Annotated in this window: 51 protein-coding genes, 2 tRNA genes and 1 riboswitch (2 of these 54 running past the window's edge); of the genes, 42 read left to right on the forward strand and 11 right to left on the reverse strand. The window is 44.8% G+C overall.

Going from position 1 to position 57,671, the window contains the following annotated elements; translation table 11 throughout:
• From gltB to K7399_RS02630, 8 genes are all read left to right on the forward strand, one after another.
• Nucleotides 1–1,055: the final stretch of a glutamate synthase large subunit gene (gene gltB, locus K7399_RS02595; protein WP_128166476.1), read on the forward strand. It extends 3,496 nt beyond the left edge of the window; only the last 1,055 of its 4,551 coding nucleotides appear in the window; its start codon lies beyond the left edge, outside the window; the stop codon is at nt 1,053–1,055.
• Nucleotides 1,056–1,109: 54 nt separating this feature from the next.
• The gene (locus tag K7399_RS02600) at nt 1,110–2,570 is read left to right on the forward strand and encodes a glutamate synthase subunit beta (protein WP_128166478.1); all 1,461 of its coding nucleotides are present in this window, start codon (nt 1,110–1,112) and stop codon (nt 2,568–2,570) included.
• A gap of 622 nt (nt 2,571–3,192) precedes the next feature.
• The gene (locus K7399_RS02605) at nt 3,193–4,710 is read left to right on the forward strand and encodes a Ppx/GppA phosphatase family protein (protein WP_128166480.1); all 1,518 of its coding nucleotides are present in this window, start codon (nt 3,193–3,195) and stop codon (nt 4,708–4,710) included.
• Nucleotides 4,711–4,719: 9 nt separating this feature from the next.
• Complete coding sequence (locus K7399_RS02610; protein ID WP_128166482.1) at nt 4,720–6,861, forward strand: RNA degradosome polyphosphate kinase; 2,142 nt, start codon at nt 4,720–4,722, stop codon at nt 6,859–6,861.
• 316 nt (nt 6,862–7,177) lie between these two features.
• Nucleotides 7,178–7,561, forward strand: coding sequence for a class Ib ribonucleoside-diphosphate reductase assembly flavoprotein NrdI (gene nrdI, locus K7399_RS02615; protein WP_028976015.1), 384 nt, complete (start codon nt 7,178–7,180; stop codon nt 7,559–7,561).
• On the forward strand, nt 7,524–9,629 hold the full coding sequence (gene nrdE, locus K7399_RS02620) for a class 1b ribonucleoside-diphosphate reductase subunit alpha (protein WP_128166484.1): 2,106 nt from the start codon (nt 7,524–7,526) through the stop codon (nt 9,627–9,629). Before nrdI ends, nrdE begins: the two co-directional genes overlap by 38 nt.
• Nucleotides 9,630–9,692: 63 nt before the next feature.
• Nucleotides 9,693–10,673 (forward strand): class 1b ribonucleoside-diphosphate reductase subunit beta, encoded by a 981-nt coding sequence (gene nrdF / locus K7399_RS02625; protein ID WP_028976017.1) that lies wholly within the window; start codon nt 9,693–9,695, stop codon nt 10,671–10,673.
• Nucleotides 10,674–10,869: 196 nt separating this feature from the next.
• Nucleotides 10,870–11,511, forward strand: coding sequence for a YpjP family protein (locus K7399_RS02630; protein WP_128166486.1), 642 nt, complete (start codon nt 10,870–10,872; stop codon nt 11,509–11,511).
• Between the two features lie 67 nt (nt 11,512–11,578).
• Here the strand turns inward: K7399_RS02630 and K7399_RS02635 are convergent, their stop codons facing one another.
• The 5 genes from K7399_RS02635 to K7399_RS02655 form a co-directional block, all read right to left on the reverse strand.
• Entirely contained in the window at nt 11,579–12,199 is a 621-nt protein-coding gene (locus K7399_RS02635; RefSeq protein WP_037562861.1) for a GDSL-type esterase/lipase family protein, read from the reverse strand.
• A 237-nt stretch (nt 12,200–12,436) separates the two neighbouring features.
• Entirely contained in the window at nt 12,437–13,240 is an 804-nt protein-coding gene (locus K7399_RS02640; protein WP_028976020.1) for a CAP domain-containing protein, read from the reverse strand.
• Between the two features lie 623 nt (nt 13,241–13,863).
• Nucleotides 13,864–15,987 carry a S9 family peptidase gene (locus K7399_RS02645; RefSeq protein ID WP_128166488.1) on the reverse strand — a complete coding sequence of 708 codons (2,124 nt, stop codon included), beginning with the start codon at nt 15,985–15,987 and terminating at the stop codon, nt 13,864–13,866.
• Nucleotides 15,988–16,129: 142 nt separating this feature from the next.
• Entirely contained in the window at nt 16,130–16,465 is a 336-nt protein-coding gene (locus tag K7399_RS02650) for a spore coat protein (protein ID WP_028976022.1), read from the reverse strand.
• Nucleotides 16,465–16,743 carry a hypothetical protein gene (locus K7399_RS02655; protein ID WP_028983964.1) on the reverse strand — a complete coding sequence of 93 codons (279 nt, stop codon included), beginning with the start codon at nt 16,741–16,743 and terminating at the stop codon, nt 16,465–16,467. Before K7399_RS02655 ends, K7399_RS02650 begins: the two co-directional genes overlap by 1 nt.
• A 148-nt stretch (nt 16,744–16,891) precedes the next feature.
• On the opposite strand from K7399_RS02655, the gene K7399_RS02660 reads away from it, so the two are divergent.
• The 15 genes from K7399_RS02660 to yunB all read left to right on the forward strand — a co-directional run bounded on the left by K7399_RS02660 (nt 16,892) and on the right by yunB (nt 31,245).
• Nucleotides 16,892–17,272, forward strand: coding sequence for a Spx/MgsR family RNA polymerase-binding regulatory protein (locus K7399_RS02660; RefSeq protein WP_037582013.1), 381 nt, complete (start codon nt 16,892–16,894; stop codon nt 17,270–17,272).
• A gap of 94 nt (nt 17,273–17,366) precedes the next feature.
• Nucleotides 17,367–17,747 (forward strand): glycine cleavage system protein GcvH, encoded by a 381-nt coding sequence (gene gcvH, locus K7399_RS02665; protein WP_028976025.1) that lies wholly within the window; start codon nt 17,367–17,369, stop codon nt 17,745–17,747.
• 290 nt (nt 17,748–18,037) lie between these two features.
• Nucleotides 18,038–18,796, forward strand: a complete 759-nt coding sequence (gene sigI / locus K7399_RS02670) for an RNA polymerase sigma-I factor (RefSeq protein ID WP_037562863.1) — start codon at nt 18,038–18,040, stop codon at nt 18,794–18,796.
• A gap of 50 nt (nt 18,797–18,846) precedes the next feature.
• Nucleotides 18,847–19,764 (forward strand): anti-sigma factor domain-containing protein, encoded by a 918-nt coding sequence (locus tag K7399_RS02675; RefSeq protein WP_420854103.1) that lies wholly within the window; start codon nt 18,847–18,849, stop codon nt 19,762–19,764.
• A 146-nt stretch (nt 19,765–19,910) separates the two neighbouring features.
• Nucleotides 19,911–20,026: riboswitch (SAM riboswitch) on the forward strand.
• Between the two features lie 163 nt (nt 20,027–20,189).
• Nucleotides 20,190–21,209 carry a methionine ABC transporter ATP-binding protein gene (locus K7399_RS02680; protein ID WP_128166492.1) on the forward strand — a complete coding sequence of 340 codons (1,020 nt, stop codon included), beginning with the start codon at nt 20,190–20,192 and terminating at the stop codon, nt 21,207–21,209.
• On the forward strand, nt 21,202–21,867 hold the full coding sequence (locus K7399_RS02685) for a methionine ABC transporter permease (protein ID WP_128166494.1): 666 nt from the start codon (nt 21,202–21,204) through the stop codon (nt 21,865–21,867). The genes K7399_RS02680 and K7399_RS02685 overlap by 8 nt, the downstream gene beginning before the upstream one ends.
• A gap of 73 nt (nt 21,868–21,940) precedes the next feature.
• Nucleotides 21,941–22,759 carry a MetQ/NlpA family ABC transporter substrate-binding protein gene (locus K7399_RS02690; protein ID WP_128166496.1) on the forward strand — a complete coding sequence of 273 codons (819 nt, stop codon included), beginning with the start codon at nt 21,941–21,943 and terminating at the stop codon, nt 22,757–22,759.
• 294 nt (nt 22,760–23,053) lie between these two features.
• Nucleotides 23,054–23,836, forward strand: a complete 783-nt coding sequence (gene sufC, locus K7399_RS02695) for a Fe-S cluster assembly ATPase SufC (RefSeq protein WP_028976031.1) — start codon at nt 23,054–23,056, stop codon at nt 23,834–23,836.
• Nucleotides 23,837–23,863: 27 nt separating this feature from the next.
• The gene (sufD, locus tag K7399_RS02700) at nt 23,864–25,171 is read left to right on the forward strand and encodes a Fe-S cluster assembly protein SufD (protein WP_028976032.1); all 1,308 of its coding nucleotides are present in this window, start codon (nt 23,864–23,866) and stop codon (nt 25,169–25,171) included.
• On the forward strand, nt 25,171–26,391 hold the full coding sequence (locus tag K7399_RS02705; protein ID WP_028976033.1) for a cysteine desulfurase: 1,221 nt from the start codon (nt 25,171–25,173) through the stop codon (nt 26,389–26,391). The genes sufD and K7399_RS02705 overlap by 1 nt, the downstream gene beginning before the upstream one ends.
• Nucleotides 26,381–26,836 carry a Fe-S cluster assembly sulfur transfer protein SufU gene (gene sufU, locus K7399_RS02710; RefSeq protein WP_028976034.1) on the forward strand — a complete coding sequence of 152 codons (456 nt, stop codon included), beginning with the start codon at nt 26,381–26,383 and terminating at the stop codon, nt 26,834–26,836. Before K7399_RS02705 ends, sufU begins: the two co-directional genes overlap by 11 nt.
• Before the next feature lie 152 nt (nt 26,837–26,988).
• The gene (gene sufB, locus K7399_RS02715) at nt 26,989–28,395 is read left to right on the forward strand and encodes a Fe-S cluster assembly protein SufB (protein WP_028976035.1); all 1,407 of its coding nucleotides are present in this window, start codon (nt 26,989–26,991) and stop codon (nt 28,393–28,395) included.
• A gap of 174 nt (nt 28,396–28,569) precedes the next feature.
• Complete coding sequence (locus K7399_RS02720; RefSeq protein WP_028976036.1) at nt 28,570–29,982, forward strand: bifunctional metallophosphatase/5'-nucleotidase; 1,413 nt, start codon at nt 28,570–28,572, stop codon at nt 29,980–29,982.
• Nucleotides 29,983–30,003: 21 nt separating this feature from the next.
• Nucleotides 30,004–30,306 (forward strand): YunC family protein, encoded by a 303-nt coding sequence (locus K7399_RS02725; RefSeq protein ID WP_028976037.1) that lies wholly within the window; start codon nt 30,004–30,006, stop codon nt 30,304–30,306.
• Between the two features lie 129 nt (nt 30,307–30,435).
• On the forward strand, nt 30,436–31,245 hold the full coding sequence (gene yunB, locus K7399_RS02730) for a sporulation protein YunB (protein ID WP_028976038.1): 810 nt from the start codon (nt 30,436–30,438) through the stop codon (nt 31,243–31,245).
• A gap of 42 nt (nt 31,246–31,287) precedes the next feature.
• Here yunB and K7399_RS02735 read toward each other — a convergent pair whose 3' ends face one another.
• Nucleotides 31,288–32,223, reverse strand: coding sequence for a M23 family metallopeptidase (locus K7399_RS02735; RefSeq protein WP_223362470.1), 936 nt, complete (start codon nt 32,221–32,223; stop codon nt 31,288–31,290).
• Nucleotides 32,224–32,442: 219 nt separating this feature from the next.
• On the opposite strand from K7399_RS02735, the gene K7399_RS02740 reads away from it, so the two are divergent.
• The 3 genes from K7399_RS02740 (at nt 32,443) to K7399_RS02750 (ending at nt 35,016) form a co-directional block, all read left to right on the forward strand.
• On the forward strand, nt 32,443–32,733 hold the full coding sequence (locus tag K7399_RS02740; protein WP_028976040.1) for a YutD family protein: 291 nt from the start codon (nt 32,443–32,445) through the stop codon (nt 32,731–32,733).
• Nucleotides 32,734–32,850: 117 nt separating this feature from the next.
• The gene (locus tag K7399_RS02745) at nt 32,851–33,618 is read left to right on the forward strand and encodes a TIGR01457 family HAD-type hydrolase (RefSeq protein ID WP_206612225.1); all 768 of its coding nucleotides are present in this window, start codon (nt 32,851–32,853) and stop codon (nt 33,616–33,618) included.
• A 411-nt stretch (nt 33,619–34,029) separates the two neighbouring features.
• On the forward strand, nt 34,030–35,016 hold the full coding sequence (locus K7399_RS02750) for a protein kinase family protein (RefSeq protein WP_128166500.1): 987 nt from the start codon (nt 34,030–34,032) through the stop codon (nt 35,014–35,016).
• A gap of 55 nt (nt 35,017–35,071) precedes the next feature.
• Here K7399_RS02750 and K7399_RS02755 read toward each other — a convergent pair whose 3' ends face one another.
• The gene (locus K7399_RS02755) at nt 35,072–35,293 is read right to left on the reverse strand and encodes a NifU family protein (RefSeq protein ID WP_010025357.1); all 222 of its coding nucleotides are present in this window, start codon (nt 35,291–35,293) and stop codon (nt 35,072–35,074) included.
• A gap of 185 nt (nt 35,294–35,478) precedes the next feature.
• Between K7399_RS02755 and K7399_RS02760 the strand changes: the two genes are divergently transcribed.
• The 5 genes from K7399_RS02760 (at nt 35,479) to K7399_RS02780 (ending at nt 39,045) form a co-directional block, all read left to right on the forward strand.
• Nucleotides 35,479–35,808, forward strand: coding sequence for a YuzD family protein (locus tag K7399_RS02760; RefSeq protein WP_037562864.1), 330 nt, complete (start codon nt 35,479–35,481; stop codon nt 35,806–35,808).
• A 51-nt stretch (nt 35,809–35,859) separates the two neighbouring features.
• Nucleotides 35,860–36,090, forward strand: coding sequence for a hypothetical protein (locus K7399_RS02765; protein ID WP_010025360.1), 231 nt, complete (start codon nt 35,860–35,862; stop codon nt 36,088–36,090).
• Between the two features lie 60 nt (nt 36,091–36,150).
• The gene (dapF, locus tag K7399_RS02770) at nt 36,151–36,996 is read left to right on the forward strand and encodes a diaminopimelate epimerase (RefSeq protein WP_037562881.1); all 846 of its coding nucleotides are present in this window, start codon (nt 36,151–36,153) and stop codon (nt 36,994–36,996) included.
• Between the two features lie 110 nt (nt 36,997–37,106).
• Nucleotides 37,107–37,472: a HesB/IscA family protein gene (locus K7399_RS02775; RefSeq protein WP_037562865.1), complete on the forward strand. Its 366-nt coding sequence runs from the start codon at nt 37,107–37,109 to the stop codon at nt 37,470–37,472.
• A gap of 355 nt (nt 37,473–37,827) precedes the next feature.
• Nucleotides 37,828–39,045 carry an NAD(P)/FAD-dependent oxidoreductase gene (locus tag K7399_RS02780; RefSeq protein WP_028976045.1) on the forward strand — a complete coding sequence of 406 codons (1,218 nt, stop codon included), beginning with the start codon at nt 37,828–37,830 and terminating at the stop codon, nt 39,043–39,045.
• A gap of 376 nt (nt 39,046–39,421) precedes the next feature.
• Here the strand turns inward: K7399_RS02780 and K7399_RS02785 are convergent, their stop codons facing one another.
• Nucleotides 39,422–39,784, reverse strand: coding sequence for a helix-turn-helix domain-containing protein (locus K7399_RS02785; RefSeq protein WP_028976046.1), 363 nt, complete (start codon nt 39,782–39,784; stop codon nt 39,422–39,424).
• 183 nt (nt 39,785–39,967) lie between these two features.
• Between K7399_RS02785 and K7399_RS02790 the strand changes: the two genes are divergently transcribed.
• Nucleotides 39,968–40,198, forward strand: a complete 231-nt coding sequence (locus K7399_RS02790) for a helix-turn-helix domain-containing protein (protein WP_028976047.1) — start codon at nt 39,968–39,970, stop codon at nt 40,196–40,198.
• A gap of 162 nt (nt 40,199–40,360) precedes the next feature.
• Nucleotides 40,361–42,244, forward strand: a complete 1,884-nt coding sequence (gene asnB, locus K7399_RS02795; RefSeq protein ID WP_028976048.1) for an asparagine synthase (glutamine-hydrolyzing) — start codon at nt 40,361–40,363, stop codon at nt 42,242–42,244.
• Between the two features lie 64 nt (nt 42,245–42,308).
• On the opposite strand, the gene K7399_RS02800 is transcribed toward asnB, so the two are convergent.
• Nucleotides 42,309–42,539 (reverse strand): DUF378 domain-containing protein, encoded by a 231-nt coding sequence (locus tag K7399_RS02800; RefSeq protein ID WP_028976049.1) that lies wholly within the window; start codon nt 42,537–42,539, stop codon nt 42,309–42,311.
• Nucleotides 42,540–42,753: 214 nt separating this feature from the next.
• On the opposite strand from K7399_RS02800, the gene K7399_RS02805 reads away from it, so the two are divergent.
• The 3 genes from K7399_RS02805 (at nt 42,754) to K7399_RS02815 (ending at nt 46,668) form a co-directional block, all read left to right on the forward strand.
• Nucleotides 42,754–44,109, forward strand: a complete 1,356-nt coding sequence (locus K7399_RS02805) for a glucose-6-phosphate isomerase (protein ID WP_028976050.1) — start codon at nt 42,754–42,756, stop codon at nt 44,107–44,109.
• Between the two features lie 486 nt (nt 44,110–44,595).
• Nucleotides 44,596–44,889: a YggT family protein gene (locus tag K7399_RS02810; protein WP_028976051.1), complete on the forward strand. Its 294-nt coding sequence runs from the start codon at nt 44,596–44,598 to the stop codon at nt 44,887–44,889.
• 315 nt (nt 44,890–45,204) lie between these two features.
• Complete coding sequence (locus K7399_RS02815; protein WP_128166502.1) at nt 45,205–46,668, forward strand: MFS transporter; 1,464 nt, start codon at nt 45,205–45,207, stop codon at nt 46,666–46,668.
• Nucleotides 46,669–46,777: 109 nt separating this feature from the next.
• Here the strand turns inward: K7399_RS02815 and K7399_RS02820 are convergent.
• A tRNA-Ala gene (locus tag K7399_RS02820) sits at nt 46,778–46,868 on the reverse strand.
• Between the two features lie 375 nt (nt 46,869–47,243).
• On the opposite strand from K7399_RS02820, the gene K7399_RS02825 reads away from it, so the two are divergent.
• The gene (locus K7399_RS02825; protein ID WP_128166504.1) at nt 47,244–48,140 is read left to right on the forward strand and encodes a DMT family transporter; all 897 of its coding nucleotides are present in this window, start codon (nt 47,244–47,246) and stop codon (nt 48,138–48,140) included.
• 883 nt (nt 48,141–49,023) lie between these two features.
• Here the strand turns inward: K7399_RS02825 and K7399_RS02830 are convergent.
• Nucleotides 49,024–49,096, reverse strand: a tRNA-Ala gene (locus tag K7399_RS02830).
• A 272-nt stretch (nt 49,097–49,368) separates the two neighbouring features.
• Here K7399_RS02830 and K7399_RS02835 point away from each other — a divergent pair.
• The 5 genes from K7399_RS02835 to K7399_RS02855 form a co-directional block, all read left to right on the forward strand.
• A complete protein-coding gene (locus K7399_RS02835) occupies nt 49,369–50,790 on the forward strand; it encodes an amino acid permease (protein ID WP_028983982.1) in 1,422 nt (473 codons plus the stop codon).
• A gap of 277 nt (nt 50,791–51,067) precedes the next feature.
• A complete protein-coding gene (locus K7399_RS02840) occupies nt 51,068–53,218 on the forward strand; it encodes a transglycosylase domain-containing protein (RefSeq protein WP_128166506.1) in 2,151 nt (716 codons plus the stop codon).
• A gap of 275 nt (nt 53,219–53,493) precedes the next feature.
• The gene (gene hemH, locus K7399_RS02845) at nt 53,494–54,426 is read left to right on the forward strand and encodes a ferrochelatase (RefSeq protein WP_128166508.1); all 933 of its coding nucleotides are present in this window, start codon (nt 53,494–53,496) and stop codon (nt 54,424–54,426) included.
• Between the two features lie 116 nt (nt 54,427–54,542).
• Entirely contained in the window at nt 54,543–55,115 is a 573-nt protein-coding gene (locus K7399_RS02850; protein WP_028983985.1) for a TetR/AcrR family transcriptional regulator, read from the forward strand.
• Between the two features lie 111 nt (nt 55,116–55,226).
• Nucleotides 55,227–57,671 carry the 5' portion of a YhgE/Pip domain-containing protein gene (locus K7399_RS02855; RefSeq protein WP_128166510.1) on the forward strand. It continues 192 nt past the right edge of the window, so 2,445 of the gene's 2,637 nt are visible here — the first part of the coding sequence; its start codon is at nt 55,227–55,229; its stop codon lies beyond the right edge, outside the window.

A 57,671-nucleotide genomic window follows, 5' to 3' on the forward strand; every position in this document is an offset into this window, starting at 1 on the left:
AGGTCATCGGTCAGGCGCATCTTCTAAGGATCAAAAAAGAAGTGCACAATCACTGGAAAGCACGTACTTTGGATCTGTCCGACCTGCTCTATCAAGCGGAAAGCGATGTATCGAAACGATTCTTCGCGCGCGCCCAGGAACATCATGTTGATCGACGCTTCGATGAACGCAATCTGGTCGCAACCTGCTTACCAACGATTGAAAATAAGAAACCGGTCCAATTGGTATATAAGTTGAGAAACTCAGATCGAACCGTTGGCTCAACGCTTGGTTACTTCATCTCGCGCTCTACCAGTGGCAAGGGGCTTCCGGAAGACACGATCACCCTTTCATTTACTGGGAGTGCGGGACAGAGTTTCGCTGCGTTTCTCCCGAAAGGTGTAACCATGATTTTAACCGGTGATGCGAATGATTATGTTGGCAAAGGATTGTCCGGCGGTAAAGTCATCATCAAGTCAGAAGAAATTATTGGTGTCGATACAGACTCCCAAGCAATGATGGGAAATGTGGCGCTTTTTGGAGCAACCAGTGGTGAAGCCTATGTACGCGGTACTGCAGGAGGACGCTTCTGCGTGCGCAACAGTGGGGCAAAGGCTGTTGTTGAAGGTGTCGGTGAAAATGGATGCGAGTATATGACCGGCGGTAAAGTTGTCGTGCTCGGTTCGATTGGGCGTAATTTTGCGGCTGGCATGTCGGGCGGTATTGCTTACATTCTTCCTGATGGTGCACCAGATCAAACCATTCATCGGATTAACAAGGAAATGGTGAATATTGAGCCGCTTACCGACCAAAAGGAACAAACAGAGGTTTATGAATTGATTAAGAACCACCTCGATCACACCGGAAGTCCAAAGGCAGAACAGGCGCTCATAAACTGGAAAATGTCCATTCAAAGGATCATCAAAATAATCCCGCGCGATTATGAAGCGATACTTGAACAAATCGAACGATATGAAGCACAAGGCTTAGATGCTGAACAGGCTAAGGAAGAGGCGTTTTATTTGAAGAAAGAAGGAAAATTAAGCGTCCGTACTTCCACATATCTCACGGTTTAAAGATACGAGCGAATTGATGCTACGGATAAATTTTGAAAGGATGGAGTGGACACCATGGGACAATTAATGGGTTTCATGAATATAGAGAAAAAAAATCAAAGCGAACGCAAAACGGTTGAGCGTGTTCGTGACTGGAAAGAATATAAGATTCCGTTAAGGGAAAAAGAAGTGAAAAAGCAGGCGGCGCGATGTATGGATTGCGGGACTCCGTATTGCCAAATCGGCACGATGATTAATCGAGGAACAACCGGATGCCCAATCCACAACCTGATTCCGGAATGGAATGATCTCGTTTATCATGGCTTGTGGAAGGAAGCTTATGAACGTTTGGCTAAGACAAATAACTTTCCTGAATTTACTTCAAGAGCTTGTCCTGCGCCATGTGAAGGTTCCTGCACTGCAGGTTTTGTCAGCGATTCGGTTTCCATTAAATCAATTGAGCGGGCAATTATTGACCGCGCCTTTGAAGAAGGCTGGATCGTACCCAAGCCGCCGAAACGGCGTACCGGAAAGAAGATCGCTGTGATTGGATCCGGACCGGCCGGTCTCGCTTGCGCCGATCAGCTGAATAAGATTGGTCATGAGGTGACCGTTTTTGAACGTTCTGATCGTCCCGGCGGTTTGTTGATGTATGGCATTCCGAGCATGAAGATTGAGAAGGATGTTGTTGATCGTCGTGTGCAGCTATTGAAAGACGAAGGGATTCATTTTGAAACGAATGCAAATGTTGGAAATACAATCAGTGTGGCTTCGTTAAAAGAAGCGTATAGCGCAGTGATTCTTTGCACGGGCGCCGGCAAGCATCGCGAAGTTTCGCTCGAAGGCAGAGCCTTGAAAGGTATTTCTCCAGCTATGGACTATTTGATAGCGAGCAACCGCAACCAGCTCTATGGGGAACCACTGGCCGATGATTTTGATGCCAAAGGTAAAAATGTGATCGTGATTGGCGGTGGAGATACCGGTGAGGACTGCGTGGCTACCGCGATTCGTCAAGGTTGCAAAAGTGTCGTTCAGTTTGGCAAACACGGTAAACTGCCTGCAAAACGTGCTGAAAACAATCCTTGGCCGGAACACCCGAATGTTTTTTCTGTGGACTATGCATACAAAGAGGCTGAAGAAGTACTCGGCAATGATCCACGTGAATACTATGTGGAGACGAAAAAATTTGTGGGCAACGATAACGGTCATGTGAAAGAGCTACTTACAGGCTCCTTTAAAAAAGATGCAAAGGATACAGATGATCATAAAACATGGGACGCGGATCTTGTGCTCATTGCAATTGGATTCCAAGGCGCGGAGGATCAAGTCTTTGACGCATTTGATGTAAAACGGGATTCATCCGGACGCGTGATTGAGGCAGACACGATTCGTTATCAGACAAGTAAAGACGGTATTTTTGCTGCGGGCGATGCGCGCAGAGGTGCCAGTCTGATCGTCTGGGCAATCGAAGAAGGACGTCGCGCAGCCGCCGCTGTTGATCTGTACTTGGACAAGAAACTGTCCGTACTAAACTAAACGAATGAGCAAGCGTATGATGCAAGCGGCCGTTCTAAAAGGGTGTTGGATTTATAGTGCGCTCCGATTGCTCGCATCAACTGATCGCGACCGCGGGCGATTCAGAAGCGCGCATCTTCGTGCTTAATCCCAAAAATAGATGTTTTTTTAAGGGTGTCTCAAAAGTCAATTGACCTTTGAGACACCCTCTTTTTTGCAGGATAAGGAAGTGTAAGATTTTACCCATCCTCAAACCAATAGACCAGTATCTTGACTAAAAATCAAAGCGTAGGTGCTCTGGCGCCAGCGGGATCAGCGTGCCAGAGACCCCGCAGATTCCTGCCCTGTCTGAGGAGGCTCGCGGTGCGCCCGTGGCAAGCGAGTAACCGAAGCGTCAACAAGGTGATGAATCAAAACCGCGTACAGAGCAAAATGAACTTTCGCTATTGTAAAAGGAACTTCTGCTAAGGGCGTGCACATCCTGTGCACAACGCAGAAGTCACCGCGTCCTGCGGAAGTCGCAACGTAAATTTATTATGAAGAATTTAATTGGATTCTCATATACAATGAAATATGCCGTATAATAAATACTAAGTGCTAAAAAAATGGAAATAGAGAACATGTGAGTTGTGGGGTGAGGACGATGGCGAATCATAAACTCTTCGCTTCGATTACGGTTGGGCTGCAGACACTGGTACTGAAGATTGCCGATTTGACAAAAATGTCGCTTGTTGACTATGTGAAGGCAGACGTTTCGATTGGGGCAGATATCTACAATCATCAAATGATCGAATTCAATACGGTTGATCAGGCTTGCCGTCAATTAGCAGGTTTTGTACAAATCATGAATGATTACGGCGTTAGAGAATATCGTGCGGTCGCGGCAAGTTCCGTCAAAGAAGCACGCAACGCAGAGTATATTAAAGAACAAATTCGGATTAAAACGGGATTAAATCTCACATGGCTAGCGAATGCTGAGGAACGTTTTTTACATAATCAGGCGGTTGCCTATAATTCGGATCGATTTAATGAACTCATCCAAAAAGGAACAATGCTGATTGACATTGGTTCAGGGAGCATGCAGCTGACGGTATATAATGCAGGTCATTTTGTTTTTTCACGGAATATTAAGCTTGGACCGCTGCGTATTCGCGAACTGCTCGGCGATCTCGAAAGTAAAACAGGCGATTATGTAGAAATTATGGAAGATTATATCCGCAGCAAAATTGACGGGTACCATCAGTTCGCACCTAAAGAGGTTAAAGTACAAAAGTTCGTGCTTGTTGGTACAGAACTGCGCGCGTTTAAACATATGTTTCTGGGCGGCCGTATCGATACGTTAACGAGGGAACGTTTTGTTGAACTCTATCGCCATATTCTGAAGATTCCCCCCCAAATTCTTGCGAAGGAATATAAAGTTCCCTTTGAATCGGCAACACAATTGCTGCCTTCGGTGATGATCTTGAAAAAGACGCTTGAGCTTACCGGTGCAAAAAGTATTATTTTGTCCGAAGCTGATCTAGCTGATGGACTGATTGTGCATGAACTGCTTGAGATGCGCAAAAAGGTGCTGGATCATTCGTTTACAGAGGATATCATTGTATCCGCACGCAATATTGCGGATCGCTACAATTGCGATCCAAAGCACATTATGGTCGTTGAACGTTTTGCGCTGCACCTGTTTGATCGTTTGCGCCGGCTTCATGGACTGGACAAGCGGGATAGGCTGTTGCTTCAGCTTGCGGCAATTCTACAGGACACCGGAAGTTATATTGATATGAATGCGCATTATGTGCATTCCTATTACATCATCCAATCATCTGAGATTATCGGCATTTCAGAACTGGAACGCGATCTTGTTGCCACGATTGCCCGTTATCATAGTGCTGAAACGCCTTCGATTAATAACACAGCTTTTCGTAAGCTGCCGGAGTCAAGCAGGCTGGCTGCTGCAAAACTTGCTGCGCTGCTTCGTATTGCGGATGCACTTGATGACAGCAGGCAGCAGAAGGTAGAACGGATTGCCGTATCACTGAAAAAGGATCAAGTGACGATCACGGCGCGCTCTGATGATGATCTCTCGCTTGAAAAGCAGACGTTTAATGATAAGTCAGCCTATTTTGAAGAAGTTTTTGGGTTGAAACCGATTTTAAGAGGGTAGGTGGTTGTCATGGAACAGTTCGATCGACAGGAGTACTTCAGCAATCGCGAACTGAGCTGGTTGCTTTTTAATGAGCGGGTTCTTGAGGAAGCAAGAGACAAAGATAATCCGCTGCTTGAACGGGTAAAGTTTTTGTCGATCACCGCAAGCAATCTAGACGAATTCTTTATGGTACGGGTGGCATCATTAATTGACATGGTTAACGTTGGCTATGATAAATCGGATCCTTCCGGAATGAAGCCGGAACAGCAGCTTGCTGCAATCAGTACAGCTGCCCACCATATGATTGCCCAACAGTATACCACGTATAATCGGATGCTGAAGAAGCTCCTTGATGAGAAAAATATTCATATTCTGGACGTCGATGAATTGGCGCAAAAACAACTCGATTTTATCGACCATTACTTCAACCGTGAAGTTTATCCGGTTCTGACACCGATGGCCGTCGATTCGTCACGCCCGTTTCCGCTGATCTTGAATAAAAGCATTAATATCGCTGCATTCATTCATAAAAAGAACAGTCAAATCCAGCATCGTGAGTTTGTCACGGTACAGGTTCCAAATGTTCTACCGCGCGTTGTCAAACTGCCGGATCAAGAGGGACATACCAGTTTCATTCTGCTAGAAAACATTATTCGCCGACATTTGCATCAGCTGTTTGTCGGCTTTGATGTCATTGAATCGGCGTGTTACAGAGTTATTCGTGATATGGATCTGGAGGTTGATGAGGAGGATACGGAAGATCTGCTTAAGGAAATTGAGAAGCAGCTCCGTTTGCGTGAGCGCGGCAATGTGATTCATCTTGATGTCGAGGCAGGAATCAGTGACCGCTTAATCGCTAAATTATTCGACCGTCTTTCCGTGAGTCAAGAAAATGTCTATCGCGTAAACGGACCGATTGATTTAACTTTTCTTTCCAAATTAGTGGGAAAAATTGAAGCACCCGGCGATATGGTCTATTCAGCGAATCGCCCATTTATTCAGTACGAATTGCTTGAGCATTCGATCTTTGATGCGATGCGCGCGGGAGACATTTTTCTTCACCATCCGTATGAATCCTTTGATCCGGTGATCGAATTGATTCGCCAAGCTTCAAGGGATCCGCAGGTGCTGGCAATTAAAATGACGCTCTACCGCGTATCAGGGCATTCTCCGATCATCCGTTATTTGGAAAAAGCCGCTGAAAATGGCAAACAGGTAACGGTACTGGTTGAGCTGAAAGCACGTTTTGATGAAGAAAATAACATTAACTGGGCACAGAAATTGGAGAAAACGGGATGTCATGTTATTTACGGACTTGTTGGTCTGAAAACTCACTGCAAAATGGCGCTTGTCGTCAGACGCGAAGAAAACGGGATTAAGCGTTACATGCATTTTGGAACGGGAAACTATAATGATATTACCGCTCACTTTTATACAGATATGGGTCTTCTGACTTGCAATGAGCAGATGGGGATTGATGCATCCAACGTATTCAACATGCTCTCCGGCTATTCAGAACCGCCTTATTTCCATAAATTAGTCATGGCACCACTTTGGTTGCGCGATACCTTGATGGATTTGATTGATAATGAAATTAAAAATGCACAGGACGGTAAACCAGCATTTATTCGCGCTAAAATGAATGCTTTGTCTGATGAAGGGATGATTAAGGCCATGTACCGCGCTTCAGCAGCCGGTGTGAAGATTCAACTGATCATCCGCGGCATCTGCTGCCTGCGCACAGGGATTCCCGGCGTCAGTGAGAATATTGACGTACATTCGATTGTCGGCCGTTACCTGGAGCATAGCAGGATCTATATGTTCGGTAACGGCGGCGATACACTTGTGTATCTGGCCAGTGCTGACTTGATGCCTCGAAATTTAAATCGACGCGTTGAATTAATGTTTCCGATTGAGAATGCAAAGATCAAAAAGACCATCATCGATTTGTTTGATTTGATGATGCGCGACAATATCAAAACGCGCGTTCTAGGAAGCGATAATCACTATGAAAAAACGGATCGACGCGGAAAAATCCCCTTTAATGTTCAGGAGTACTTGGCAAAGATGGCGGCGCAGCGAACGATTCGCCGTGAGGATTCATTACGTGAACGGCGGACCTTTATTCCAATCAAGGGGAACGAAGATTCACAGAATCCGGATCATTGATGGGGGACAACCGAAAAAATTTCTCGACAAATTTGGGGAGCCTTTTCCCCTTAAAACCGCGCATTTTCGAATGAAGTGAGCAGGCTCACGGTTTGATGCAGGAAGAGACATATTGAAACGCATCGGAACATGGCTTATGATAAAAGATAGTTTTTAAAAAACAGGATCAGACCTGATCAATCAGCCACAATATATTCTGGTATAAAATCGTTGAAATACCACAATATATTGTGGTATTGTATTTAATATAATACAATATGTAGTGAAATGATGCGGTTCTTCATTTTCATTACATAGTAAAGGAGATGCGCCCGAATTGCTGATTTTATACGAAACCATGACGGGGAATGTCAAACGATTTCTTGGCAAGACCGGCCTATCTCACCAGCCAATCAGCAGTGTGGACCGTGTTCAGGAACCGTTTGTGCTCGTCACGAATACCATCGGTTTCGGTGACGCTCCGGAAACCGTTAAGGCGTTTTTAATGAAAAACGGAAATTATCTCGTTGCGGTCGCTGCTAGCGGAAACAGGAACTGGGGGCATAATTTTGCTCATGCGGCAGATGTTGTATCGAAAAGCTACCATGTTCCTATTCTATATAAGTTTGAACTGGGCGGCACAGCAGAAGATGTCGCGGAATTTCAAGAAAGGGTGAAGGCACTTGCCGAACGAAGCGATCAAATCAAAGTCCTATACTGAATTAAATAATGAAGTGCTGACTCGTGGAGAAGACGGTTTTTACCGCTTGGAAAAAGACCAAGCGGCGATCCGGGTCTATATGGAAGAAGTTCATGAAAAAACGATTCATTTCCCGGGAATACTTGATCGGCTGCACTATTTGGTTGACGAACATTATTACTACGATGTTTTTGCACAATATAGTGAAGAAGAGATTGAACGACTGCATCAAATCGCTTCAGACTATCATTTCCAATTCAAATCCTACATGGCTGCAAGTAAATTTTATCGTGACTATGCGATGAAAACCAATGACAAATCTCACTATCTCGAAAACTACGCTGAACGGGTTTCGATTGTTGCTTTATTCCTTTCTGGAGGAAATTATGCACGCGCTGAGCGATTTATGCATGCGATGATGGAGCAGCGCTATCAGCCGGCCACGCCAACGTTCTTAAATGCGGGAAAAGCACGGCGTGGTGAAATGGTTTCCTGTTTTTTGCTTGAATCCGACGACTCGCTCAATTCGATCAACTACATTGAGAGCACCTCGCAGCAACTGTCGAAAATCGGCGGTGGCGTTGCTTTGAACCTTTCGAAGATTCGTGCGCGCGGAGAAGCGATTAAAGGTGTAGAAGGTGTGGCTAAGGGCGTTATACCAGTTGCACGCAAACTTCAGCTTGGGTTCTCCTATGCAGATCAACTGGGACAGCGTCCGGGTGCAGGCGCGGCTTATCTGAATATTTTTCACATGGACGCTCCGGAATTTTTGGATACGAAGAAAGAAAATGCTGATGAAGACATTCGCCTGTCAACCTTGTCCATTGGTTTGATCGTTCCTGGAAAGTTCTTTGAACTTGCTGAGGCCGGGAAAACGTTTTTCATGTTCGCGCCCTACACCGTCTACAAGGCATACGGCAAGCACTTGGACGACATGAATATGGACGAAATGTATGATGAGCTCGTTGCCAATCCAGCAGTCAAAAAGAAAAGTGCCGATGCTCGTGAATTTTTGAATTTGATTGCTCAAATGCAGATGCAGTCCGGCTATCCCTATATTTTTTATAAAGACAATGCCAATAAAAATCATCCGCTTCATCGTCTTGGCGACATCAAAATGTCCAATCTTTGCACAGAGATCTTCCAGTTGCAGGAGACCTCAACGATTAACGACTACAGCGTCCCAGATGATATTCGTCGTGACGTTTCCTGTATTCTTGGCTCCTTAAATATTGTTAATGTAATGGAATCCGGCAAAGTACGCGACTCCGTTCATTCCGGTATTGCTGCGCTGACCAAGGTCAGCGACATGACGGAAATCCCTAATGCACCCGGCGTCAGCCTGGCTAATCGCGAATTGCACTCGGTCGGGTTAGGGGCCATGAATCTGAATGGGTATCTTGCGAAGAACCAAATCGCTTACGAATCAGCAGAAGCGCGTGATTTTGCACGGACGTTCTTCTCGCTCGTAAATTTCTACTCAATTGAAAAATCGATGTTGATTGCAAAAGAACGCGGAGAAACCTTCAAGGGATTTGAAAAAACCGATTATGCAGACGGCTCCTATTTTAAAAAATATGAACAGGACGATTTCCGACCAAAAACAGAGCGCGTTCAAGAACTGTTTAAGGGCATTCCTGTTCCGACGACTGAGGAATGGATCGAGCTTAAGCACAAGGTTGCAACCCACGGCTTATACAATGCTTATCGCCTAGCGGTTGCACCAACACAATCGATCAGTTACGTGCAGAATGCAACCAGTTCGGTTATGCCGGTGGTTAACGTCATTGAACGACGCAAATATGGGAATAGTGAAACGATTTATCCAATGCCGTTCTTGTCACCGCAGACGATGTGGTACTATAAATCGGCGTATCAGACCAATCAGTATCGCGTGATCGACCTGATCGCTGAAATCCAGCAGCATGTCGACCAAGGAATCTCGACAATTCTGTATGTCGACAGTATGACGAGCACAAGGCAGCTTGCACGTCTGTATGTCTATGCACATAAAAAGGGGCTAAAGTCGCTTTACTATACAAGAACGCAGCTTCTTTCACCTGAAGAATGCACCGCCTGCTCGGTGTGAATACATTTGTGATCCAAATGATACTGGAGTCAAGCAGCTGACAGTACGGAGGATGAATTTTTTATGAAGGCAATTAATTGGAATCGAAATGATAATCAAATTGCAAAGGTTTACTGGAAACAAAATATTAACCAGTTTTGGACAGAAGAGGCATTTAAAGTATCGCGCGACCTTTCCGATTGGTCGAACATGACAGAGGATGAGCGGGCAGTCTATGTCGAAGTGTTATCCGGACTGACCGGTCTTGATCGTGAGCAAGGGGACAACGGAATGCCGCTTGTTGCCATCCACCATGATAACATGCATGAACAAGCCGTTTTTGCCTGGATGGGGATGATGGAACATATTCATGCGAAATCGTATTCGCACATTTTTTCAACCCTAATTTCATCGCGTGAAACCGATTATTATCTCGGCGAGTGGGTGGATCGACAGCCGGAATTGCAGGAAAAATACCGCTTGATTGCGTATTGGTACAATCAGCTTTACGATAAGAAGGAAAATGTGACACCCTTCAAGCGTTATATGGCGATGTGCGCTTCCGTATTCTTAGAAAGCTTTTCATTTTACAGCGGTTTCTTTTATCCGGTTTTCTTATCCGGACAAGGTCGCATGATTGCCAGCGGGGAGATCATTCGCAAAATTATTCAGGACGAGTCGATACATGGAAGCTTCACCGGAATGGTGGCGCAACGGCTGTATCGCGAGGACTTAACGGATGAAGAACGCAAGCAAGCAGATCAGCAGCGAGAAAAACTGCTGGATCAGTTAATTGGGATCGAAAAAATATATACAGAAAAAATATACACGAAAATCGGTTTGACTCGTGAGGTTATGGATTATGTGTACTACAATGCGAATCGCGCCCTGCAGAATCTCGGGTATGAGGATAAATATGATCATGAACCGGTGAGCCAAATCGTGCTGAATGGGATCGATACCGGAACCATCAACCATGATTTCTTCTCAACGAAAGGTGATTATGTGGTTCCTCTTAATATTGAACCGCTCACGGATGAAGATTTTAATTTTGACAATGTATGAACCAAAGAAGGTGTCTCAAAAATCAAGGCTAATGATGAGACACCTTCTTTTTTTGTAGCGATGGATTCTTTAGTACTGCATGGTCTGCCTGCGATCAGTGAAAATCACGCGTGATAACAGCACTTAACTGACAGAAATCTCGACCAAGATACGAAAAATATAAGAATTGTACGATAAATGACTTGGAGGTTTTTCGGTGCCTGTTCAATGGATAAAAAAAGGACTGGTTACGCTTGTTGCCGTACTAACATTCGGCTTGATCACACCAGCACCGCCTGCACATGATCTGGACAAACAGAATGATCAGCAAAACCTTCATGAGTCGGAGACTGCGCGTACAAGCACTCATGAGCAAAACGCTCAGCAATCAGAGCAAAGCGACGATTCATGGCGATCATCAAATGAAAAAATGCAGCTAATCAAAGGACTTTCTGCGTATGTGTCCCGTGAAGCATTGACACAAGGAAAGCAGAAATTTGGCACCCGAATCGGGGAAAAGCTAAGTGACCCATACATAACAGAGGTCGTCCCAGTTTTTATCAATGCGGTTAAAGAGATCAGTATGGCACGCGATAAAACGTGGATTCGTTCACTTGACATTACCCATGCACCGGCAGCGGGTTATGGGGAGCGCATCATCCATGTTTACAATACATTATCCGGTCAGGAAGTCGCGAAGCTTCATGTAAGAAGGAATCACCCACCTCAGGCCGGCTATGCGTTTCAGTTCCATTATCATACTGTATTGGATGGCTTCAAGGATCATCATGAGATCAAAACGATTTACTGGGGGAAAAATATGCCGCCAAAGTGGCGGAACACGCCAATCGAAACTTAAACCTACTGCATAAACAAACGGCTCAGCTTCTAAGGAGTCTTTTTTTTTCGAGTGGCATGTTTAAAAATCACACTGGCGTTACTTCAGCCATCACACGATAACCGATCGGATTTGGATGCAGATGGTCAAAACCGAGCAGCTGCGGTTCATACCCTGAAAAGGCATGATAAACGTCAGCGATACGCACGTGCGCATCATCCTCGAACTGATTTAAACGTTTATTGTAGTCTTCAAGCCAATGATTAGTTCCCGGTATATAGAAGAGTGGATTGTATAAATTAAGAATGCGCACCCGATAAGAATCAGTGCTGTCTTCATGAAGCAGATGAATCCTGTAGATCATCTGTTCCATGTGGGCTAAACTGTTTTCGGTCGCTTGCAAGACTGCTGAGAAGTCGCCCGTTTTCATCCAATATCTGCCGGCTTTGAGAAAATCATTGCCGCCGCCTGTAATCGTGAGAAACGTTGATCTTCCAATCGCTGCAGCGATTTCCGGGCGAAATGTGGATTGCAGAATCTGTTCGGTTGTTGCCCCGTTCTTTGCAAAAATCTGTCGTTGCAGCTTTATGTGGTAATACACCTCTAGCTTTCGCTGATAAAGTTTAACAAAATTAGGTTGAAATACGGTTGATCCGACGCCTACGGTTAATGAATCGCCCAGTGCAGTATAGAGAGGCTCTGCGCGCAAATCGTCACCTCCAATTGAGAAAGTTTCCATATTTCTAATGTATTCTTATGAGCTGCATCTGGTTCAAGCATATAGAATGCTTGAACCAATAAGGCATGAAATCAAGTCAAGTCATAGCAGTTTAATTTTCATTTTATCTATGATGGCTGCCGCCGAGAAGAAACAAAAAAACAGCATCTGCCTCATGTACATGGCAAGATGCTGAAAGTGAATGTCGAATTGTTTTGGGGGTAGAAATTAGTTGCCGATAAATTCTTGAGTCCAGTAAGATCCGTAAGAACCGCCGTCAACGTAACCGACACCAATTGTCGTAAAGCTTCCTTTCAGAATGTTCGCACGGTGACCCGGGCTATTCATCCATCCTTGAACGACTTCTTCTGGCGTCTTTTGTCCTGCGGCAATGTTTTCACCGGCTGTTTTATAAGAAATACCGAATTGTTTCATCATGTCAAATGGTGAACCATAGGTCGGTGACTGGTGGTCAAAATAGTTTTTGTCTTTCATGTCTTGAGATTTTGCACGGGCCATTTTTGACAGTTTACTGTTGTCTGCTTTCAATGGCTGCAGACCTGCTTTTGTCCGTTCTTGGTTGGTCAAATCAACAACCTTTTGTTCAAAGGCATTCAGTTCACTGTCCGATGGCTGTGACGAATCATTTGCAGGCTTGTCTGCTTTTTCAGAAGTGCCGTTTCCTTGGCTTGGTGCCGGTTGTTTTTTTTGAGAATCAGCCTTAGGCTTTTCTGCCTGCGGTGTCTCCTTCTTTTTCTCCGGAGCCTTTACCGACGCATCTTTTGCATTCAGCTGCAAATTAAGCTGTTCCTGGAGCTGGGTCCCATCAAGGTTGATTCCAAGTTTCTTAAGCAAAGCATCGAGATCCGTAGCTTGCTGTTCTTGCACATTCAATGGATTGATCAATGCATTGAATTGCTTCGTGCAAACTTTACTGTTTGACGGAGACGCTGCTTGTGCCTGACCTCCTCCAAAAGCGAGTGGCAGGGCAAGGGCACCTGCGATCGTTAAACCAACAACTTTCTTTTTCATTGTATAACTCCCTCCTTGGTTCATAGGTTTCGGGATTAGGAGATTAGTAATGGGGTAAAAGGATGAATTACATGATGTTACCAGATTTGTGGAAGATTAAGTAAAAATGGAGGAAATGCGGAAATGGCATGCATCAACTCAGCGCGATCCCGCTGGCGCCAGAATAGCTCCGCTTTGATTCTTAGCCAAGACACTGGTCCATTGGTTTGAAGATGGGGCAAAATCTTATACTTTCTTTTCCTGCAAGAAAACCGGGCAAAAAGCGCCCGGTCCTTATCTTCGCAAGATGTGGTGGCTTTCGCGTTGCATACAGGACGTACTTTCACAGGATGTGGTGGCTTTCGCGTTGCATACAGGACGTACTTTCACAGGATGTGATGGCTTTCGCGTTGCATACAGGACGTATGCGCACTTAGCGAAAGTTCCTTTATCATTAAGAAAGTTCTTTTGCATCAAGAAAGTTCCTTTATAATCAGGAAGGTTCCTTTTCCATATCGCTATATCGCTTATCCCTGTTCAGCAAGTGCAAAACCATAAACCTTCTTTATGTGAAAAAAGAGCATCTCAAAGTTGAAACCGAACGTTTGAGATGCCCTCTGTAAGTGTGATCGAGACGGTGACGTTTAGTCGCTTGTTTCTTTTGGACAATAACGATTAAACCAATTAATCAGTTCGTGTAAACGCGTAAAACGATTTTGCGGCCGTCCACTGCGCGAAAGCTCATGATTTTCACCATTGATGCGCACAAAACGAGCAGGAACGCCAAGGCGGCGCAAGGCAACATACCATTGTTCTGCTTGTTCGATCGGGCAGCGATGGTCCTGCTCGCTATGGATAATGCAGATCGGTGTTTTAACTCTCGGCGCGTTACGGATTGGTGAGAACTGCATCAACCGTTCTTCAGCATCCCATAAATCAGCACCATTAAAATAGCGCTTCAGAAAATAGTAGCCGATATCGCTTGTTCCGTAAAAATTATAAAGGTTGCAAATGGAACGCTGGGTTACGGCGGCACGAAAACGATTGGTCGTACCAACGATGGTATTGGTCATGAAGCCTCCGTAACTGCCCCCGGTGACGTATTGATGCGTCCGATCGCATTCTGGAAAATGATCAAGAACATAATCAAGGCCCTTTAAAATATCTTCTTTATCTTTTCTGCCCCAGTCGTTAAAGCATCCCGCACAAAAAGCAGAGCCGTAACCACGGCTGCCGCGCGGGTTGGTATAAACGACCGCATACCCCTCTGCTGCAAGACATTGAAATTCATGATGAAATGAATCGCCATATGCGGAAGCGGGTCCACCATGAATTTCAAGAACAATGGGAATTTTCCCTGTTTTGCGTGCGCGTGTTGGCGGCAGCAATACCCATCCATCGATGGTCCAATCATCAGCCCCCTTGTAAGTAAAAGCAATCGGTTCATTGAGATCGAGTTGGTTAAAAAGCGATTGATTATGGAAACTGTTTTGTCGAATTGAGTCGTTATTTCCTAGGAAATAAAGCTCACCGGTTGAAAGCGGTGTTGAAATGATTGCAGCAATAACGTTGTTCTGCATCGCAAAAGAAGTGACGACATGCTTTTCTTTCATAAAAAGCGTTGTGCAGCTCCCGTCAAGATGCACCGTCTTTAAGCCGCTAATCGCTCCGTCTTGAACGAGACAGATCAACGCTTGGCTATCCTCCGTCCACGCAATTAAGGAATTTCCTGCATCAAAGCGGGCATCGGTACTAACAAAGTTTCCAAGTGATAGATTCCAGTGCTCGGTTATATGATGGACGGTTCCTCCATGAGAAGGGAGCAACAATAGCTCAATGTTTTTCGGAGAAAATTCACCATCTTCAGTTCCGGCAAGTGCGACCGTGCGTCCATCTGGGGAAACAGCGAGATCATAGAGTGTGCCGTTGGCTTGATAAATGCAGGTTGTTGTTTCCGTTGACAAGTGATACGAGTAGACATCAAACAGAAAATCACTTGTTTCAGGAGCGGATTTTGTCATTAAAAAGTAGAGTGTATGTCCATCTAATGAAAACCGCGGCATCTTCGCATCACAATTTGGTTTGGTGATCCGTGTCTGCTGCTTGCGCTTAATCGAGCAGAAGTATAGGACGCCTGTCTGATCAACAAAACCTTTCCCATTTTGCAGATAGCGGAGTCTTGTAATGACCGTCACATCATCATTTTCCGATTCTTGACGATCCTTATTTATGGCTCGGCAGACCATGTGCATACGATCTGGACTCAGTACATAATCCTCAACGCCATGTTCAAATTTGGTTACTTGTTCCGATTCACCGCCGGATAATCGGATACGCCAAACCTGATCCGTTCCAGTTTGATTGGATAAATAATAAACATAAGTTCCGTCTGCAGAGAAAGAAGGGCGGTGATGCTTGATCAACCGATCCGTTTGGTACGCGTGAGTCAGCGGCCTTGGTGCCTGTTCATCATTTGTTATGTATAGTGTCGAAACATAACCGTTTTGATGTAAGTCGGTCTTTGTTACTACATAGACAGCGGTTGTTCCATCGGGAGAGAGCACGGGGTTTCCGGCAAACGTAAATTGTGCCAAATCTTCAACGGCAATTAATCGTTTATTCAAAATGTTGCCTCCTTTTTGTTCATTATAGGTGATTAGAAAAGGAAGATCAGCATTTTTTGTTTGAAACAACAAAAACCGGACAAAAATCGTCCGGTGCTGAATCGTCGCTTCGGTTACTCGCTTGCCGCCTTGATTCTCGGTCAAGGTACTGGCCTATTCGCTTGAAGACGGGGTAAAGTAACGCACAGCTGCGCGCAGTACTGCACGCCAAATCTTATACTTTCTTCCCTTATGAAAAAAACATCATCCCAAGGTATGGGATGATGTCAAAAGGCAAAACTTAACCTTATTTAGGAAATTGCTGCTGCGCGTACTGAGTGAACTGCTGCACCGCCTGTTGAATCTTTTGCGGGTCCTGAGACTCCATCTTGTACCAGCCTTTGTGGAACATGAGGTTAAAGAGATCACGTTGGTGATCGCTGGTCTGTTCGGAGACGTTCTTTATATCTTGATATAAAGATTGATGGCTGGCTTCTTGAAGCGCATGTGCATAAGAGACGCCTAAATACTTTTCTGTAAGCAGTACATCGTTCAAGTAGTCGCGGTCATTCATTTGCGGGGTTTTTGAAACCTGAGCTTCCGGATTTTGAATCGGCGTGGATTGTGCCGGCTGTTGTTCCATCATTTTGCCATACCTCCTGCCATTGTTTTCGCTTGAACGTGTTTGCTCAGGTGATTCAGGATTGTTTGGTAATGGCGCATGTGAAGCTGGCATGTCCGATTCATCGCTTGAACAACGTCCTGATCCTGACACATTGTCGCGTAGGCATGAGCCTTTTTAATGACTTCAAGGTTCCACGAAAGCATGTCTTCAATGTACAGAAAATCTTTTGTAGAAAGTATTGCCGGAGGCTGTGGGTAGGTCACTTGATTCTGCCCGCTTTGCTGTTGCATATTCATGTGTTTTTCACACTCCTGTTTTGTTTGGTAGCGGCGCTCCTTTGTATTATGTCCACACGCTTTAAAAAAATTGATACGAATCAGTGGTGATCTTTGGTTTGCCCAATAAGCTTGGGTATAATAAAAAAGAAAGCAAAACGAAGAGAGGATGAGCGATGTGCTTACGATGTACAGTTACCCGCCATGTGGCACTTGCCGAAAAGCAAAAAAATGGTTGGATGAGCATGATATTTCCTATCAGATCATAAATATTGCTGAGCAGCCGCCAAATCGTGCCTTGCTAGCACAGATCATCAAAAAAAGCGGGACACCGATCGGCAAATTTTTTAATACAAGCGGAAAGCATTACCGTGAAGGCGATTATAAAAACAAAAGAAAAGATGCTTCTGAAGAACAATTGCTGGAATGGCTGGAAGCAGACGGCATGCTGATCAAACGTCCACTTGTTTTTGATGAACAAAAGGCGACCGTTGGATTCAGTGAGAACATGTTTGAAAAGGAATGGCTGGAAAAGGTTAAAAACGCGTAAACTTTACTGTTTTTTCTTCCATTTCCTTACGGTATAATATGTATATATTTAGGAAGAAGAACATCATTCATTTGTGAAAAACGGAGGCAAAATAATGAGCGTACCAACAGACCTGCTTTATTCAAAGGATCATGAATGGGTAAAAAAAGAAGCCGATGGAAAAGTTCGCATCGGTATTACAGAATTTGCACAAAAAGAACTTGGAGACATCGTTTTTGTCGAACTGCCTGAAGTCGGTGCAGAACTGAATGCCGGCGATTCATTCGGAAGCGTTGAATCAGTAAAGACGGTTTCAGAACTATACGCACCGGTTAACGGAGTCGTGTCTGAAATTAATGATGAATTGGAGGACTCACCCGAATTTGTCAACGAGTCGCCCTACGAAAAAGCGTGGATGATTGAACTTGAATCTGTGGATGAATCTGCGTTTGGACAATTACTTGATGCTGCTGCCTATGAGAAATTGATCGGTTAATTTAAAAAGCGCAAAGTTTAAGACACCACCGCTCATCACAATCCTTGTCATCAATTTGTTACCGTATTGTTGCTTTATTTGGAGCAGCAGCCCATGGTATAAATAAGACAAGGATTTTTTGTATTCATTCGACAAAAAATGATAGACTTGTACATTAACAAAAGTTTTTGACAATAGTTCATCCAGTTAATGGGACATGTTATGTTATAAAAAAGAAGAGCAACCGACTCTGGATCCTGACTATTTTTTTTACTTAAATGAAGAAGCAAAAGCGAGAGGTGAGTGTTTTGATGAGCGCAAACCAGATGACATTAGGCGGAGCGTTTAATATTTCGCTTGAAAATAATATATCCCAAGTACAACAGGGAAATGAAATCTTGAGAAACTCAATTATCGAATCCTACAAACCTTTTATTAAAAAGGTTGTTTCTAAAGTATGCAATCGTTTTATCGATCAAACAATGGACGAATTCAGTGTGGGTCTCGTTGCGTTCAACGAGGCGATCAATCAATATCAGAACGGTCAGGGGAGTAAATTTCTGACTTTTGCCGATATGGTTATTCGTCGCCGAATCATCGATTTTATTCGAAAAGAATCCCGACAAGTACGCCATATTTACTTGGATCAGACAAAACCATCGGATGAAAATACGATGGAAGAAAGCTTTATCGAACAACAAGCGGCGATTGATCACTATGAAGAACAGCGTCGCATTCAAGAACGAATGGAACAGATTGAAAGCTACCGCGCACTGCTGCTCGATTACGGCATTACGTTTGATGTACTGAGCAAACACTGCCCGAAACATGCAGATGCACGCGAAAATGCAAAAGTTTCTGCGAAATTACTTGTTGAACATAAGGAATTGGTCGCTTACTTAAAGAAAAAAAAGCAGTTACCGATAAAAGATTTGTTACAATTTGTTTCGTGCTCCCGTAAAACGATTGAAAGGAATCGAAAGTATATAATAGCTTTAGCACTCATCTATATTGGTGGGTTCAGCGCATTACGGTCCTATATTGAACCAGAAATGGAGACGGTTCAATGACCTGAGAAAGGTGGGGAGAAACACTGATTAAACAAGATCAGGGTGTACTCATTTCCAAGAGAGGGCGCCGTGCCGTCGTTTTAACTGATGACGGAGATTTTAAGTCCGTTCATCTCACACGGACGGCGAGATTGTCGATTGGCCAAACCGTTACGGCGGCACACCTTGCTCATTTCTTCCTTCTTCCCAAATCGCTTATGATACCGATGATGGCACTGAGCATCTCCGTGCTCTGTTTTCTGCCGCTTTCACACAGCTCATACGCGCCCCCAGGGCCTGTTGCCGCTTATGTATATTTTGATCTGAAAGCGAGCGTTGAAGCAAGTGTAGACCGCAATATGAACATTATTTCTGTTCAACCTTTAAACCAAGAGGCAAAACAATTTATTCAAGAACGCCCAATGCTTCAGAATGGGTCTTTTCAAGAACTGAGCGCAGCGCTGCTTTCAAAATTGGGCAACGATTCGGGCAGCTCGCTTTGCATTGTTACGTCCGTTCTTACGGATCAAATCAGCCATTCGCAGCGAACGGATTTCACTAGTGGTCTGACTGCAGCATTCAAAAGCAGTACACGTCGCGCAATAAAGGCGAACGGTATCGGCGTGCAATGGCTGCATACGTCGCTTCAGCAAAAACGAGCGGCTGAAGCACGCGGTTTGTCGGCGGGCAAGTATCTGCTTTATTTAAATGCGAATGCCTATGGGAAAACGTTATCCCTTGATGATGCCCGACAGCTGTCCGCCGAGAAAATTCGCGAACGGTCGGCGTCGCTTTCACTCCCTTGGCGCGCTTTATTTAAGGAAACGAAAAGTATTCGGGCGAATCATCCAAAAGCGGAGCAGGCCGTATCGGACTGGCAGCATGCACATCCGCTCTTTCAGAATCCGTTTCAATCGAGAGACCGGTTCATCGATCAAAGGGACAGTGGTTACCACGATCTGAATAGTCGCACTGCGTGTTATGCCTGAACGGTATAAAGGGGATTAAGATCAAGGAAAACCGGTGTGACGGTGTACTGTGATAAGCTTGATCGAAGCAGCACGGGGAATAATAAAAAGATTTGACACGAACCGTTTTGGATGGTAAATTAAGTACACTCAATTGAATAGAAAAACTCTTATCCAGAGTGGCGGAGGGACTGGCCCGATGATGCCCGGCAACCTGATTGCGCATGCGCAAAGTCAAGGTGCTAATTCCTACAGAAGTGTAATGTATTCTGGCAGATGAGAGAGGCGGACCCACCTCTCTCAAGGCGGGTTTTTTTATTGGAGAATCATGAATGAACAAGAGGTGAAGAGGCCGGAAACGTTTCATAATCGAACCGAAAACACAGGAAAACAGTTTTTTTATGCCTTGGATAGCGTTGTGTAATTTTTGAAAGCGGTGAACGCATTTGATTCAATTAAGCAATATTGAGAAAACGTTTCGAACTGCGAGAGGTCCTGTCCAAGCCTTAACAAGGGTTAATCTCAAGGTTCAAGAAGGAGAAGTGTTCGGTATTATCGGGTACAGCGGTGCTGGAAAAAGTACGCTGATTCGGTTGATTAATTTACTTGAGAAACCGACTTCAGGGACCATCACGATCGATGGCCACGATTTGACGAAGCTGAATGAGCGTCAGTTGCGTAAAGAACGGCGCAATATCGGTATGATCTTTCAACATTTCAATCTGCTTTGGTCGCGAACCGTTGCCGAGAATATTGCACTTCCCTTAGAGTTAACGAATACGAAAAAAGATCAGCGCGAGTCCCGAATTGCGGAATTGATCAAAATGGTGGGGTTGGAAGGAAAGGAATCGGCTTATCCCGCGCAACTGAGTGGTGGTCAAAAACAGCGTGTCGGCATTGCACGCGCTCTGGCGAACAATCCAAAGGTGCTTTTGTGCGATGAAGCAACGTCTGCACTTGATCCCAAAACGACCGATTCAATTCTTTCGCTTTTGTCATCGATCAATCAATCATTAGGCATAACGATCCTATTGATTACCCATGAAATGTCCGTCATTCAAAAGATATGCAGCCGCGTCGCAGTTCTTGACCATGGATGCATTGTCGAAGAGGGCGGCGTTACCGAGGTGTTCCAACACCCGAAACAGCAGATAACGAAAGCATTCATCGGTAGTTCCGATGACGGCCGCAGGCAGAAGGCAGCACGTTTGCGTGATTTGGCGCCGAAGCGTGCAACACTGGTTCATCTAAGTGCGGATAATCCGCAGCTTCTTCAGAAAAATCTTGCCCGACTGCTTGCCAACACGAAGCTTTCAGTTAAAGTGCTGGGGACTGAGCGTTCAGATAAGGACCATCAGGAGAAGACATTGCTTGCCGTCGAAGGAACTATCCATGTGATGAACGATGCTTTTGCAGCGATTCGTTCCGAGCATGCAGCAATCGAGGTGCTCAATTCTAATGAGTGAATGGCTTCAAGCGGTTGATTGGCCCGGCATGTGGCTGGCAACCGGACAAACACTTTATATGACGATTATATCGGGTGTTTTTACATTGATTTTAGGTATTCTTTTAGGTTTACTGCTCTATTTAACCGCAAAAGGCGGACTTTTTGAAAATCAGGTGGTCTATGGTCTGATCGCCTCATTTGTCAATACTTTCCGATCAATCCCGTTTATCATCTTAATTATTCTTTTGATCCCGTTCACAATGCTCCTGCTTGGCACAATGATTGGAGCAACTGCGGCGTTGCCGGCAATTATTATTGGTTCGGCTCCGTTCTATGGCCGACTGGTTGAAATTGGACTTAGAGAAGTGGACAAAGGCGTCATCGAAGCCGCTCAAGCAATGGGGGCAACGCGGTGGCAGATTGTTCTGAAGGTCTTGCTTCCCGAGGCGATGCCGGCGTTATCCTCAGGGATGACGGTAACTTTTATTGCTCTGATCGGCAATACGGCAATGGCGGGTGTTATTGGTGCCGGCGGTTTAGGCACGATTGCATATAATGAAGGTTTTCAAACAAATAATAACTTGATTACGTTCATTGCAACGCTCATCATCCTAGTCATTGTTTTTTTGATTCAATACATTGGCGATCGCATCACGCGACGTGTAGACAAGAGATAGACAGCTAAAAGCTGATCATAAAAAATGATGGTAAAAAAATCATGGCAACACATCTTAATTGGGGGTTACAACTATGAAAAAGTCAATTGTTTTTTCGCTTGTTCTAGCATTCGCACTCATTCTCAGCGCATGCGCACAATCGGCAGGATCGTCTCAAAAGACGCAAACACTCACTGTCGGTGCATCAGCAGTTCCTCATGCACAAATCTTGAAACAAGCGGTACCGCTGCTGAAGAAAAAAGGGATTAACTTGAAAGTAAAAGTGTTCCAAGACTATGTATTGCCCAACCAGGCGCTTGCATCAAAACAATTGGACGCCAATTACTTCCAGCACGTTCCTTTCCTAGATCTCTATAATAAACAACACAATACAGATTTAGTTAATGCAGGAAAAATCCACATTGAACCTTTTGGTATTTATTCAAATAAATATAAAAAGATTGCCGACATAAAAGACGGAGCAACGGTTCAAATCAGCAACAACAAGTCGGAACAAGGACGTATTCTGCTGCTCTTGCAGTCGAAAGGGCTTTTGAAGATCAAATCCGGCGTTGATCCGATTTCTGCTACACTAAAAGACATTAATAACTTCAAACATCTGAAATTCCTGCAGCCGATTGATCCGGCACTTCTGCCAAAAGCCTACGAAAATAGTGTGGCAGATCTGTTTGCGATTAATACAAATTTTGCGCTTCAAGCAAACCTGCAGCCGAAAAAAGATGCGTTGATTCTCGAAGGAGCTTCATCGCCATATGCGAATATTATCGCCGTACGCAAGGGCGATCAAAATAAAAAAGCAATTAAAGAGCTAGTCCATGTGCTTCAATCTAAGGAAATCCAATCATTTATTAATAAAAAATACAAAGGCGCAGTGCTGCCGGTATCTGAATAATAACAAATACAAGATCGATGAAACCGCTCGATAGCAATGGCTGAGCGGTTTTTTTCTATTCTCATCAGAGCGATTCGTTTCTCCTTTTACAATAATAAATAAAGTTGTTTTTTTATCAAAGATCAATGATGAATCTTGAAAACAGCGGTATAATACGGGTACATACATTTATAAACGATGGGGATATCCTTTTATTTGCTATCTATTTACATCTGATATAAGATGATAATGAGAATAGATTGAGAATGTGAATCAATCTGCAAAATTGACATTATCCATACTGGAGGTTTTGAGATGACTGCACCTGAATTGAAAATAAACGACCTTCACGTTTCCGTTGAAGGCAAGTCCATTGTCAAGGGCTTTGATCTAGATATGAAGGGCGGAGAGATTCACGCCTTGATGGGGCCAAACGGAACAGGTAAATCAACGGTTGCATCGGCACTGATGGGGCATCCGAAGTATGAAGTCACTTCAGGACAGGCTTTGCTTAACGAGCAGAACCTGCTGGATATGGCGGTTGATGAACGTGCCCGCGCAGGAATGTTTCTCGCCATGCAGTACCCAAGTGAAGTGAGCGGTGTCAGCAATGCTGATTTTCTAAGAACAGCGATTAACGGCCGACGCGGCGAAGGCAATGAGATTCCGCTGATGAAGTTTATCAAAACGCTGGATAAAAAAATGAACATGCTGGAAATGGATGAATCCTTTGCCGAACGCTATGTCAATGAAGGATTCTCCGGCGGTGAAAAGAAACGCAACGAAATTTTGCAGCTGATGATGCTTGAACCGAAATTTGCGATCTTGGATGAAATTGATTCCGGGTTGGATATTGATGCGTTGAAGTGGGTTGCCAAAGGGGTTAACTCGATGCGCTCAGAGAACTTTGGCTGCTTAATTATCACCCACTATCAGAGGCTGTTGAATTATATTAAACCGGATAAGGTACACATTATGATGCAAGGACGGATTGTTAAAACAGGCGGACCGGAACTTGCTTTGCAGCTTGAAAAAGAAGGCTATGACGGGATGAAGGCTGAACTGGGTATTAAAGACGATGAAACGGTAGAAGCCTGAACGTTGAAATAGTAAGGAGGGGTGACGATGTCTATGCAGCTGAAAAACCTTCCGTTTGATGCGGAAGCAATCACTAATTTTACAAAGAATCGAAATGAACCGAAATGGTTTTCAGAGATCCGTCTGAAGGGGTTGGGTCTTGCAGAGGAACTTCCATTGCCGACACCGGAAAAAACGCGCATCGCGGATTGGAATTTTACAAAATTTAACGTTCAAACCGAAAGCGGTGCTGTCGATCAACTGAGTGATCTGCCTGAAGAAATCAGCAATCTGATGGGCAAAGGCGATCAGGTCGGCAATGTATTGATTCATGTGAACAATTCGGCCGTTTTTGACCATTTATCACAGAACCTCAAGGATCAGGGCGTTATCTATACAGACCTGGCAACTGCAGTTCGTGAACATAGCGATTTGCTCGCAAACTATTATTTCAAGACAACCTCCATTGACAAACACCAACTGACCGCTTTAAATGCAGCACTCGTCAATGGAGGAACGTTCCTCTACGTGCCGAAAAATGTCGTGGTCAGCGAACCGATCCAAGCGGTTTATTACCAAGATGCACCGGAAGCGGGACTGATTGCCCATACGCTTGTTGTCGCAGAAGAGAGCAGTTCGGTCACCTTTGTAGAAAGCTATCTTTCTGATGCAGCGGCAGGTAAAAGTGTTGCCAATATTGTCAATGAAGTTGTCGTCGGTGCGAATGCCCAAGTGAACTATGGTGCAGTCGATGAATTCTCTGATCAATTTGTCACCTATGTCAGTCGGCAGGCCAACGTTGCCAAAGATGGTCGTATTCAATGGGCACTCGGACAAATGAATGACGGCAATACCTTGTCCGAAAATGCGACGAATCTTGAGGGAGACGGTGCCGAAGCAGACATTAAGGCGGTAAGTATCGGCAGCGGATCTCAAAAACAAAACTTTGATAATTATGTGCGCCATGTTGGCAAAGCAACAAAAAGTCAGCTGCTTGTTCGCGCCGCTCAAAAAGATGCATCAAACTCGATCTTTAATGCGCGGACAAAGATTGAACACGGAGCATCCGGTGCGGATGGTGAACAGACGCAGCGTGTGCTGATGCTGAGCGACCAAGCACGCGGCGATGCCAATCCGATTTTGCTCATTGACGAATATGATGTCATTGCCGGACATGCGGCATCTGTTGGACGCGTTGATCCGGATCAGCTCTACTATCTAATGAGCCGCGGAATAAAGCAAGAAACCGCTGAAAAATTGATTGTTGAAGGATTTCTTGCACCGGTCGTTGATTTGCTCCCTGTTGCAGGCGTTCAGAAACAGTTGACAAAACTAATTGAGAGGAAAGTCGGCTAATGGATATTCAAACAATTCGTAAGGACTTCCCAATTCTCGATCAACAGGTTAATGGACATCAGCTTGTCTACTTAGACAATGCAGCGACTTCGCAAAAACCAACATCAGTCATTCAAACGATGGTGGATTACTATGAACGCTATAATTCTAATGTTCATCGCGGTGTACATACACTGGGGACGTTAGCAACGGATCGCTATGAGGAAGCACGCGAAAAAATACGCCGCTTTATTCATGCGAAAAGTGATAAAGAAATTATTTATACAACCGGTACCACGCAAAGCTTAAACTTAATTGCCTATGGGTATGGGCTCGCACGTCTTGGTGAGGGCGATGAGATTGTTATCTCGCCGATGGAACATCATGCGAATCTCATACCGTGGCAGCAGGTCGCGCAAAAGACCGGAGCCGTGCTGCGTTATTTTCCAATGGAAGAAGACGGTACGCTCGCACTGGAAAAAGTCCGCGAGACGATTTCCAATAAGACGAAAATCGTGTCTGTGACAGAAGTATCCAATGTCTTGGGTACGGTTAATCCGGTGAAAGACATTGCAAAAATTGCCCATGAATGCGGTGCAATCATGATTGTTGACGGTGCGCAGAGTACCCCGCATATGCCGGTTGATGTACAAGCGCTTGATGCAGACTTTTTTGCATTTTCCGGGCATAAGATGCTGGGTCCAACGGGAATCGGTATCTTGTATGGCAAGCAGGAACTGCTTGAGGCAATGGAACCGATTGAAACCGGCGGAGAAATGATTGATGAGGTTGGTTTTCAAAGTGCGACATGGGCAGAACTCCCGTGGAAGCTTGAAGCAGGCACGCCGCATATCGCCGGTGCAATCGGCCTTGGTGCAGCGATTGATTATCTACAGCAGATCGGCATGGATCAGATCCAAAGCTATGAAGAATCGTTGACCGATAAGGCCTATGAGCTGTTGTCGCAGATTGACGGTGTGACCTTGTACGGACCGGGCAAACGCTCCGGACTGGTTTCGTTTAACATTAACGGTGTACATCCTCACGATGTTTCAACAGCACTTGACTCGGAAGGCATTGCGGTTCGCGCCGGACACCATTGTGCGCAGCCGCTGATGAGCTGTTTAAAGTGTGAATCGACGGTTCGCGCCAGCTTCTACTTCTATAATTCCGAGGATGAGATTGAAGCGTTAGCCAAAGGAATTAAAGAAACGAAGGAGTTCTTTGGACATGTTGTTTAATAATCTTGACCAGCTGTACCGCTCGGTCATTATGGACCATTATAAGAAACCGAGAAATCGCGGCGAACTCAACGGCAATCATTGTGTGACGGTGAAAATGAACAATCCGTCATGCGGCGATAAAATTCAGGTCTCTCTGGAGATTGAGAACCATAAGGTAAAGAATGTAAAGTACTTGGGATCGGGTTGTGCGATCAGTCAATCCTCAGCTTCAATGATGACCGAAGCAATTAAAGGACTTGATGTTGATCAAATCCATCAACTTACTTTTGATTTCTCGGAAATGGTTCAAGGTCGAGCGCATAATGACGACCTGGATCTTGGCGATGCTGAAGCGCTTCATGGGGTTTCGCAATATCCGGCTCGGATTAAGTGCGCGACGCTGGCGTGGAAAGCCGTTGAAAAAGCACTGCGCACAGCAGATCAAGACTTGAATCATGAATGAGCAGTACATGCAACTTTTCTGTGACTTATGGTACACTTAGGGTATGTACGACTTAATGAATTCGAACAGGTGAACATTCGGTGTATCTCTGTGATCAATAAATATGCGATGCGGTGCATCGCCTTATAAAGCTAAAAAGGAGGAATTCCGCAATGGCTACAGAACAGCAGCAGCTTCCTGACATTGAAGAGTATAAATATGGATTTAGGGAAAAAGATGTGTCCGTATTTCGGACCAAGCGGGGTCTGACTGAAGATATTGTGCGCGAAATTTCCAAGAAGAAAAATGAACCGGAATGGATGCTCAATTATCGTCTGAAGGGTCTGCATCATTTTTATAAACGGCCGATGCCTCAATGGGGTGCTGATCTCAGTGGATTAGATTTCGATGATCTAACCTACTATGTAAAGCCGGTGGATAATCAGGGACGTTCTTGGGATGAAGTGCCGGATGAAATTAAAGACACTTTTGATAAGCTTGGTATTCCTGAAGCTGAGCGCAAATATCTGGCCGGCGTTTCTGCCCAATACGAATCCGAAGTGGTCTACCACAGCATGAAAGACGAGCTGGAAAAGGACGGCGTGATTTTCCTTGATACGGATTCCGCCTTGCAGAAACACGAAGAACTCTTTAAACAATATTTTGGCAAAGTGATCGCTTATGCCGATAATAAATTCTCTGCCCTTAATGCGGCATGCTGGTCCGGCGGTTCCTTTGTTTATATTCCAAAGGGCGTTGTGTGCAAGACACCGCTGCAAGCTTATTTCCGGATTAATTCCGAAAGTATGGGTCAATTTGAACGAACCTTGATCATTGTCGATCAAGGGGCGTCTGTCCATTATGTTGAAGGCTGTACTGCTCCGGTTTATTCGAGCAGTTCATTGCACAGCGGAATCGTTGAGATTTATGTGTGCAAAGATGCATACTGCCGCTATACGACGATTCAGAACTGGGCAAACAATGTTTATAATCTTGTGACTCAGCGTGCGATTTGTGAGGATCACGCGACGATGGAATGGGTTGACGGCAATATTGGTTCTGCGGTTACAATGAAGTATCCATCGGTTGTTCTCAAGGGTGAAGGTTCGCGAGGCAGCACGTTGACAATCGCTATTGGCGGAAAAGGACAAAATCAAGATTCAGGATCAAAGATGATCCACCTTGCGCCGAATACATCATCAACAATTATCTCTAAATCGATTGCTAAAAATGGTGGAAATGTTACTTATCGAGGGAAAGTTCATTTTTCGCCTAAAGCAAAGAATTCTCGTTCCCACATTGAATGCGATACTTTGATCATGGATGATCAATCAACATCGGATACGATTCCATATAATGAAGTCCTGAATAAAGACATTTCGATGGAACATGAAGCGAAAGTTTCAAAAGTATCTGAAGAGCAGCTTTTCTATTTGATGAGCCGCGGCCTTACGGAACAAGAAGCTACTGAGATGATTGTGATGGGCTTCATCGAGCCATTTACCAAAGAGCTTCCGATGGAATATGCGGTTGAAATGAATCGATTGATTAAATATAACATGGAAGGCTCGATCGGCTGATCGTTCGGTTTCCGATCCTTTCCAGCAGACCTTTCAATGCGCGAATACGCGCAATTTGAAAGGTTTTTGTTTTACAATAAGAAGGTAAAGCGAGCAGCTGAAGTGAGGTAAAATAGAAGCATTCATTTGATTTCGTTCGTTTTGCATTTGGTTTATGATCGGGGGGACAAATGCGTGATACGACTACACTTTTTCCATACAAATGATATTCACAGTCATCTCAACAATTGGGGCTGCCTGGTCCGCTATTTAAACGATGAACGCCATCGGCTCGATCAGGTCGGGGAACCGTATCTGACGCTTGATCTCGGTGATCATATGGATCGCGTAAACCCGCTGACCGAAGGCTTGCTTGGCGCAGGCAATGTACACTTGCTAAACGAAGCCGGATATGATTACGCAACGATCGGCAACAATGAAGGCATCACGTTTACCAAGGATCAACTTAGCGCTGCGTATACCATGCGCCACTTCAAAGTTGTGCTTGCCAACCTCTATGATCAGCATTCGGGCTCGCGGCCATCGTGGTGTCTGCCTTGGGTCATTGATGACATGCAAGGGATAAAAGTGGGTTTGATCGGGATAACCGCCGCTTTCCCAAACTTTTACCGCCTACTCGGCTGGAGCATTTCAGACCCCTACACAGAGCTGAAGGCGGCAGTGGATCAAGTGCGAGGTAAAGTAGATCTTGTGGTTGTGCTGTCTCATTGCGGGCTGCCCTTTGATGAACGTGTGGCAAAAGAGTTGTCCGGGATTGATGTGATCATTGGCGCCCATACGCATCATGTGCTCGAACAAGGAGAACTGTTGGACGGCACATTAATTGCACAGACAGGCAAATTCTTGGGCTATGCCGGTCATATTGTTATTGAATACGATGAATGCAAGCGTAAGGTTCTTCATAAAGGTGCGGATTTGATTACACTGCGCAAGCCTGAAGATCAGTCCGCCGCTCTTGAAGTGAAACGATTAACGGATCGCGGGATTGCCAATATGCAGCATCGTATTGCTTATTTGGATCATCCATTGCAGGTCGATTGGTTTCAATCGTCTGAATTGCCGTCAATGATGGCGGATGCGCTTCGCTTATGGTGTGATGCCGACATTGGCCTGGTCAATGCGGGAGTCATTCTTGGTCCGCTTCCTAAAGGCGCTGTGACCCGTTTCATGGTGCATCAGATTTGCCCACACCCGATTAATCCGTGTCGGGTTGAAGTGTCCGGCAATGCGATTATTTCGATGATTCAGCTCGGCATGAAGAAGTCTTTCCAAAATTATGCGCTAAAAGGGTTCGGCTTTCGCGGGAAACGCGTCGGCTGTCTCATTTTCAGTCATCTGACTTATGAGCAGGAAGGGGAGACTGCGGTTCATGTTCGAATCAACGGTAAACCCCTTGATAAAGCGGGACGCTACAGCATCGGAACAATCGACATGTTTACGCTAGGCGCGATGCTGCCGCCAATTGTTAAAGCGGAGCAGCGCTTTTACTTGCCGGAGACGCTGCGCGATTTACTTGCTTGGCAGCTCAGTAAGCGCAGCGATGCAAAACCGGACAGTCACCCATTGCCTCATCCCTCCATAAACTGAATGAGGAGGGGAGGCTTTAGAATGATTCACGTGCAACCTTTTGCTATTGACGGCCGCTTAGTTCAAGGCATCAGTGTTTCCTTGCCGAAGACAACGTTACTGATCATCACTGGAGCATCCGGCTACATTATGTGCGGCGCTCTTGATGTCGGTTTGCTGAACGATAAACTGGCGGACCGCGATGTGCGAGCAGGCAAAGCAGTCGGCGTTCGGACCTTAGAAGATCTTTTGCATGCCCCACTTGCTGAGGTAACCGTTGGTGCAGAAAAGATTGGTGTTCATCCGGGAATGAGCGGTATTGATGCATTAAAAAAAATGGCTTGACGTAAAAATAAGGCATTGATTTCAATGGGTTTCTAAGGAAAGCATCCATTACCCAGAATGAGCCTTTCCAAAGAAAAAAGACTGAACCCTCCTTCACCTTCATATATATTGAAGTGGAGGAGGGTTGTCATGTTTAAACCGAGCAGACGTTATCGACGAAGAAACCTGTCTTTTAAAAAATCGCTGCTGCTCTCCTTGTTCATTTTCATCCTCTGCGTTTCTTTAGCCATTTGGCTGGTAAACGAAAAAATGAAACCGGCATTGTTCAGTATTGCGCAGACGCAGACGGAACAGATGGCTCATTACGCAATTAATTACGGCATCGGAGAGCATGTGCTCAGCAACATTACTGAAGAGAATGATCCTAATGAAATTCCCAAAATAGAAGAATTGTTCATTACCCATCGTACCGAGGACCAGAAAATCACTGATTTTGAGCTTAATTCCGAAAAAGCAAATCAGCTTAAAGGACAGATCTCAAATCGAATTCTATGGTTTCTTCGCGCAGCGGAGAAGGGCCGTATTTCATTTACCAATGGTCCGGAAGATGATCTCATTTACCGTAAAAACCACCATGGCGACGCAATTATCGCCGATATTCCGCTCGGTCAGATCTTAAACAACGCACTGCTCAGTAATTACGGCCCGCGTGTTCCCGTAGAAATGGAGGTCGTCAGCAACGTTGAAACAGATATTAAGGAGGACTATAAAAATGCTGGTATTAACAACCCGCTCTACTCCATTTACATGGTCGTGACCGTCAAGGTGGATGTGATTGTTCCGTTTGCGATGAAATCACAAACGATCAAGCAGCGCATCCCGATTGGCATAAAAGGCTTAAATCCGGGTGTTCCTTACTTTTACGGGTCAAACGGATCAGGCGTCACGCCGGCCGTTCCGATTGAAACGCCTTCTGAAAATAAGAAGAGCAATCAGTAGGACGACATTTCGTTTTCATGGCTGTGCCTTTTTTGGCAAGCTTCATTTTTTTGCCGCATCCTGCCGTTCCCAGATGCGCAAAGCCGGATAGGGGTCAACCGAATATTCGGCACGCCCATTATCACGGTAGAGTCCGTAATGCAGGTGAGGCGGAAATTTGCCCATTGTGCCCTTGGGTCCGTATCCAGAACTGCCAACGTAACCGACCACTTGCCCCGGCTTTACAATCACATCATGATGGATGCCCGGTGCATAGCCATTCAAATGGGCAAAGTAGTGATAGTTCCCGTGAAGATCACGGATGCCGATGCGCCAGCCGCCGTATTTATTCCAACCGATCAGCTCAATGATGCCGTAGGAAGTGGCGCGCACCGGTGTACCGTAGTCAGCAAAAATATCGGTACCTTCGTGGATACGGTTGCCGCCCCAGCCGCGTTTTGCCCCCCATGTCGAGGCATAATCATAGTTGTAATTGAGCGGTACTGGGAAGGCATGTTTTTCCAATTCCTCAGGTGCTGCATGTTCAAAGAGCCGCGCGAAATGATTAATTAAGTCGACTGCTTTACCACGCCGATAGTGCTGCCAGAGACCGATTCGTGTATTTTCTTCACCAGGTCCTGCTTGAGCAATGGACTGTGCAAACGCATAGAGCCGATCTTCTGCACTGCTCCGTTGCGCGCGACCGTCACCATTTCCATCCCTTCCGATTCCACCGAACAAGGCAATTGTACTCGGATTCTGGTCGTCCGGATTAGGATTTAACGGACCGGCCCATGTGCGTTTATCAAAGGCAATGCTGATCAATTCGTCTTTGTTAGCATGCTCTGAATCAAGCGCAAGGATGTTACGTGCATATTGGTCGCAACCGGCCAGAATGCTCCAGCGTATCCCGGTCAATGCGGCCGTCTTTAAATATAAGGCTTTTCGGTCTTGAGCCGCTACATGTGAACCTGCTTGACACGTTAATGCAGGTGTCATGATCCAAATTAAGATAACGCAAAAAAGACAGAACATTCGTGAGCGTTTCATTGATGAACAGCGGTCCTTTCCTATCAATTTATTCTGATCCATTTGTTTCTTGCACTTTTCACCATAAGCGCATGATCTGCTATAATAAGTAGTACGTCGTAAAGAGCACCGTTTCTGTCTTGCTCCGGCAGGCGATACGCTTTACTAATCAGAGGGGAGGTTATCCCATTGACCGGTTCGACTGTCTCGGTTGATTCCAATACATATGAAGTCATTGAAGATGTCCGCAATGGCTGGAATGAGGAAGCCTTTTTAAAAAGATACAGTGAAATCTTAGGTAAATTCGACTATATTGTGGGTGATTGGGGTTACGAGCAGCTTAGACTGCGCGGCTTTTACGATAACCACAATTCCAAATCAACCTTCGATACAAAAATAAGCACGCTTGTCGACTATATTGTCGAATATTGCAGTTTCGGTTGTGCCTATTTTGTACTTAAAAAAGTGAACAAAAAATGATGTTCGATTGAACCTTGTTCGTTAGTGTGTACAAAATTAAAAAATTAATGACTGAGCATTTAGATCCTGATGGATTTTATTATGGGGAGAAATAGGACGAAAACGGGAGGCAGAGATGTGACAAGCTATGATACATTTTTACTGGACTTGGATGGCACCGTTTACTGGGGAAAAGAGGAAATTCCCGAAGCGGTAACCTTTGTTAAAACGCTAAAAGAAAAAGGGCTGCGTTATTTGTTTGTCACCAATAATTCAACGCGGACAAAAGAAACCGTTGCTGATCAATTAAGCGGATTCGGTATTCCTTGCACGCCTGATGATGTTTTGACGACCAGCATGGCAACAGCGAGCTACATCAAAGCGCAAAAAAAAGATGCAAAAGTCCTTTATATCGGCGAACAAGGATTAAAACAAGCGATAGAGCATGCAGGGCTTATCTACGATGAGGAACATCCAGATTTTGTTGCCTTTGGTATGGATCGGCAAATTACGTACGAGAAATATGCAAAAGCTTGTCTGGCGGTCCGTTCCGGCGCGACATACATTTCAACCAATCCTGATGTTGCGCTTCCAAATGAGCGCGGTCTTGTGCCTGGAAATGGTGCATTAACCTCGGTTATCAGCGTTTCTACAGGGGTAAAACCGACGTTTATTGGAAAGCCGGAACCGATCATTATTGATCTTGCGCTTGAGAAGCTTGGGGCGTCAAAAGCACATACAATAATGATTGGCGACAACTATGATACGGACATTTTGGCAGGGATCCATGCGGGAATTGATACGCTGCTGGTACACACCGGTGTAACGACGCCAGAAGCGCTTAAAACGAAGGAGGTGCAGCCGACCTTCGCACTGCATTCACTGAGTGAATGGAGATTCAACTAAACGCATGCACGAAACATTTCTTGAGCACCACTGGATGCATGAACTGAGAGGGCGTCCCAAAAGGGGTTAGATTTATACTGCGCTCCGATTGCTCGCATCAACAGAGCGCGGCCGCGGACGATCCAGGAGTCTCCTCGGCTGATCCTGTAAAGCCAGCGGGGTCTGCTTTGGCTCGCGATCAACGGGAACGCTTCGCAGGAGTCGCGCATCTTCGCGCTTAACCTCAAAATAGACGTTTTTTTAAGGGTGTCTCAACAGTCAATTGACTTGTGAGACACCCTCTTTTTTCCTTTATTTAAAAACAATGTCTTGACTGATCAGCAAAGCTGCGGGCGTGAGATGCCTGCGGGGACTACAGAAAAGCGAAGGCATAGTTGGCAGATTCACCGATAAAATGAATAGAGAGGGATTATGGCTGGCAAAACGACTGGAGGGACACAGAACGTGGAGATGCCGGATGTACGAAAAACTGCTGCTTACTACTATGACTTGGATGATCTGAACGCGACAGTCAAGCTTTATTTTCAACCATTGAGCCGGTTTTACCATCAAAATTTACAGCAATTAGCACGTGTCGCAGACTTTTTGTCCGAACAAGCCGATTTTCCGGTGTCGCGCTTAATGGTTAACCGTTATGGCAGCTACGAGACGAAAATGAATGGGCGTTCATGGGTTTTAATGAGCCGACTGGAGATTGACCCGCGCTGGCAGCGCCGCTCGTCAGCAGAGCTGCTGAGCGAACTGCATGCCCGGACAATCGGTGCGAATCTGCAAGCCTTCCCGGAGTCACCAGCTGCTTCAAGAGGAGAATTGTTGGGCCGACTGGATGCACTGCAAGGCTTCTATGAGCGATGCCGCAGTGAAGAAGACCCGTCTTCTTTCGAGCGGACATTCATCGAACTATTTCCCTATTTTGCATGTTGCGCTGAAAATGCTGTGCAAATGTATGCAGATGATGCCATTGATTATCCAAATCAGGAGCAGTTGTGTGTCGGTCATTATCGCTATTCAATCGATGAACAGGAAATGACAGAAGATCCTTCACAGTGGGTGATCGATGACCGTTCAAGGGATTTAGCCGAAGCAATGCGTCTTTTTGCCTGGCGCAGTGCTGGTGACGCAGATGTGGCTGCAAATGCTTTTCTTGATGCTTATGAATCGCGTTTTCCGCTCACTGAACCGGTGATTGAGAAAATGGTTGGGCGGCTGCTTTATCCGCTGGCTTTTATCGAATGTTGTGAACGTTATTTCGCCAACCAAGGCGATGATCAGCGGACGCTTGAGCTTCAGCTGCGCCGGTGCGGAGAAAAAATAAAAGAGCGTGAGCGTGTTTTAAAAGGTGTGATCGATCGTTATGGAGGACGCGTATCCGCGCCGGAATGGTTGATGCGTCCATAACGAGAAACAAAGACCGCTCATGAAGAGCGGCCTTTGTTTGCGGATGATTTTTATTTTAAAAAACTTGTTCCAGTTCTTTGATTCCGGGAACATTTTCAATGAGTGCCCGTTCAATGCCGGCTTTCAATGTGAGCGTTGAGCTCGGGCAGTTTCCGCATGCACCGAGCAGCCGAACGCGTACCACGCCGTCCTCAACCTCGAGTAGTTCAACATCTCCGCCGTCGCGAAGCAAATAAGGACGAAGTTTCTCCAATACTTCTTCGACTTGTTGATACATACACTCACTCCTTAACTATCACAGATAAGGTCATTATATCTTTTTTGAAACAGAAAATCTATTTATTCGATTCATTGCGGGATGTTTCAGTCGAGAATGCGAAAGATGGAAATCAAATCAGTGACGGCGGCGCCTGAATTTGCTATATTAATTTATAATTCAACAACAAGTCAGAGGTGAACAGAGTGGAGCTCACCGTTTATGGTGCAGAAGCCGTATGTGCAAGCTGCGTTCAAGCGCCTCCGTCAAAGACGACGGCGGAATGGCTTGAATCCGCCTTAAGCCGCAAATTCAGAGAGAAAATGCTTGTCCGTTATATTGATATTTATCAGCCGGAAACAGAGAAGGATCGCGTGTACTGCACAAAAATTCTTGCTGATGACTTTTTTTACCCATTGGTCGTACACGAGGATGAAGTGCTCGGTGAGGGATTTATTTCCTTAAAACCGATTGTGCAGTTCTGTATCCGGAACGGGATGACTCCCTTGGACAATAGCGGAAGGAGCGCGGAGTAAGGAGCTGTATACTGATCATAAGAAACAAAATGAAATGGGGGAGATTGCCGTATGCTTGACTTTCATCACAGCTGGCCCTATGAACGAGTGGCCAGTGATCTTTATTTTGAAGAGTGCCCCTTTTGTCATGAATCACCGGTTTTGCTTTCTTTAAAAAAGGAGGCGGAAGCACGTGCATTCCAAGGAATAAAAACCAATCTCGTCATGCCCTGCTGCCATGAGAAAATCGTGATTGAGACAATGGATCGCGATTATATCTGGGCTACACAGGTGCTGCGTTAGCGAAGATTGAGCAGAAGAAATGGAGCGATAATTGTGAGACAAGATGTACCGTTTACGAAAATGCATGGGCTGGGCAACTGTTATATTTATCTGGACGGAATCACGCGGGATTTGGCAGTTCCCTCTTTTCCCGAACTGGCGCGCCGTGTATCGGATCCGTATAAAGGGATCGGTTCAGACGGTTTAATCCTCATTTTGCCTTCAGACTCAGCCGATGTGCAAATGCGCATCTTTAATAAAGACGGTTCTGAGGCGATGAACTGCGGCAACGGGCTTCGCTGCGTTGCCAAATATGCTTATGATCACCATTTGGTGCGCAGCAAGCAATTTTTGATTGAGACACGCTCCGGCAATAAGCAGGCAACCGTGCATACAGAACATGGAATGGTTGACACGGTAACGGTTGATATGGGTGAACCGATCCTTGAGCGAGAGCGGATTCCGGTTGCCGGAACGCCGAAAGCGCAGCGGGTCATTGAGGAGCCTTTGACTATCGCGGATAAGACCTATCGGTTTACGGCGGTTTCAATGGGAAATCCGCATGCCCTGTTCTTTGTGGACCATATTCAAGAAGCGCCGATTCATGCGCTTGGAAAACGGCTCGCAGACACCGATCCGCTCTTTCCCAACGGCGCCAATATCGGCTTTGTTCAACCATTGACCGACCATGAATTAAACTATCGAGTTTGGGAGCGTGGCTCAGGAATTACGCAAGCATGCGGCACTGGCGCGTGTGCATCTGCGGTAGCGGCGATCTTAGAAGAACGTGCACGGAAGGATATACCGATCACGATTCATCTTGACGGCGGCGATCTGACGATTGAATGGCAATCCGCAACCAATCATGTGCTGATGACCGGAGAGGCGAAGACAATTTGTGACGGTGTGTATTTTTATGAGCATTGACTCATCTGAATGTAGGAGATGAACGAAAAAACCATTTCTGATTGTCTTTGATTGTGATTCATCGCACATCAGGATATAATGTTAATAACTCACATAAGGAGCTGAAGGAAATGAATATTACGTTGACCGATGCAGCAAGCTTTCGTGTTCGGGAAATGTTGGCAAATGAACCGGGAGAAGATCTGTTCCTTCGTGTCGGTGTCGGCGGTGGTGGGTGCTCCGGACTGACGTACGGCATGGGTTTTGATGATAAAATGATTGACGGTGATCTCGCTTTTGAAGGACAAGGCTTTAACGTCGTTGTTGATCAAAACAGCGCACCAATGCTCGATGGTGTTACCATTGATTTTAAACAAAATCTCGATGGCGGAGGATTCACGATCGACAACCCAAACGCAATTTCTTCATGCGGCTGCGGTCATTCATTTAAGACTGCAGACAACGAAGGACAGCCTGCAAAGCAGTGCGACTGCTGATTGCTCACTACGTTTTTCATCGGTAAAATAGACGCTAAACCATCTTCTTGAAACGATCAAACGAGAAGATGGTTTTTTGTTTTTTCGTAGATGTTCTTGGTTGTTCTGATCTAATCCACCCATTAAAGGTCGTTTCTTGTTCTTTAATAAAAGACATAAATCGCCTGATTTCGACACAAATTATCCTTGAAATGTTAACAAAAAAGACATATTATTAATGAGGAAAAACAAATTATTGCATAGAATTTTCTGTCTGCTTGGATCAACACGTGATCAATCAAGCCTATGATGTGTCCATTCATCAGACAAAGGCTTTATTTTTTTTCATACTATAAAAAAGGTGGCAGTGAATACCATGAGCAAGCCTAAGATTGTGATCCTTGGTGCCGGATACGGCGGCATGATGACCGCCGTACGCCTCGAAAAGGAATTAAAAGCGGAGGATGCCGATATAACACTGGTGAACAAGCACAATTATCACTACCAAACAACTTGGCTGCATGAAGCAGCAGCGGGAACCATTCATCATGACCGTACAAGAATGTTGATTAAGAATGTCATAAACACAAAACGCGTTAAATTTGTACAAGACACAGTAGAATCCATTGACCGGGAGAACAAGAAAGTTGCGCTAAAAAACGGCGAGATCGCGTACGATTATCTAATCGTTGCCCTTGGATTTGAATCAAATACGTTCGGCATTAAAGGATTGGCAGAAAATGCATTTGCAATTCGCAGTGTAAATACAGCACGCAAAATCCGTGAACATATTGAGTATAAATTTGCAAGCTACAACAATGATCCGGATGCTAAGGACAGTGATCTGACGATTGTTGTCGGTGGCGCCGGACTCAGCGGTATTGAATTCCTCGGTGAACTTGTGGACCGAATTCCTGATCTGTGCAAAGAATACGATATTGATCCGAACAAGGTCAAAATTGTCGATGTTGAAGGCATGCCGTTCGTTCTGCCTCCATTTGATCGCGAACTTGCAAAATACGCGCAGAATTATTTAGAAAGCAAGGGCGTTGTATTTAAACTGAGTACCTTTATCAAAGAAGCAACCCCTGAAGGTGTTAAAGTGCAGAAAAAAGACAGCGAGGAACTGGAAGAGATTCAAGCAGGTACGGTGGTATGGACCGGAGGCGTGAAAGCCAATCATATACCTGCTGATTCCGGATTCGAAACAAATCGCGGCAAGATTCAGGTGACTGAGGATCTTCGTTATCCCGAGGATGATCATGTCTTCGCCGTCGGTGACGTCGCCGTGGTTTTCCCGAAAAATGCTGAGCGTCCTTACCCGCCAACAGCACAGATTGCGATTCAAGAAGCTGAGAATCTGGCTAAGAACATCAAACATATTCTCCATGGCGAAAAGACCGAGGCTTTTGTTTATAAGCCGAAGGGTACGGTTGCTTCACTTGGTGAAAAACAGGCCATTGGCGTTGTATTTGATCACAAACTGACCGGAAAGCCGGCCGCAGCAATGAAAAAAGTGATTGACGACCGTTATTTGCTGATGCTTGGTGGAGTCCCGCTCGTTCTGAAGAAGGGCAAATTAAATCTCCTGTAAAAAAGGAATCAAAAACAAACGCCTTTGATTAGCCGATCGGCTGATCAAAGGCGTTTGTTTGCATCATGCACTATTTAAAAATGCATAAAAAAGCTGTACCTCGAATGAAAAAGAGTCGTACAGCTTTTTTACAGGTAAAGATAGTATGCGATTTTGCCTTTCTGTCACGACAATTAGCGTCATTTCATCAACAAATCGGTTCAAGACACGTAAGCGTGAGATGCCAGCGAGAACAGCGTGCCAGCGAGAACAGCGTGCCAGCGAGAACAGCGTGCCAGCGAGCAGCTGAAGTGTCGTTCAAGCATAGCGTTGATGAATGAAAGGCGCATCCTGCGGAAGTAAGGGCTGCTGAGCTATGCCCGGTTTTTCTTATTAATTATTGAAGAACGGACCAAATTTTGATCAATGTTGCCGCTTTTTCCGGCTGTTCAGCCATTTGGTCGATCAAATGGTCCAGTCCAGATATACTTTTTATTTTTTTCAACAGTACTTGATCTTCAAGCGTTGTGTAGCTTAATTCCGGCTCATTAACCATGAGCGTACGACCAAGCAGGTAATCGGTGGAAACATTCAGGTAATCGGCAATTCGCACGATCATATCCGGATCCGGTTTCCTTGCGCCCGATTCATAGCGGCTGAGCTGTGCATTGGAAATATTTAGTTGACGTGCCATTTCCAACTGAGATAAGCCTTGCTCATCACGCAAAAAGCGAATCCGGCTGCCGAGAGTATTCTCCATTCCGAATGGTTCCTCCTGTACATACATTGCACGGCGTATATAAACAAGAAAATAGTATCATGTTCTCATTTTACATGGGCTTAATTTACCAAATAGGAAAAATCATTAAGAATATTAGCGACAAAAATGCTATAATTTTGATTAATATTACCAATAAGGAAACTGTTTGGGGGGAGTTAGCCTATGCTGACTGTGGATCTAACGAAACTGAAAAAGATACGAGAATCGCAAATGTCCTTACGAGAGATGGCACAGCAAATCGGTTATCAGAGCGCTAATGGATACTATTACTTGGAAAGCGGGCGAAGCAAAATCAGTGCGGAAATGCTTGCAAAGGTGGCAACCGTTTTAAACCAACCGATTGAAACCTTTTTTACGGAAAGAGAAGAAAGGGATGAGAAGGATGATTTATAAAAAGAGTGGTGAAAATGATTGTTGATGGAACGCATACATAACGTTGATTTTGTTCGTGTTGATGATAAACTAAAACAAGGATGAAATAATTTAGTGAATGAAGCAGAGATACGAACCGATCGGCATAGTGACTCTATCGTTCCTTTGAAAGGGAGAATTGATATGTGCGGATTTTGCGGCTATATTGCAAACGATCATCGTTTGCAACCGGGGAATCACAAACAGAATAAAATGACCGCGCGAGCAGAGATCATCAATCACCGTGGTCCCGATGATGCAGGCTACTATACAGATGACCAAGTACAACTTGCCTTTCGCCGATTAAGCATCATCGATTTGGCGGGTGGACATCAGCCGCTGCCTTATGAAAACGAACGCTATTACATCATTTTCAATGGTGAAATTTATAACTACGTTGAGCTGCGAAATCAATTAAAGAAAAAAGGTTTTCAATTTGAGACGACCTCAGATACTGAAGTGATTGTTGCGCTTTATGCAGATCGTGGAATCGACTGCGTGAATGAGTTGCGGGGGATGTTTGCTTTCATTATTTGGGACAAAGAGGAACGGACGCTTTTTGCTGCACGCGACCATTTCGGCATCAAACCTTTCTATTATATGGAAAAAGAGGAGGGTATCTTCTTTGCTTCTGAAATGAAGAGCATGCTTGTTGGTGAAAATACGCATCCGGTCGCTGAAGAAGCACTGCAATATTACCTGACTTTCCAATTTGTTCCAGAGCCGCAAACGCTTGCTGCGGATATTAAGTGCTTGGAACCAGGGCATTATCTGCTCAAAAAAGATGGTGAACCGTTGACCAAGAAGGCGTTTTGGGAACCAAGCTTTGCCCCTGTGGAACAGACACTTGGGGATGCCAAGAAAAAGATACAGGACGCGTTAATCAATTCAGTGAAAATTCATATGAGAAGCGATGTCCCGGTCGGAGCCTTCTTGTCCAGCGGCATTGATTCGACTTCCATTGTGGCATTAGCGAAACGTTATAATGAGCAAATCAAAACATTTACCGTTGGTTTTGCCAGCAAAGGATATAACGAAATTGATATTGCTCAGGACTCGGCAGATAAGCTAGGCGTTCAGAACAATTCTCTGGAGATCACACCGGAAATGGTTTTGGAAGAATTACCGAAGATTGTCTGGCATTTGGATAATCCTGTGGCAGACCCAGCAGCAATACCCAATTATTTTGTTGCCCGTGAAGCGAGAAAACAAGTGAAAGTCGTCTTATCGGGCGAAGGTTCCGACGAGTTATTCGGCGGGTACAATATATACCGTGAGCCGCTTGCTTTAAACTGGTTTGACAAGGTACCGAAACTTGGCAAAAATTTACTTCACGCCATTGCACGGCAGATGCCGGTCGGAATGAGGGGACGAAGCTATTTGCTCCGTGGGACGACACCGCTCTCGCAGCGTTACGTCGGTAATGCGTTCATCTTTGATGAGGAAGAGAAGAAGTTTGTGCTCAAAACGTACTCTGATCAAGCGCGGTTTACTAAGATAACGGATCCAATTTATAGCCAAGCTTCTAAAAATAAATTGGACCAGATGCAGCTGGTTGATCTTAAGACATGGCTGCGCGGCGATATTCTTACGGTTGCTGATCGCATGACCATGGCCCATTCGCTGGAGCTTCGTGTCCCGTTCTTGGATGTACATGTCTTTGAAGCAGCACGGACCCTCCCTGCTGCCCTGAGGACTGGAGAAGGAACAACGAAATATGCTTTCCGAGAAGCAATGCGTGGCATTGTACCTGATTCGATTCTGTTTCGAAAAAAACTAGGCTTTCCGGTTCCAATCCGTATCTGGCTTAAGGATGAGCTGCACGATTGGGCGGTAAATTTGATTCATGAAAGTAATACTGATGCATTGATTAATAAATCTTATGCGCTGAAACTGCTGGATGATCATTGCAGCGGCAAAGCTGACAACAGCCGAAAAATTTGGACAATACTGATGTTCATGCTCTGGCATCAGATTTTCATTGAGAAAACGGTGACGGTTCACCCTGAACCTGCTTTTCAAGCATAAAAGTAGAAAATAAAAAGGATCTCAGCCATGATCGGTTGAGATCCTTTTTATGGGCCTGCACCATTTAACGTGTTTGTGTTTCACGTTCGTGTTCCACACTTTCGCTTGGGCGAAACAGGATTGTTAGGCAATACAAGGCACAGAGTCCGACAATACCGTAAATAAGACGTGAGAGAGCGGATCCTGCACCTCCGAAAATGGCGGCGACAAGATCAAAGCGAAAGAAGCCGATCAGCCCCCAGTTAATTCCTCCGATAATAAGCAAGACGAGACATGTTTTCTGCAAACCGCTCATAACCGTTCCTCCTTTTATGTGCGTGCATCCCTATCATGTCTTTTTCTGGCAAAACTATTCATTTAAATCGTGATTGGGGCGAAAGATTACAAAATATGATCACATTGTGAAATCGTTTGCAGATAGAGGGATATTCATCCATGATGACTTGAATTTGCGCCCGCGATCTTGTACAGTTAAGAAGGAATGATAATGAATAATGGAGGCCGATGAGATGAGCAAGAAAGTTGCTTTTGATTACAGTAATGCGCTTTCCTTTTTTGCACAGCATGAAGTGGACTATATGACGTCACAAGTTTCTGCTGCCCATAAAGCAATTCATGAACAAACGGGCGCAGGCAACGATTTTTTGGGCTGGCTTGACTTGCCGACTGCATATGATAAAGAAGAATTTTCGAGAATTAAGAAAGCAGCTGAAAAAATTAAATCGGATTCAGACGTTCTGGTTGTTATCGGTATTGGCGGTTCTTATTTGGGAGCACGGGCTGCTATTGAAACATTGAACCATTCTTTTTTCAATGTGCTGCCTAAAGAGGAACGTAAAGTACCTCAAGTTTTTTTCGCAGGGAACAGCATCAGCGCAACGTACCTTAACGAGCTGTTCGATGTTCTAAAGGACAAGGACGTGTCGGTCAATGTGATCTCGAAATCGGGAACAACGACCGAACCGGCGATCGCATTCCGTGTTTTCCGCGAATTCCTAGAAAACAAATACGGAAAAGAAGAAGCGAAACAAAGAATTTATGCAACGACCGATAAGGCCAAAGGTGCTCTAAAAACACTTGCCGATAAAGAAGGTTATGAATCGTTTGTCATTCCAGACGATGTGGGCGGACGCTTCTCTGTCTTGACGGCTGTCGGGCTACTTCCGATTGCTGCCTCAGGCATTGATATTGATGAACTTATGACCGGTGCGCGCGATGCACAAAATGATTTCAGCGAACCGGAACTGAGTAAGAACCAAGCCTATCAGTATGCAGCTGTCCGCAATATTCTGTACAACAAGGGCAAAACGGTTGAAATGCTGGTTAACTTCGAACCGCATCTGCACTACTTCTCAGAATGGTGGAAGCAGCTATTTGGCGAAAGTGAAGGCAAGGACTTCAAGGGTCTGTATCCATCATCTGCGGATTTCAGTACTGATCTTCACTCGCTCGGCCAGTTCGTTCAAGAAGGCCGACGCGTGATGTTCGAAACGGCAGTGCTTGTTGACGAACCAAGAAAGAATGTAACCATTAAGGCGGAAAAGGAAAACTTGGACAACTTGAATTTCTTGGCGGATAAAACGATGGACTACGTAAATAAGAAAGCAGCTGAAGGCGTTCGTCTTGCTCATACGGACGGTCAAGTGCCGCAACTGGTGGTCTCGATTCCTGAATTGACGGCTTATCACTTTGGCTATCTGATTTATTTCTTCGAAAAAGCAGTGGCTGTCAGCGGTTATTTGCTCGGCGTCAACCCCTTCAACCAACCGGGTGTTGAAGCGTATAAGAAGAACATGTTCGCTCTTCTTGGCAAACCGGGCTATGAATCAGAGAAGGCATCGCTCGAAGCACGTCTGAATCATTGATTTAAAATGCTTAAATACGATATAAAAAAGTTTCGCCGTTTGACGGCGAAACTTTTTTTGCAGGTAAAGAAAGTATGTGATTTTACCCCGTCTTCAAATCAATAGCCCAGTGTCTTGGCCGAGAATCAAAGCGGAGGTACTGTGGCGCCTGCGGGATCGCGCTTAGTTGATGCGTGCCAGCGAGTAACCGAAGCGGTGATTCAGCACTGTTAAGACACGAGTCCATCACACATGTATGAAGGAACTTTCCTAAAGGAACTTTCGCTAAGCGCGCATATGTCCTGTAGGTAACGCGAAAGCCATCGCATCCTGCGAAAATGAGGACTGGGCTTTGCCCAATTTTTCTTATATAAGATTCTAGCCGACGTATTGACGCGACTTCTGCGACGCGCAGGTTTGACGATCAACGCTTTATCGCTTAACATAAAAACAGAGATTCACGAAGAAGACGAGTTCTAACTGATTGCACGAAAGGATAGAGGGCGTGTGAAACGTAATAAAACAGGGATGTTTCCTAAACTGATCAGCATTTTGCTGACTTTTGTCCAAGTTGTCATTGCTTTATATCTTTTGCTTAAATTTTTTGGAGCAAATCCGACGCCGTTTGTTAATTTTCTGAACAGCTTAAGTGAACCGATCCTTAATCCGTTTCAAGGCATTTTTCATCCGATCGTTTATAAAGAACATATCCTCGACCTTTCCGCATTATTTGCCCTGATCGTGTATAGTATTATTGGGTTTGGTATTCAAAAAATCTTTAGTATGCTGAAAATGAAATAAACCGATTGAATTCACAAAAGCAGAAGGATGACTTTCTGCTTTTTCTATTTATTTGACACGTTGCCTGTTGGCGTTGTTTGCTCATAAAAAAGCTTAAAAGCCGCATAAAAACAGCGTTTTAACCCCATGCAAAAGATAAGAAAAATTTGACAGGCACAGAAATCATTGTTAACCTTAAAAATCCATACCCGGTTTGTGTGTGAATTTGCAAAAACGGGAAATTTAATAAATAAGGGGGAATGAGGTTTTCGATGCAGCGTATGTAAAAAACGCATATTCATCGAAAACGAACAAATGACTGAAGGAGACAGGAACATGAAAAGAAAAGAAAATGAAACTGTAAAAAAAGATGACATTACGGTCATTGATTTAAAAACAGCGCGCAAAGCGGTGATTGCCACAAGCGTTGGCAATGCGATGGAGTGGTTTGATTTCGGGATCTACTCTTATCTGGCAGTGACTTTAGGCAAAGTCTTTTTCCCGGAAATGAGTAATTCTGTACAATTAATTTATACATTTGCAACCTTTTCGATTGCCTTTATCGCGCGTCCGATCGGCGGTTTGGTTTTTGGTATGATGGGCGATCGGTATGGCCGAAAAAAGGTATTAACGGTAACGCTAATCATGATGGCGCTCTCGACGTTAAGTATTGGTTTAATCCCTTCTTATGCTGCGATTGGTCCGACAGCCGCGCTACTATTGCTTGCTGCGCGTTTGGTTCAAGGGTTCTCAACCGGCGGTGAATATTCCGGAGCAATGACCTTTCTTGCCGAGTCGACGCCGGATAAAAAACGCGGAGTCATGACTAGTAGTTTGGAGGTCGGCACGCTCAGCGGCTACATCGCCGGATCCGGTGTTGTGACGCTGCTCACTTATTTTTTAAGCAGCGAAGCGATGCTGTCATGGGGCTGGCGCATTCCTTTTCTCATTGCCGCACCAATTGGCATGGTTGGCTTCTATTTGCGGGAACATCTTGAAGAAACTCCGGCTTTCCAAGCCATGAAGAAGAAACACCAGAAAGAAGAAAAACAGGTATCGGTTAAGGAGATCTTTCTGTATCATTTACGGCCGCTGATTGCCTGTGCGGTTATCGTATGCTTCTTCAATCTTGTCGAGTATCTGTTGCTTTCCTATATGCCGTCCCATTTAAGTGCCGTACTCGGTTATGGAGAAACCGAAGGGCTTCTTTTGATCTTGATTGTCATGTTTATCATGATCCCAATTGTCGTTTTAATGGGGCATTTCAGTGATCGAATTGGAAATAAACGGGTGGTTCAGATTGGACTAGTCGGCTTGATTCTTGCATCAATACCAGCCTTTTTCATGATCGGAAGCGGAAACAGTATACTCGTCTTTACGGGACTGCTTGTCCTTGCGGTTTTCCTGTCCTGTTTTGAAGGCACGGTACCTTCTTTGCTTCCATCTCTGTTCTTCACATCGGTAAGATACGGGGGACTGGCGATTACGTATAATATTTCTGTTTCACTCTTCGGCGGTACGACGCCGATGGTCTTGGCTTGGCTGACACACGCCACCAACGACACGATGATGCCTGCTTATTACATGATTGCTGCTTGCGTGATCGGACTCATTGTCATGACGTTCTTTGTCCACAATACATCTGGTAAAGCACTGAGAGGTTCCGCACCGGCAGTTGTTGGCGAGAAAGAAATCAAGAATATTTTGGATAATCCTGAGGAGCACTATTGGTGGAAAGAAGAACGCAGAAGAATCAAGAAACGGGTCAGCAAACGTAAGGCAAGAAATAAACGAAAATAAACATGAATCAAACGGCCGCCGATTTAATTGATAATCGGCGGCTTCTTTGTGCAGTAATTTCGAGACACATGAAGAGTAAGTACTGCAACAATATTATGCTTATTTTTGATGGAGCATAGGGGGATCGAACCCCTGACCTCTGCCATGCGAAGGCATATTACTGAGTAAATTTTCAAACGTCCTTGCCTGTAATATGTTCCGTTCTCTTGACCTCTGGGGGTTAAGCTATCAGTAGATTAACTGTACAACGGTCAAAACAAACGGTCAGATACTCACTGTGAATTTGTTTTATGGTAAATTATGGAAACCTCATGGGAAGCTTTCAAGTCAATCCGCAGGGCTAGCGAATAGAAAGCTCTCCTATTAGTTACTTGGTCTCTGCATTACCTCCTCAATTTCTTAATAAGCGCATAACAGCAGGCTTATTAGTGCTTTGGCTATTATATGGGAAAATATTCTGCTAATTCTTTTAATAGCTGATGGTGCAATTTGTCAACATTTTCAACACTTTTCTTCAGGGTGTTTTTATGTTAGATTTAATGCAATTGTCGTGTAAATGAAAGGAAAATACCCACTTGAAAAAATCTGTTTTTTTATCACCATACATATTATTGATTATTGGCGTTATTTCAGTTTCGTTCTCTGCTATTTTTATTAAATGGTCAACTGCTCCTGCTTCAATTATTGCAATGTATCGACTCTTATTAACTGTTTTGATATTAGTTCCATTTGGCATGTGGCGAAGTCTGACACAACGAAAACTAAATAAAGCTGATTGGTTTCGCTTGTTCATTTCAGGGGTGTTTTTGGCATTGCACTTTTTATTTTGGATGGAGTCCTTAAAATTAACTTCAGTCGCCAGTTCAACCGTCATATTAACCCTACAGCCTGCGTTTACAATGGTAGGGCTATTGTTATTTTATCATTCAAAAACGAGTAAAAGTCGGGTTGTCAGTTTATTGGTCGCAATTATTGGTTCACTTATTATTGCCTGGGGGGATATTGGAATTTCTGGTCAAGCTTTGCTTGGAGATTTATTATCATTCTTGGGTGCTGCGGCGTTAGCAGCCCATCTGCTCATTGGACAAGGGCTAATGAAGAAAATTTCTGGTCAGTCATACAGTTTTGTTGTGTTTTTAGTTTCAGGATTAGCTCTCCTCATTTTTAATCTCACAACAGGAGTTGAAATCTATCATTATTCCTTAAAAAATTGGAGTATTTTTATTCTCCTTGCTCTTGTCTCAACTGTATTCGGACATATGTTGTTTAATATGTGTTTAAAATACATCGATGCAACAATGGTTTCCATGTCGGCAGTTGCTGAGCCCGTTATAGCTTCCCTTCTTGCGTTGGTTTTGCTCAATGAAAAGCTTATCGCATTACAATTAATTGGCGGTTTCATCACTTTAGCCGGAATTGCCATTTATTTTATCAACCCACATCAAAAAACAAAGAAGTCTACCCGTCGATAAAAAATAGAGATAGAGCTCTCACACCAGAAATCTCCGCCATGCAACCAGCGGAGGTGATTTTTTATGTTAAGACTGAGAAGAAGGTTGAAGTGTTTTTGCTCTTAATCATTCACCAAGGTAGTATCTCGCGCCAAGCGCTTCTATATAGTCGCTGAAGTCGGTTTGTTTCTCAGCATAGACTCGGACCTTCACTCTCTGGAAATTTTTTCAACTCATGCGCGACATTTTCACTGAATGTATCCTTGAAAACTTAGGTTTTTGTCTTTCTCAGAATGGCAAGCCCAGAGGGGGCAATGTCATAGGTGTTAAGCTGGCAAAGTTCGTTAGCTCTGGGTACGGTTTCGCAAGGGAAACGATAATTGCATGATTGCGTATTGCATAAGAGTTATCCTATTGGCGGCTATTCTCCGTAAATGTCTCAGAGCAAAGCCTTATGTTAATTTCCTTCACAATGCGCGGCTCACTGTCCATTTGTGCGTATGTCTCTGTGATTTTTTCATCTTGCAACCAGCGAGCAAATGCGCGCATGAGTTTGGTCTTAGTAGTACTCTTTGGTTTGTTGTTTCGTTCCTCAGCGCCTATCTGAGGTAGTTCTTGATAACACAAGGGGTCAAGTTTTGGTCAACGCGTTCAGTGAGCCACTTCCCAAGGTGTACCAGACAGCACCATAACTCTTGAGTGAGCTTATCCGTCAGTTCGTCGTACTTTTTGTCAGTCAACATTTCACGCCATGCCATAGAAATAAGCATAGAAAAACCCCCTAGAATAAGTTTCTGAAAACTTCCCCTAAGAGGTTCAAAACTGGTCAAAAAAAGGTCTGTCAGAGAACGCTGTGCAGGTTTTCACTCTTTATTGCTTGAAAATCCTATTCCATCGCTATTAATGGAGCATAGGGGGATCGAACCCCTGACCTCTGCCATGCGAAGGCAACGCTCTCCCAGCTGAGCTAATGCCCCATAAAGAGTACGTTACAGATTATACTGCTCAAGGAAAATAGGGTCAACCCCAAAATAGAAAATTACGCTTTAAGTAATTGGAACGGGAAAAAACGTAACAAATACATCCGGATGCAACGAAATAATCATTGAATAATGACCGGAAAAGGGTTTCTTAAATAAAAAATCGATTAAAATGGAGAAAAGTTATACCTTTTAGGTCACATTTTCTTACATTAGAGTTATAATCGTATTTGAAATTATTTTTATATATGGAAAAGGGGATGTTTTCAGTGAATGTATTCAGAACGAAGCCCGTTTCCAGTCTCATTGCAGAGACCAAAGGGAAATCCGGACTTAAAAAAGCATTGGGACCGCTTGATCTGACAATGCTTGGTATCGGCTGTATTATCGGTACCGGTATTTTTGTTTTAACCGGTGTTGCGGCCGCGGATCTCTCAGGCCCGGCTTTGGTCCTCTCATTTGTTTTTGCCGGACTCGCTTGCTGCTTCGCAGCACTTTGCTATGCAGAATTTGCTTCGATGATTCCTGTCGCCGGTAGTGCTTATACATACGGCTACGCCGGTCTAGGTGAAATTTGGGGTTGGATTATTGGCTGGGATTTGATTTTGGAATATGCAGTTGGTATTGCGACCGTTGCGATCGGCTGGTCAGGCTATGTGGTCAACCTTCTTAATAATATCGGAATTGTTCTGCCGAAGGCAATCACATCCTCACCGTTTGAGGGCGGGGTCATTAATGTTCCGGCAATGCTGATCATTGCTTTGATTGCTTGGCTGCTGATTAGTGGTGTCCGCAATACGTCAGGCGTTAACGGCGTGATTGTTATTATTAAAGTTGCGGTTGTGCTGTTGTTCATTGTCTTAGCTGTATGGCATGTCAAACCAAGCAACTGGACACCGTTTATGCCATACGGATTCAATGGAGTTATCTCCGGTGCCGCCGTTGTATTCTTCTCTTATATCGGATTTGATGCAGTGTCAACGGCTGCTGAAGAGACGCGCAATCCGCAGAGAGATATGCCAAGAGGAATTATAGCCTCACTTTTGATTTGTACGGTTCTTTATATTGCTGTTTCCGCAATCTTAACGGGAATTGTAAAATATACAGCCTACAAAACGCCGGCAGGACACAATGCACCGGTTGCTTACGCGCTTGACTTGATTGGTATTCATTGGGGTGCTGCGCTTATTTCGGTTGGCGCAATCTGCGGGATTACATCGGTATGCCTTGTGTTGATGTTCGGCCAGTCACGTATCTTCTTCGCGATGGCAAGAGATGGTCTGATCCCTAAGGTGCTTGGCGGTGTCAGCCAAAAACATCAAACGCCTGCCGTTTCAACGACAATTGTGGCAACGGTCTGCGCATTGACCGCAGGACTTTTCCCAATCGGCATTGTCTCTGAGCTGGTGAGCATCGGGACACTGGTTGCTTTTATCATTGTCTGCGCCGGTACAATTGTGCTCCGTTACAAACGCAAAGATCTCGAGCGTTCGTTCAAGGCTCCATTCTTTCCGGTTACACCGATTCTCGGTATTCTTTCATGCGGCTATCTGATTTCCGGGCTTCAGCCGGCAACGTGGATCCGTTTTGTTGTCTGGTTCGTACTGGGACTGATCGTATACTTTGCCTATAGCTATAAGCATAGTGCGCTTCGCACGAAAAGCAGTGTTGATGAACAGGTGCAGAGCTAATTTTACTCGGTTAGATAAATTAATGATTCAATCTCCCGAGCATGTGTTCATGTGCCGGGAGATTTTTATGTTTAAGAGGCATGAAGCGGTGGCAGTCGGACGTATAAACATACATACCCATTTATTTTTATTTAATCCGTGCTTTGAACCCGCTCATTCGGGGAATCCTGTCAAAAATTTTCGTAAAACAGGACGGATTTTTCTTTTTTTGCTAATGTGTATAGAGATATTGCAAAGACTATGTATGTATCGAAGTGTTTAGAAAGGTGGAGGACAAATGGACAGAGGAAAGCTGTACAAACGGTTGTTCCAGGCAGCTTATTTCATTATCGGCGCAGCAATCGTCGGGCTGCTTGTCTATTTTGTTGTTCTTCTGATCGGCAATCATTATACGGATGATGAGAAATTGGTGATGAGCAGGACTTCTGTCGTTGTGGATGAACAAGGTCATGAGCTTTCCCGACTTTATGCCGAGAACCGTGAACCGGTTTCATTAAATAAGATTCCCAAACCGGTTCAGAATGCGTTTATCGTGACCGAAGATCTGCGCTTTTATCAGCATTCGGGTATCGATTTACGCGGCGTGATGCGTGCGCTGGTTACAGACATTGTTGCTGGCAACAAAGCCGAGGGAGCAAGTACCATCACACAGCAATTGGCTAGAAATGCCTATCTCTCGAACGAGAAAACATGGTTTCGAAAATTCAAAGAGGCAACCATTGCGATCAGTCTCGAACGAAAATATAGTAAGAAACAGATCTTGGAAATGTATTTAAACCAGGTGTATTTTGGTCATGGCGTTTACGGCATTCAGATGGCGTCAAAATTTTTCTTTAATAAAGATGTTGGTGATTTGACAGAAGATGAAGGAGCGCTGCTTGCAGCGATGCAGAAGGGACCTAACGGCTACTCGCCGATTTTGCATCCGCAAAAAGCACTTGTCCGCCGAAATCTTGTCCTTTCGCTGCTTGAGAAGAACGGCTATATATCCGCAGAACAGACGGTGCGTCTCAAAGGAAAGACGCTTGGGCTGAATGTCCATAAAATTCAAACCCATCCGGAGTATGATTCCTACATGGATCTTGTGAAGCAAGAGGCCGAGAAAACGTATCATATTTCTTCTGAGGATCTCATTCGCGGCGGTTATAAAATTGTTGTGCCCATGAACCGAGAAGCGCAATCGGCATCCTATAATGCATTCAAAAATAATGTGTATTTTCAAGGCAGCAATCCCAATCAATCACCGGAGGGCGCATTCACCTTGATGAATAAAAATGGTGCCATGCTCGCGGTTCAAGGCGGGCGAAATTATGTCCGCGGAAGCTATAACCGCGTCAATGATAAACGGCAGCCCGGTTCTGCCTTTAAACCGCTGGCTGTCTACGGACCGGCACTTGATTCGGGCAAGTATCAGCCCTATTCGATGCTTCAAGACAAGAAGGTCAGCTATGGAAACTATACGCCAACGAATTACAACGGCCAATATACAGGCACAATGACGATGTACGATGCGATTACCGTATCACAAAATGCACCGGCGGTTTGGCTGCTCGATCAGATTGGTATTGCGAAAAGTAAAAGCTATTTAACAAAAATGGGGATTAATCTATCAGACCATGGGCTGGCGATAGCACTCGGCGGGCTGAGCAAGGGCGTCACGCCGCTGCAAATGACGACCGCCTACACGACATTCAGCAATAACGGATCTCAGTCGAAACCGTATTTTATCTCAGCGATTTATGATCATCAAGGCAAAAAGATTGGCGAGGCACATCCGCAAACGAAAAAGGTTTTTTCGAAACAAACTGCTTGGTATATGACGCGGATGCTGCAGGCCGTCATGAGAGACGGAACCGGTCGTTCAGGGTACAGTCCAGCGGAGATTGCCGGTAAAACAGGATCCACGGCATATTCGACAAATGGACTGCGCGATGCGTGGTTTGTCGGCTATACGCCTGATGCGGTCGGCTCTGTATGGATCGGTTACGACCAGACGAATAAAAACCAATATCTGACCGGCTCCAGCAATGATGCGGTTCGGCTGTTTAAGACGGTCATCAACAGCATGCCCGGCGAACAAAAGCTGAGTTTCAGCAAACCTGACGGCGTTACGGATCTTGACGAGCCGATTCGGATCGCCTCGGTCTCGCGCCTGCGTGCGAAGGGTGTACTTGGAAAATATGCATTGCCTGCTCTTCAGCTTAATTGGGAGGGGAATACGGATAAACGAATTGTTTACCGGATCTACGCAGAAAAAGATGGACGGCGTTCGCTCAAAGGCGAGGTCAAAGGGCAAACCCATTATCGAATTGATTTCGTTAATCCTATGAGCAATGAGACGTACTATGTGGTGCCTTATAATCCACAGACGAATCAAAGCGGTAAAGCGTCTCCGTCGGTCGAAATTAACTGGTTCTCAAAATTATAAGAAGCTGGTAAAGAACCGGGCTGCCCGCGGCAAGCGAGTAACCGAAGCGACGATTCAGCACCGAAAAGACACGCCCCCATCACACATGGCTGAAGATTAGGGACTGGGCGCTTTTTGTCTAGACACAGGTATTGTGTTTGCCAGAAAGTAGAAAGCGGTTTTGATGCCAGTTTCTCGTCATTTGTTCGTAAAAGTACTAGAATAGAGGATGTTTGATTGAGTAAATAGGTCCATTACATAGAAAAACAGCATGATGTTGGAAAGGGTTGAAAACGATGAATCAGAAAAAAATTGGGTTATTGGTCATGGCGTATGGAACACCGTACAAGAAGGAAGATATTGTTCCCTATTATACGGCAATTCGTCACGGACATCGACCAAGTGACGAACAAATTGCTGATCTTGCACGTCGTTATGAGGCGATCGGTGGGACATCACCACTTGCTGAATTGACGCAGGCACAAGCAAATGCACTCGAAAAGCGCTTGAATGAACAGCAATCTGTATACACGTTCAAAGCGTATCTTGGTTTAAAGTATATACATCCGTTGATCGAAGATGCGGTTCAACAAATGCATGATGATGGCATTGATCACGCTGTATCAATAGCTTTGGCACCGCACTACTCCAGATTCAGCGTGCAAGCGTACACGGATCGTGCACAGAAGAAGGCTGAAGAGATCGGTGAATTCACAATGACATCGATTAAGAGCTGGTATGATCAGCCTCATTTTATTGATTTCTGGGTACGTTCAGTTAAAGATCAGCTAGCAAAGATCCCCGAAGAAGAGCGGGATCAGACCGGTGTTCTGTTTACAGCACACAGTCTCCCAAAGAAGATTTTAAAAAATGGTGACCCCTACCCGGATCAAATTCGCGAAACAGCAGAAAAGATCGCCGACCAGGCAAATCTCCTCCATTATACGCAAGCCTGGCAAAGTGCGGGAAAAACAGGTGACCCTTGGCTGGGCCCGGATGTACTGAATCAGATTCGAACATTATTTCAGCAAGAGGAGCACTTTAAGCACTTTATCTTTTGTCCGATTGGTTTTGTTGCTGAACACTTAGAGGTGCTGTTTGATAATGATCGTGAATGTCGAACACTTGTTGAATCATTGGGTGGCATCTATCATCGCCCGCAGATGCCGGATACCCATCCGCTTTTTATCGACGCCCTTGCTTCAACTGTATTAAATACATTTGAGTGATGGATGAAAAAAGTTTCGCCAATCCCTTGCTGTTCCAAAGTGTCTGTGATAAAATTCTCTTCAGAACAAAATGACTAAACTGTTCATACGGTCATTTTTGGAAAATGGTGATTCCCGTGGCGATTGATCGAAAAAAAATGATATTAAGTGCTGCTGAACGTACCTTCGCTTCTTTTGGCTATAAAGCAACAACGATGGATTTGGTTGCGCGTTTGGCCAATGTTGGAAAAGGAACGATTTATACCTTTTTTAAAAATAAGGAAGAGCTCTTCAATGAAATCATGAATCAGTTTATCAAGCGGATAAAGGCGACAGCAACAAATGCAATACATGATGATGATCATTTTTTCGTCAACTTGCATCGCGCACTCTATTCAATGCTTGAATTGCGCAAAGAGCATCAGCTCACAATCAAACTGACTCAAGAACTGCGTGAAATCGGAACCGCTCAAGCAAAACAAGCGTTAGCCAATATTGAGGATGCTATACTCGGATTTATGGAGGAATTCATCAGTCATGCTGAGCAGAAGCAAGAAATCAAGCCGTGCGATCCTAAAGTGACTGCTTTTGTTATCCTCCACCTGTATATTTCGCTTGTTTTTGAGTGGGAACAACGTCATCAGCCTTTATCAAAAGAGGAAATCGCTCACTTATTTGAACTCTATTTGGTACAGGGCTTAAAAAAATAATAGTTGCAGCTGTTATTTTTTTTAGCCGGATTGACCAATTGACTCATTTGGTCATTTAGATTGCCTGGGTATTCATCTTGGAATGAACGACAGAAAGCAGGTGGAAGCACAATGAATGTGATTCGCTTAATCAGTGCCGAGCTGAAAGCAATTGTAACAAAACCGCATCATATCATTGTCATGCTTGGTGTGATGTGTATTCCGTTGATTTACGGAGGCATGTTTCTTTATGGATTTTGGGATGTGTTCGGCAAGTCGGGCAACCTTCCCGTTGCCGTCGTCAATCATGATGACGGCGCGATCCTCGCCGGTAAACACATTCATGCGGGCGCGGATTTAGTTGATGAATTAAAAGACAACAAGGATTTTGATTGGCGCTTTGTAAGCGAAAAGTCGGCTGAAGACGGATTTAAAAAGAATCGTTATTTTATGGTGGTCACAATTCCGAGAACATTCTCAGATAATGCAGTGACTTTAGCTGATGATCACTTGAAGCCAACGCAGTTTCGCTATCAAATTAATTCCGATTACAACTTTATTGCTGGGCGTATTGCAAGTTCGGGCGTTCAGGAACTTCAGAAACGCGTGTCGGAGGAATTAACGAAAACCTATGCGAAAACGATGTATGCACAAATAAATGAATTGACCAAGGGATTAGGAAATGCTGCTTCTGGCTCCAATCAATTAACCAAAGGCAATAAGAAAGTCGTCGATGGCATCGTTCATTTACGCGACGGTTTTAAATCGTTAATGAACGGCACCGGCCAGTTAAAAAACGGTTCGGCAAAACTGGTGGACGGTGCTGATGCATTAACCAGCGGCTTGAATCAGGTTGCTCACGGAACCCGTCAGCTCTATGATCAGACCAGTACAAACAGTGCGGATATTGCAAAGCTGGCAGATGGTGCAAGCACACTTGCTGATAAGCTTGATGAACTGAATGCAGGTGCTGAGAAACTTGCCGGCGGATCCGGTCAACTCAGTAGTGGGGGGCAGAGCTTGAGCAATGGCATGGAACATTATCTTAAGGGATTGCAACAGTTCCAAACCAGCATGAATAAAGAGAAAGATGGCATTGACACGCTGAATCAGCAATTGAGTGAGGCCAAACCGGATGTCGAAAAACTTGTAGCTGCTGTTTCTAAGTTGAATGATGGTGCCGATCAGCTTTCAAGCGGAATCCAAAACTTGGCTCCCTACACGCACCAATTATCTGAAGGGATGAGCAGTGTTGCAAAACTGGCGAGTGGGCTTCCGAACGCAGATCAAGTGGAAAAGCTAAAACAGGCTTCTGCAATGCTTGATCAAAGTTTGAGTCAAATTCAGCAAAATAACGGCAGCATTGATCAGAAGCAACTGCAGGCCCTGCAGAATACGGCAAAACAATTAAACACAGGCATTCAAGAAATTTCCGTACCCTCCGTCGATTCGACCCAAATCAAACAATTGGCTGAAGGAGCAGCAACGATCGATGCAGCATTCAACCAAGGCATCAATGGCGAGCCCAGCCTGGTCGATGCATCAACATCACTGGCCCAAGGCATGAATACGCTAAATAATGGTATGGCTCAGTTTGAAAAACAGAATGATAGGTTAGCTAAAGGTGTCTCACAATTATCTGATGGAATGACTCAGCTCAGCGGCGGTCAAGCAGCATTGCAAACCAACTTCTTAAAACTAGTTGAAGGTCAGGCGCGGCTTGCGAGCGGAATGACCGAGCTGCAGCAGAATTTAGCAAAGCTTCCAAGTGCATCAAAAGCCTTGAATGGAGGCGCAAATCAACTTGCAGCAGGCAACGCGCATTTGAACCAGACCTGGCCGAAGCTGGTCAGTGGTATTCAAACGTTGCAAACCGGAACGGGACAGCTTGTTTCAGGAAGTTCAAAATTAGCAGCCAATATGAATACTTTGCAGAGCGGATTGAATGATCTGTCGTCGGGGCAGGAGAAGCTTGCCGGCGGAACGAATCAATTAAGGGATGGCGCACAGAATCTGCTGAGGGGCAATACAACGTTGAGCAGCAATCTTGCAGATGCTCATCACCAACTGGCGAACACGCCGACAAACGATTCCCATGCGGCTAAATTTGCTGAACCGGTGACCTCTATTGATGCGTCACATCAAGCGGTCACCAACTTCGGGACTGGTTTTGCACCATACTTTATTTCACTTGGTCTTTATGTTGGTGCGATGCTGCTTACCATTGTCTATGATCTTGGCAAACCGGCCGGACTTGCGACTTCAGGATGGAACATTGCCTTCAGTAAATTTTTTATCACGATTCTGATGTCACTTGGTCAGACGTTGCTGATTGATGCGGTTGTCTTGAAAGGACTTCATCTAGAAGTGACCCATCCGTGGACGTTTGTCGGTTTTACACTTTTAACCAGTATCAGCTATATGGCAATCATTCAATGGCTTGCCGGTTCGTTTAATAATGAGGGCCGATTCGTGGCTGTGATTCTGCTGATCGTTCAGCTCGTCTCATGCGGCGGTGCTTATGCGATTCAGCTCATCCCAGAAGGACTGCGGTCCATTTCAAAGTTTGTGCCAATG

The sequence above is a fragment of the Sporolactobacillus terrae genome (assembly GCF_019930545.1).
Classification (GTDB): Bacteria; Bacillota; Bacilli; order Bacillales; family Sporolactobacillaceae; genus Sporolactobacillus; species Sporolactobacillus terrae.

Coding starts and splice junctions, on each gene's coding strand:
- K7399_RS02600 (WP_128166478.1), top strand. CDS start 1,110: ATGGGACAATTAATGGGTTTCATGAATATAGAGAAAAAAAATCAAAGC.
- K7399_RS02605 (WP_128166480.1), top strand. CDS start 3,193: ATGGCGAATCATAAACTCTTCGCTTCGATTACGGTTGGGCTGCAGACA.
- K7399_RS02610 (WP_128166482.1), top strand. CDS start 4,720: ATGGAACAGTTCGATCGACAGGAGTACTTCAGCAATCGCGAACTGAGC.
- nrdF (WP_028976017.1), top strand. CDS start 9,693: ATGAAGGCAATTAATTGGAATCGAAATGATAATCAAATTGCAAAGGTT.
- K7399_RS02640 (WP_028976020.1), bottom strand. CDS start 13,240: ATGAAAAAGAAAGTTGTTGGTTTAACGATCGCAGGTGCCCTTGCCCTG.
- K7399_RS02650 (WP_028976022.1), bottom strand. CDS start 16,465: ATGGAACAACAGCCGGCACAATCCACGCCGATTCAAAATCCGGAAGCT.
- K7399_RS02655 (WP_028983964.1), bottom strand. CDS start 16,743: ATGAATATGCAACAGCAAAGCGGGCAGAATCAAGTGACCTACCCACAG.
- K7399_RS02660 (WP_037582013.1), top strand. CDS start 16,892: ATGAGCGATGTGCTTACGATGTACAGTTACCCGCCATGTGGCACTTGC.
- gcvH (WP_028976025.1), top strand. CDS start 17,367: ATGAGCGTACCAACAGACCTGCTTTATTCAAAGGATCATGAATGGGTA.
- sigI (WP_037562863.1), top strand. CDS start 18,038: ATGAGCGCAAACCAGATGACATTAGGCGGAGCGTTTAATATTTCGCTT.
- K7399_RS02685 (WP_128166494.1), top strand. CDS start 21,202: ATGAGTGAATGGCTTCAAGCGGTTGATTGGCCCGGCATGTGGCTGGCA.
- K7399_RS02690 (WP_128166496.1), top strand. CDS start 21,941: ATGAAAAAGTCAATTGTTTTTTCGCTTGTTCTAGCATTCGCACTCATT.
- sufC (WP_028976031.1), top strand. CDS start 23,054: ATGACTGCACCTGAATTGAAAATAAACGACCTTCACGTTTCCGTTGAA.
- sufD (WP_028976032.1), top strand. CDS start 23,864: ATGTCTATGCAGCTGAAAAACCTTCCGTTTGATGCGGAAGCAATCACT.
- K7399_RS02705 (WP_028976033.1), top strand. CDS start 25,171: ATGGATATTCAAACAATTCGTAAGGACTTCCCAATTCTCGATCAACAG.
- sufU (WP_028976034.1), top strand. CDS start 26,381: ATGTTGTTTAATAATCTTGACCAGCTGTACCGCTCGGTCATTATGGAC.
- sufB (WP_028976035.1), top strand. CDS start 26,989: ATGGCTACAGAACAGCAGCAGCTTCCTGACATTGAAGAGTATAAATAT.
- K7399_RS02725 (WP_028976037.1), top strand. CDS start 30,004: ATGATTCACGTGCAACCTTTTGCTATTGACGGCCGCTTAGTTCAAGGC.
- yunB (WP_028976038.1), top strand. CDS start 30,436: ATGTTTAAACCGAGCAGACGTTATCGACGAAGAAACCTGTCTTTTAAA.
- K7399_RS02735 (WP_223362470.1), bottom strand. CDS start 32,223: ATGACACCTGCATTAACGTGTCAAGCAGGTTCACATGTAGCGGCTCAA.
- K7399_RS02750 (WP_128166500.1), top strand. CDS start 34,030: ATGGCTGGCAAAACGACTGGAGGGACACAGAACGTGGAGATGCCGGAT.
- K7399_RS02755 (WP_010025357.1), bottom strand. CDS start 35,293: ATGTATCAACAAGTCGAAGAAGTATTGGAGAAACTTCGTCCTTATTTG.
- K7399_RS02765 (WP_010025360.1), top strand. CDS start 35,860: ATGCTTGACTTTCATCACAGCTGGCCCTATGAACGAGTGGCCAGTGAT.
- dapF (WP_037562881.1), top strand. CDS start 36,151: ATGCATGGGCTGGGCAACTGTTATATTTATCTGGACGGAATCACGCGG.
- K7399_RS02775 (WP_037562865.1), top strand. CDS start 37,107: ATGAATATTACGTTGACCGATGCAGCAAGCTTTCGTGTTCGGGAAATG.
- K7399_RS02780 (WP_028976045.1), top strand. CDS start 37,828: ATGAGCAAGCCTAAGATTGTGATCCTTGGTGCCGGATACGGCGGCATG.
- K7399_RS02785 (WP_028976046.1), bottom strand. CDS start 39,784: ATGGAGAATACTCTCGGCAGCCGGATTCGCTTTTTGCGTGATGAGCAA.
- K7399_RS02790 (WP_028976047.1), top strand. CDS start 39,968: ATGCTGACTGTGGATCTAACGAAACTGAAAAAGATACGAGAATCGCAA.
- asnB (WP_028976048.1), top strand. CDS start 40,361: ATGTGCGGATTTTGCGGCTATATTGCAAACGATCATCGTTTGCAACCG.
- K7399_RS02800 (WP_028976049.1), bottom strand. CDS start 42,539: ATGAGCGGTTTGCAGAAAACATGTCTCGTCTTGCTTATTATCGGAGGA.
- K7399_RS02805 (WP_028976050.1), top strand. CDS start 42,754: ATGAGCAAGAAAGTTGCTTTTGATTACAGTAATGCGCTTTCCTTTTTT.
- K7399_RS02815 (WP_128166502.1), top strand. CDS start 45,205: ATGAAAAGAAAAGAAAATGAAACTGTAAAAAAAGATGACATTACGGTC.
- K7399_RS02840 (WP_128166506.1), top strand. CDS start 51,068: ATGGACAGAGGAAAGCTGTACAAACGGTTGTTCCAGGCAGCTTATTTC.
- hemH (WP_128166508.1), top strand. CDS start 53,494: ATGAATCAGAAAAAAATTGGGTTATTGGTCATGGCGTATGGAACACCG.